The 41,282-nt window shown below is 64.8% G+C and carries 37 protein-coding genes and 1 pseudogene (1 of these 38 only partly in view); 22 read left to right on the top strand and 16 right to left on the bottom strand.

Annotated features, from left to right (window positions below):
* Positions 1–129: 129 nt before the first annotated feature.
* Both ACZY1I_RS05860 and ACZY1I_RS05855 read right to left on the bottom strand, forming a co-directional pair.
* Positions 130–2,295, bottom strand: coding sequence for an acyl-CoA dehydrogenase (locus tag ACZY1I_RS05860; RefSeq protein WP_463753296.1), 2,166 nt, complete (start codon positions 2,293–2,295; stop codon positions 130–132).
* Positions 2,296–2,457: 162 nt separating this feature from the next.
* Positions 2,458–3,216: an SDR family NAD(P)-dependent oxidoreductase gene (locus ACZY1I_RS05855; RefSeq protein ID WP_463753295.1), complete on the bottom strand. Its 759-nt coding sequence runs from the start codon at positions 3,214–3,216 to the stop codon at positions 2,458–2,460.
* 123 nt (positions 3,217–3,339) lie between these two features.
* Here ACZY1I_RS05855 and ACZY1I_RS05850 point away from each other — a divergent pair, with 123 nt between their 5' ends.
* The 5 genes from ACZY1I_RS05850 (at position 3,340) to lipL (ending at position 10,877) form a co-directional block, all read left to right on the top strand.
* Positions 3,340–4,869 (top strand): ATP-dependent DNA ligase, encoded by a 1,530-nt coding sequence (locus tag ACZY1I_RS05850; protein WP_463753294.1) that lies wholly within the window; start codon positions 3,340–3,342, stop codon positions 4,867–4,869.
* Between the two features lie 111 nt (positions 4,870–4,980).
* Positions 4,981–7,248 carry a carbon starvation CstA family protein gene (locus tag ACZY1I_RS05845; RefSeq protein ID WP_463753293.1) on the top strand — a complete coding sequence of 756 codons (2,268 nt, stop codon included), beginning with the start codon at positions 4,981–4,983 and terminating at the stop codon, positions 7,246–7,248.
* A 26-nt stretch (positions 7,249–7,274) separates the two neighbouring features.
* Entirely contained in the window at positions 7,275–8,801 is a 1,527-nt protein-coding gene (locus ACZY1I_RS05840; RefSeq protein WP_463753292.1) for an Hsp70 family protein, read from the top strand.
* A gap of 9 nt (positions 8,802–8,810) precedes the next feature.
* Positions 8,811–9,473: a nitroreductase family protein gene (locus ACZY1I_RS05835; RefSeq protein WP_463753291.1), complete on the top strand. Its 663-nt coding sequence runs from the start codon at positions 8,811–8,813 to the stop codon at positions 9,471–9,473.
* Positions 9,474–9,608: 135 nt separating this feature from the next.
* Entirely contained in the window at positions 9,609–10,877 is a 1,269-nt protein-coding gene (lipL, locus tag ACZY1I_RS05830) for an esterase/beta-lactamase LipL (RefSeq protein WP_463753533.1), read from the top strand.
* On the opposite strand, the gene ACZY1I_RS05825 is transcribed toward lipL, so the two are convergent.
* Entirely contained in the window at positions 10,850–11,488 is a 639-nt protein-coding gene (locus ACZY1I_RS05825) for an MspA family porin (protein ID WP_463753532.1), read from the bottom strand. The genes lipL and ACZY1I_RS05825 overlap by 28 nt on opposite strands.
* Positions 11,489–11,809: 321 nt before the next feature.
* Between ACZY1I_RS05825 and ACZY1I_RS05820 the strand changes: the two genes are divergently transcribed.
* The 3 genes from ACZY1I_RS05820 (at position 11,810) to ACZY1I_RS05810 (ending at position 13,794) form a co-directional block, all read left to right on the top strand.
* Complete coding sequence (locus tag ACZY1I_RS05820) at positions 11,810–12,073, top strand: hypothetical protein (protein WP_463753290.1); 264 nt, start codon at positions 11,810–11,812, stop codon at positions 12,071–12,073.
* Between the two features lie 107 nt (positions 12,074–12,180).
* Positions 12,181–13,011: an oxidoreductase gene (locus ACZY1I_RS05815; RefSeq protein WP_463753289.1), complete on the top strand. Its 831-nt coding sequence runs from the start codon at positions 12,181–12,183 to the stop codon at positions 13,009–13,011.
* Positions 13,012–13,023: 12 nt separating this feature from the next.
* Entirely contained in the window at positions 13,024–13,794 is a 771-nt protein-coding gene (locus tag ACZY1I_RS05810) for an LppU/SCO3897 family protein (protein WP_463753288.1), read from the top strand.
* 19 nt (positions 13,795–13,813) lie between these two features.
* Here the strand turns inward: ACZY1I_RS05810 and ACZY1I_RS05805 are convergent, their stop codons facing one another.
* Complete coding sequence (locus tag ACZY1I_RS05805; RefSeq protein ID WP_463753287.1) at positions 13,814–14,248, bottom strand: DoxX family protein; 435 nt, start codon at positions 14,246–14,248, stop codon at positions 13,814–13,816.
* A gap of 128 nt (positions 14,249–14,376) precedes the next feature.
* On the opposite strand from ACZY1I_RS05805, the gene ACZY1I_RS05800 reads away from it, so the two are divergent.
* The 4 genes from ACZY1I_RS05800 (at position 14,377) to ACZY1I_RS05785 (ending at position 17,999) form a co-directional block, all read left to right on the top strand.
* Positions 14,377–15,012, top strand: coding sequence for an HD domain-containing protein (locus ACZY1I_RS05800; RefSeq protein ID WP_463753286.1), 636 nt, complete (start codon positions 14,377–14,379; stop codon positions 15,010–15,012).
* A gap of 60 nt (positions 15,013–15,072) precedes the next feature.
* Positions 15,073–15,396, top strand: a complete 324-nt coding sequence (locus ACZY1I_RS05795; RefSeq protein ID WP_463753285.1) for a DMT family transporter — start codon at positions 15,073–15,075, stop codon at positions 15,394–15,396.
* Between the two features lie 14 nt (positions 15,397–15,410).
* The gene (locus ACZY1I_RS05790; protein WP_463753531.1) at positions 15,411–15,953 is read left to right on the top strand and encodes a TetR/AcrR family transcriptional regulator; all 543 of its coding nucleotides are present in this window, start codon (positions 15,411–15,413) and stop codon (positions 15,951–15,953) included.
* Positions 15,954–16,055: 102 nt separating this feature from the next.
* Positions 16,056–17,999, top strand: coding sequence for a PE domain-containing protein (locus ACZY1I_RS05785; protein ID WP_463753284.1), 1,944 nt, complete (start codon positions 16,056–16,058; stop codon positions 17,997–17,999).
* Here the strand turns inward: ACZY1I_RS05785 and ACZY1I_RS05780 are convergent.
* The 4 genes from ACZY1I_RS05780 to ACZY1I_RS05765 all read right to left on the bottom strand — a co-directional run bounded on the left by ACZY1I_RS05780 (position 17,996) and on the right by ACZY1I_RS05765 (position 20,666).
* Positions 17,996–18,937, bottom strand: a complete 942-nt coding sequence (locus ACZY1I_RS05780; RefSeq protein ID WP_463753283.1) for an alpha/beta hydrolase — start codon at positions 18,935–18,937, stop codon at positions 17,996–17,998. The two genes, ACZY1I_RS05785 and ACZY1I_RS05780, sit on opposite strands and share 4 nt — an antisense overlap.
* Positions 18,938–18,949: 12 nt before the next feature.
* The gene (locus ACZY1I_RS05775) at positions 18,950–19,426 is read right to left on the bottom strand and encodes a CD225/dispanin family protein (protein ID WP_463753282.1); all 477 of its coding nucleotides are present in this window, start codon (positions 19,424–19,426) and stop codon (positions 18,950–18,952) included.
* 83 nt (positions 19,427–19,509) lie between these two features.
* Positions 19,510–20,103 (bottom strand): TetR/AcrR family transcriptional regulator, encoded by a 594-nt coding sequence (locus tag ACZY1I_RS05770; protein WP_463753281.1) that lies wholly within the window; start codon positions 20,101–20,103, stop codon positions 19,510–19,512.
* Positions 20,100–20,666 carry a TetR/AcrR family transcriptional regulator gene (locus ACZY1I_RS05765; protein ID WP_463753280.1) on the bottom strand — a complete coding sequence of 189 codons (567 nt, stop codon included), beginning with the start codon at positions 20,664–20,666 and terminating at the stop codon, positions 20,100–20,102. Before ACZY1I_RS05765 ends, ACZY1I_RS05770 begins: the two co-directional genes overlap by 4 nt.
* A gap of 224 nt (positions 20,667–20,890) precedes the next feature.
* On the opposite strand from ACZY1I_RS05765, the gene ACZY1I_RS05760 reads away from it, so the two are divergent.
* From ACZY1I_RS05760 to ACZY1I_RS05745, 4 genes are read left to right on the top strand one after another with little or no spacing between them, the layout of a single operon-like run.
* The gene (locus tag ACZY1I_RS05760; protein WP_463753530.1) at positions 20,891–23,137 is read left to right on the top strand and encodes an MMPL family transporter; all 2,247 of its coding nucleotides are present in this window, start codon (positions 20,891–20,893) and stop codon (positions 23,135–23,137) included.
* A gap of 28 nt (positions 23,138–23,165) precedes the next feature.
* A complete protein-coding gene (locus tag ACZY1I_RS05755) occupies positions 23,166–24,272 on the top strand; it encodes a type III polyketide synthase (RefSeq protein WP_463753279.1) in 1,107 nt (368 codons plus the stop codon).
* 5 nt (positions 24,273–24,277) lie between these two features.
* The gene (locus ACZY1I_RS05750) at positions 24,278–24,787 is read left to right on the top strand and encodes an isoprenylcysteine carboxyl methyltransferase family protein (RefSeq protein ID WP_463753278.1); all 510 of its coding nucleotides are present in this window, start codon (positions 24,278–24,280) and stop codon (positions 24,785–24,787) included.
* Positions 24,784–25,800, top strand: coding sequence for an NAD(P)/FAD-dependent oxidoreductase (locus ACZY1I_RS05745; RefSeq protein ID WP_463753277.1), 1,017 nt, complete (start codon positions 24,784–24,786; stop codon positions 25,798–25,800). Before ACZY1I_RS05750 ends, ACZY1I_RS05745 begins: the two co-directional genes overlap by 4 nt.
* Before the next feature lie 156 nt (positions 25,801–25,956).
* Here ACZY1I_RS05745 and ACZY1I_RS05740 read toward each other — a convergent pair whose 3' ends face one another.
* Together ACZY1I_RS05740 and ACZY1I_RS05735 are read right to left on the bottom strand one after the other, a co-directional pair.
* Entirely contained in the window at positions 25,957–27,393 is a 1,437-nt protein-coding gene (locus tag ACZY1I_RS05740; protein ID WP_463753276.1) for a DNA polymerase beta superfamily protein, read from the bottom strand.
* Positions 27,394–27,518: 125 nt separating this feature from the next.
* Positions 27,519–27,659 (bottom strand): annotated as a pseudogene (locus tag ACZY1I_RS05735) (hypothetical protein); the annotation flags it as partial.
* Positions 27,660–28,255: 596 nt separating this feature from the next.
* On the opposite strand from ACZY1I_RS05735, the gene helR reads away from it, so the two are divergent.
* Positions 28,256–30,511: an RNA polymerase recycling motor ATPase HelR gene (gene helR / locus ACZY1I_RS05730; RefSeq protein ID WP_463753275.1), complete on the top strand. Its 2,256-nt coding sequence runs from the start codon at positions 28,256–28,258 to the stop codon at positions 30,509–30,511.
* On the opposite strand, the gene ACZY1I_RS05725 is transcribed toward helR, so the two are convergent.
* Entirely contained in the window at positions 30,466–31,086 is a 621-nt protein-coding gene (locus ACZY1I_RS05725) for a TetR/AcrR family transcriptional regulator (RefSeq protein ID WP_463753274.1), read from the bottom strand. The two genes, helR and ACZY1I_RS05725, sit on opposite strands and share 46 nt — an antisense overlap.
* Before the next feature lie 52 nt (positions 31,087–31,138).
* Positions 31,139–32,527, bottom strand: a complete 1,389-nt coding sequence (locus ACZY1I_RS05720; protein WP_463753273.1) for an FAD-dependent oxidoreductase — start codon at positions 32,525–32,527, stop codon at positions 31,139–31,141.
* 271 nt (positions 32,528–32,798) lie between these two features.
* On the opposite strand from ACZY1I_RS05720, the gene ACZY1I_RS05715 reads away from it, so the two are divergent.
* Positions 32,799–35,321: a glycogen/starch/alpha-glucan phosphorylase gene (locus ACZY1I_RS05715; RefSeq protein ID WP_463753272.1), complete on the top strand. Its 2,523-nt coding sequence runs from the start codon at positions 32,799–32,801 to the stop codon at positions 35,319–35,321.
* 22 nt (positions 35,322–35,343) lie between these two features.
* Here ACZY1I_RS05715 and ACZY1I_RS05710 read toward each other — a convergent pair whose 3' ends face one another.
* The gene (locus tag ACZY1I_RS05710; protein WP_463753529.1) at positions 35,344–35,487 is read right to left on the bottom strand and encodes a long chain fatty acid-CoA synthetase Faa4p; all 144 of its coding nucleotides are present in this window, start codon (positions 35,485–35,487) and stop codon (positions 35,344–35,346) included.
* A gap of 274 nt (positions 35,488–35,761) precedes the next feature.
* On the opposite strand from ACZY1I_RS05710, the gene ACZY1I_RS05705 reads away from it, so the two are divergent.
* On the top strand, positions 35,762–36,508 hold the full coding sequence (locus ACZY1I_RS05705) for an alpha/beta fold hydrolase (RefSeq protein ID WP_463753271.1): 747 nt from the start codon (positions 35,762–35,764) through the stop codon (positions 36,506–36,508).
* A gap of 88 nt (positions 36,509–36,596) precedes the next feature.
* Entirely contained in the window at positions 36,597–36,950 is a 354-nt protein-coding gene (locus ACZY1I_RS05700) for a hypothetical protein (protein ID WP_463753270.1), read from the top strand.
* Between the two features lie 718 nt (positions 36,951–37,668).
* Here the strand turns inward: ACZY1I_RS05700 and ACZY1I_RS05695 are convergent.
* Complete coding sequence (locus ACZY1I_RS05695) at positions 37,669–38,508, bottom strand: class I SAM-dependent methyltransferase (protein WP_463753269.1); 840 nt, start codon at positions 38,506–38,508, stop codon at positions 37,669–37,671.
* 356 nt (positions 38,509–38,864) lie between these two features.
* Between ACZY1I_RS05695 and ACZY1I_RS05690 the strand changes: the two genes are divergently transcribed.
* Positions 38,865–39,320 carry a DUF2599 domain-containing protein gene (locus ACZY1I_RS05690; RefSeq protein ID WP_463753528.1) on the top strand — a complete coding sequence of 152 codons (456 nt, stop codon included), beginning with the start codon at positions 38,865–38,867 and terminating at the stop codon, positions 39,318–39,320.
* A gap of 13 nt (positions 39,321–39,333) precedes the next feature.
* Here ACZY1I_RS05690 and ACZY1I_RS05685 read toward each other — a convergent pair whose 3' ends face one another.
* Complete coding sequence (locus ACZY1I_RS05685; RefSeq protein ID WP_463753268.1) at positions 39,334–39,951, bottom strand: hypothetical protein; 618 nt, start codon at positions 39,949–39,951, stop codon at positions 39,334–39,336.
* Between the two features lie 151 nt (positions 39,952–40,102).
* On the bottom strand, positions 40,103–40,636 hold the full coding sequence (gene msrB / locus ACZY1I_RS05680; RefSeq protein ID WP_463753267.1) for a peptide-methionine (R)-S-oxide reductase MsrB: 534 nt from the start codon (positions 40,634–40,636) through the stop codon (positions 40,103–40,105).
* 229 nt (positions 40,637–40,865) lie between these two features.
* Here msrB and ACZY1I_RS05675 point away from each other — a divergent pair, with 229 nt between their 5' ends.
* Positions 40,866–41,282 carry the 5' portion of an AI-2E family transporter gene (locus tag ACZY1I_RS05675; RefSeq protein WP_463753266.1) on the top strand. The gene runs 798 nt beyond the window's last position, so 417 of the gene's 1,215 nt are visible here — the first part of the coding sequence; the start codon lies at positions 40,866–40,868; the stop codon falls past the right edge of the window.

The raw sequence follows: 41,282 nt of genomic DNA, 5'->3' as shown, positions 1-41,282 counted from the left end.
CGCCCTTGCGATCGCGACTAGTCCCATGGTCGCGACCCGCTGCGCCCGGCTTACGCCGCCCTTGCGATCGCGACTAGTCCCATGGTCGCGACCCGCTGCGCCCGGCTTACGCCGCCCTTGCGATCGCGACTAGTTGATCAGCGGGTCACGCGGCATCCCGAGGATCCGCTCGGCAATCTGATTGCGGGTCACCTCCGACGTGCCGCCGGCGATCGCCATCCCCCGGGCACCCATCACCATCCGCCCGGCCATCGAACCGGGACCGTCCAGCAGCGCGACCTCGGGCCCGGCCAGTGCGGCCGAGATGGCGGCACCCTCGATCATGTGGTCGGCCAGCTTGAGTTTGGTGACGTTGCCTTCTGGCCCGGGGCCCGCGCCTTCGACGCTGCGAGCAGCGCGGCGCAAGTTCAGCAGGCGTAGCGACTGTTCCTCGGCGAGATAGGTACCCACCCGAATTGCCGCCCCCGCCAGATGATCTGCGCGCCGCTGCGCCAGCTTCACCAATTCCGCGGCCAACCCTTCATAGAAGGAACCGCTACCGCCGATGCTGACCCGCTCATTGCCCAACGTCGCTCGCGCCACCGTCCACCCGGAGTTGGGTGCGCCGACGACATCCTCGTCCGGCACGAACAGATCGTTGAAGAAAACCTCGTTGAATTCCGCACCGCCGGTCATCTGACGTAAGGGACGAACCTCGACCTCCGGCGCCTTCATGTCGACGATCACCGTGGTGATGCCGGCGTGCTTGGGAGCCTCCGGATCGGTACGCACGGTGGCCAGGCCGCGCGCACAGTACTGCGCGCCACTGGTCCACACCTTCTGCCCGTTGATCTTCCAGCCGCCGTCGACGCGGGTGGCGCGGGTCTTGACCGAGGCCGCATCCGACCCGGCTTCGGGTTCGGAGAACAGCTGGCACCAGATTTCGTCTTTGCGCAGTGCCTTCTCCACGAATCTTTCAATTTGCCAATCGGTTCCGTGCTGGATCAGGGTGAGGATGACCCAGCCGGTGATCCCGTAGTCGGGACGTTTGACGCCTGCGGCACGGAATTCTTCCTCGATGACCAACTGCGCCACCGCGTCGGCGGCCAGGCCCCACGGCTTGGGCCAGTGCGGCATCACGTAACCGGTCTCGATCAGCCTGTCGCGTTGCGGTTGCTTTTCGAGTGCGGCGAGTTCGACTGCGTCGGCGCGGATTTGGGTGCGCAACTCCTCGGCCTCCGGCGGTAGATCAAGACTGTTCTCCCGGACGACTCCGGCCGCCGTACGGTCGAAGACATCGCGCGCCGGCGCGTCTCCGCCCAGCAGTGCCGAACTCACCAGCGCGCGGCGCAGATGCAGGTGCGCGTCGTGCTCCCAGGTGAAGCCGATGCCGCCGTGCACCTGGATATTCAGTTCAGCGTTGCGCGCATAGGCCGAAAACGCCAGCGTCGCAGCAACTGCGGCGATGAGCCGAAACTGTTCCTCATCCTCCGACGCCGCACGGGCAGCGTCCCAGACCGCGGCGAGCGCGGACTCTGAGGCGACCAGCATGTTCGCGCAATGATGCTTGACCGCCTGGAAAGTGGCGATGGTGCGCCCGAATTGCTGGCGCACCTTGGCATAGTCGACCGCGGACTCGACGCAGTCGGCCGATCCACCGACAGCCTCGGCGGCCAGCAGCGCCCGGGACCGGGCCAGTGCCGACGCATGCGCCCCCGGCAGGATGTCGTCTTCGCCAACCTGCACGTTTTCCAGACGAACCCGTCCGGAACGTCGAGTGGGGTCGAGAGTCTCGGGCACGTCCACTGAGATGCCGGCCCGCCCACGGTCAAGTATCAGCATGTCGTCGCCGGCGGTAATCAGCAACAGATCGGCAAGCCCGGCACCCAGCACGACCCCGGCGTCGCCGTTACCGACACCGTCGGACACCTGCACCGCACCCCCGAGACCGATACCGGCGGTGACGGTTCCGTCGATCAGGCCGGGCAGCAGCCGCGTCTTCTGATCGGCGCTGCCGTCGTTACCGATCACCGCCGAGGCGATCACTGTGGGAACGAACGGCCCGGGGGCCACCGAGCGGCCGAGTTCTTCGACCACCACAACCAATTCGGGCAGACCGAACCCGGAGCCGCCGTGCTCTTCGTCGATGTGCAGGCCAAGCCAGCCGAGTTCGGCGACGCCTTGCCAGAATCCGGGGCGCGCCTCCTCCGGCGCGTCGAGCAACGAACGCGCCGCCGCCCGCGCCTTCTGGGAGGTCAAGAACGCGCGGGCTACCTCGGCGAGTTCGCGATGGTCGTCGGTCAGTGCGATACCCATCAGGGCCTCCTCGCGGCGCTACCCGGCCGGCATCTTCGCCGGGCTCGGTGGATTGCCCCGCTACTACTCCGGCCAAAGGGCGGCCAGCATCGACGCCGGGGCGGTCTTGTAAAGAGTGTACTCAATCGCCCTGACGCCGACTAACCGGTCTAACCCGACCGCTTACTTGGGCGCGAACCGCTGTCCGGCGTCCAGACGCAGGCACTGCCCGTTGAGCATCGGGTTGTCCACGATGGCCGCCGCCAACTTGGCGTACTCCTCGGGCCGGCCGAGGCGCTTGGGGAAAGCCGCGTCCTTGGTCAGCGCCGACGCGAACTCGTCCGGGATGCCCTTGGTCAGTCCCGTGGCGAACAGGCTTGGCGCAATGGCCAGCACCCTGATGCCCAACGATCCGAGGTCACGCGCCATGGTCAGACACATGCCCGCGATACCGGCCTTGGCGGCGGTGTAGGCCACCTGGCCGATCTGGCCCTCGAAAGCCGCGATGGACGCGGTGTTGATGATGACACCGCGCTCCTCGTCCTCGGGGTCGTTCTTGCTCATGTGCTCGGCCGCAAGCCTGCTGATGTTGAAACTGGCGATCAGGTTGAGATTGATGACGGACTGGAAGGACTCCAGGTCGTGCGGGCCGGTCTTGGTCATGGTCCGCTTGGCGATACCACCGCCGGCCGTGGTGATCACGACGTGCAAACCGCCGAGATCGTCGACGGCGGCCCGCAGCGTCTCCTCGGTGCCGGTGAAGTCAGTGACGTCCACGGGATAGAACTTGCCGTCGACCCCGTCGGCCACCGCCTTGCCGTCCGAGTTCTCCCGGTCGAGCACCGCGACCTGCGCGCCCCGCGCGTGCAGCAGTTCGGCGCTGGCACGTCCCATCCCCGAGGCGCCGCCGATCACGACGACCTTCTTTCCGCTGATCTCCATCCGGTCTCTCCTTTTCTGACCTTTGCCCAACTTGTCACATTGCCTTGTTTTTGTAACGTTATCTAGGCACGCTAGCGCGTCGGCTCCGACGACTTGTCGGCGAGCCATGCCAAGCTCGAAAGCGTGCTCCTCCTCGACGTCGCAAGCACATCGCTTAACGTAGGCGCCACCTCGTCGCGACTGAGCAAAGTCGCCCACATCGCCGACGTGTTGCGTGCGGCCGCCCCCGATTCAGAACTGGTCGCGACGGTGGTGTCGTGGCTCTCCGGTGAGCTGCGGCAACGCCAGATCGGGGTCGGCTGGGCAGCGCTGCGATCGCTGCCGCCGCCCGCGTCGGACCCTGCGCTCACCGTCGGCGAGGTGGATGCCACCTTTACCGAGATCGGCGCCGTCGCCGGCAAGGGATCCCAGGCGCGACGGGCGGCGCTGATCGGCGGACTGTTCGCCGCGGCCACAGAAGCCGAACAGACATTCCTGGTGCGACTGCTCGGCGGCGAACTGCGCCAGGGCGCGCTGGTCGGGATCATGACCGATGCCGTGGCCAAGGCTGCCGGGATTCCCGCCGCCGCGGTGCAACGGGCCGCGATGCTGGGCGGGGACCTGCCGGCTGTCGCGGCCGCCGGCCTGTCGGGCCGACCCGACGCACTGGACGCATTCACCCTGCAGGTCGGCCGCCCGGTCGGCCCGATGCTCGCCCAGACTGCTACCGATGTCGCCGATGCCATCGACAAGCACAGTGGGACAACAATTTTCGAGGCAAAACTGGATGGCGCCCGGGTGCAGATCCACCGCAGCGGGGACCACGTGACGGTATATACGCGCAGCCTTGACGACGTCACCGCCCGATTGCCCGAGGTGGTCGAAGCGACACTGGCGCTGCCGGTCAACCAGCTGATCGCCGACGGCGAGGCGATCGCGCTGCGCCCGGACAACCGACCGCACCGCTTCCAGGTCACCGCGTCGCGGTTCGGGCGATCGGTCGACGTGGCTGCCGCCCGCGCCAAGCAACCGCTCTCAGTGTTCTTCTTCGACATCCTGCACCGAGACGGCGAAGACCTGCTGGACCAACCGACCGCCGACCGGCTTGCCGCACTGGATGCCCTGGTCCCGCAGACACAGCGGGTCGACCGACTGGTCACCTCGGACGCCGCCGCGGCCAAGGCTTTCCTGGACGCGACGCTGGCCGCCGGCCACGAGGGTGTGATGGCCAAGGCTCCCGGCACCCCGTACCAGGCAGGCCGGCGCGGAGCGGGTTGGTTGAAGGTCAAGCCGGTGCACACCCTGGACCTGGTGGTGCTGGCCGTTGAGTGGGGCTCGGGACGCCGACGCGGGAAACTGTCGAACATCCACCTCGGCGCGCTCGACCCGGCTACCGGCGACTTCGTCATGGTCGGCAAAACCTTCAAAGGAATGACCGACGCAATGCTGGACTGGCAGACCACGCGGTTCACCGAACTCGCGGTCGAGGGCACGGACGGCTACGTGGTCCACGTGCGCCCCGAGCAGGTCGTCGAGATAGCACTCGACGGCGTGCAGGGGTCGTCGCGCTACCCCGGCGGAGTGGCGCTGCGGTTCGCCCGGGTGCTGCGTTACCGCGACGACAAGAGCCCGGCCGAAGCCGACACCATCGACGCGGTGCGCGCGCTGTACTGAACCCGGGCTGTACTGAACCCAAACACTCCGCGAGAGTGAACCGCGCGACGCGACATCCCAATCCGGCGTCGGTAGATTCACACTCGCTAGCGGCGCTGCAAGGGAGATCTGGTGAACCGCGACATCAGCTACATCAGCACCGAGCCCGACTTGCCGCCCGTAGCGATCGTCGACCGCTCCCCTATCACCCTGGCGCACAAGGCCTTCTTCGGCGTGATCGCCGTATTCGGCGCCGTCGCCTGGGCGATCGTGGCGTTTGTCCGCGGCGAGACCGTCAACGCGGTATGGCTGGTCGTCGCCGCGGGCTGCACCTACCTGCTCGCTTACCGCTTTTATGCCCGGCTGATCGAAATGAAGATCGTGCGGCCACGAGACGATCACGCCACCCCGGCCGAGGTCCTCGACGACGGCGCCGACTACGTTCCGACCGATCGGCGCGTGGTGTTCGGCCACCACTTCGCCGCGATCGCCGGCGCCGGGCCGCTGGTCGGTCCGGTCTTGGCGGCTCAGATGGGATACCTGCCGAGCAGCATCTGGATTGTGCTCGGAGCGGTCTTCGCCGGTTGCGTGCAGGACTACCTGACGCTGTGGATCTCGACGCGCAGACGGGGCCGTTCGCTGGGCCAGATGGTGCGCGACGAACTGGGCGCCACCGCGGGGGCCGCCGCGCTGATCGGGATCCCGGTCATCATCACGATCCTGATCGCCGTGCTGGCACTGGTGGTGGTGCGGGCGCTGGCAAAGAGCCCCTGGGGTGTGTTCTCCATCGCCATGACCATTCCGATCGCCCTGTTCATGGGCTGCTACCTGCGGTTTCTGCGACCCGGGCGGGTATCCGAAGTCTCCGGGATCGGTGCCGTTCTGTTGTTGCTCGCGGTGATATCCGGCAACTGGGTCGCCGAAACATCCTGGGGCGCAGCGTGGTTCACCTTGTCGCCGGTCGCGTTGTGCTGGCTTCTCGTGGCTTACGGCTTTGCGGCCTCGGTACTTCCGGTTTGGCTGCTGCTGGCACCGCGTGACTACCTGTCCACCTTCATGAAGGTCGGCACCATCACGTTGCTGGCGATCGGAGTCTGCCTCGCCCGCCCCGAAATCACGGCGCCGGCGATCTCGAAGTTCGCCACCGAGGTCAACGGACCGGTATTCGCCGGATCCCTGTTTCCGTTCCTGTTCATCACCGTCGCGTGCGGCGCGCTGTCCGGATTCCACGCGCTGGTCTCCTCCGGCACCACACCGAAGATGCTGGAGAAGGAAGGCCAGATGCGCCTGATCGGCTACGGCGGCATGATGACCGAGTCGTTCGTTGCCATCGTGGCCCTGATCACCGCGACCATCCTCGACCAGCACCTGTACTTCGCCCTCAACGCGCCTTCCGCGCAGACCCACGACACCGCTGCCGGCGCCGCCCACTACGTGAACGGACTAGGCCTGCGCGGCGCCCCTGTCACCGAAGAGCAACTCAAAGCCGCCGCGGCTAGCGTCGGCGAACAGTCGATCGTGTCGCGCACTGGCGGCGCGCCGACGCTGGCGTTTGGCATGTCCGAGATGCTGCACCAAGTCTTCGGCGGCGCCGGCCTCAAGGCGTTCTGGTACCACTTCGCGATCATGTTCGAAGCGCTGTTCATCCTGACCACGGTCGATGCCGGAACCCGCGTCGCGCGATTCATGGTTTCCGATGCGCTGGCCAATATCGGCGGCCCGCTTCGCAAGCTGCAGAACCCGGGTTGGCGGCCGGGCGTGTGGTTGTGCAGCCTCGCGGTCGTCGCGGGATGGGGCGGCATCCTGTTGATCGGTGTCACCGACCCACTCGGCGGCATCAACACGCTGTTTCCGCTGTTCGGAATCGCCAACCAATTGCTGGCGGGCATCGCACTCACCCTCATCACCGTCGTGGTCATCAAGACCAGCCAGACCAGAGGGAGCCTGAAATGGGCTGCGCTGCCCGGTGTTCCGCTGCTGTGGGACCTCACCGTGACGTTCACCGCGTCATGGCAGAAGATCTTCTCCGCCGATCCCGCCGTCGGCTACTGGACCCAGCACGCCCAGTACTCGGCGGCCAAACAGGCGGGCAAGACGGCGTTCGGATCGGCCTCCAATATCGGTGAAATCAACGCGGTCATCCGCAACACGTTTATCCAGGGCACCCTGTCGATCGTCTTCGCCGCCGTCGTCGTCATCGTGTTCGTCGCGGGAGTCATTGTGGCGGTCAGGGCGATTCGCGGTGCCGGACGCCCACTGACCGAGGACGACCCCGTTGACTCGAAGCGGTTCGCCCCTGCCGGCCTGTTCCCGACCGCGGCCGAACGCGAAGTGCAACGGCAGTGGGATACGCACTTGACCACCGGGGGCGCGCCGGAAACGGATGCGCTGAAGAAATAGCCGGAAGACCCCTAAAATTGGGCGCAATGAGAGTCGGCATCGACTTCGGCACCACCCATACCGTCGTAGCAGTCGTCGACCGCGGTAACTACCCGGTCGTCTCCTTCGAGGGCTTCGATACGTGGCCGTCGCTGGTCGCCGGTAACACCGCCGGGGAGTTGAGGTTCGGTCTAGCCGCTGCCGCCGTCCGTCACGAGCCAGGGTGGTCGGTACTGCGGAGCTTCAAACGCCTGCTCAATGATGCCGGCCCGCAGACGGAGGTGACGCTGGCCGGACGCACCTACCTGCTAGCCGATCTGCTGACCGGGTTTCTGGTTGCACTCAAGGCCGACCTGTACCAACGCTCGAATGCCGGCGCGACCCCGGGCGAACCGGTCGAGGCCGCGATCAGCGTGCCTGCGAACGCGTCCAGTGCACAGCGTTTCCTCACGTTGGATGCGTTCGTGGCGGCCGGTTTTCAGGTGGTCGCGCTGCTGAACGAGCCCTCGGCAGCAGGGTTGGAGTACGCCCACCGGTACCGCTCCACCATCACCGCCAAGCGCGAGTACGTCCTCGTCTACGACCTCGGCGGCGGCACCTTCGACGCCTCCCTGCTCAGGATGTCCGGACACGTCAACGAAGTCGTCATAAGCGAGGGAATCCAGCGGCTAGGGGGCGACGACTTCGATGAGGCCATCGCGCAACTGGTCCTCGATGGATCGAACTTGCGGTTGGATTCCGCGGGCTACGAGTTGCTGGTCGAGGAATGCGCGGCGCGCAAGGAGTCCGTAGGTGCCCAGACACGCCGCTTCTTGGTGGATCTCACCGAAATCGACGGACCCGACCGGCCACCGTTCTCCTGCGCCATCGACGACGTCTACACCGCATGTGCGCCGCTCGTCGAACACACATCCGCGCTACTGGCCCGGGTGCTGCTCGACCCAGCGGGCGACGGCCAGGACGTCACCTGGTCCGAGGTCGCCGGCATCTATGTGGTGGGCGGGGCCGGCAGCTTCCCGCTGGTGTCCCGGATGCTGCGCACGAACTTCGGCGATCGACGGGTGAAACGTTCGCCACATCCCTTCGCGGCGACTGCTATCGGGCTGGCCGTCTTCCTCGACAACGACGCGGGTTTCGTATTGTCCGAACGCTTCTCGCGTCATTTCGGCGTGTTCCGGGAAGCGCAGGCCGGTGCCGACGTGGTGTTCGACCCGATCGTCCCGAAGGACGCTTCCCTGCCTGCGGATGGTCACAGTCCGTTGGTGGTCAGCCGCACCTACCGCGCTGCCCACAACATCGGCCACTTCCGGTTCGTCGAATGCAGTCGCGTGGTCGACGGGCGTCCCGACGGGGACGTCACACCGTATGACCCGGTTCTGTTCCCCTTCGACCCGGCACTGAGCGACCGGGACGACCTCGGTGGCCAGCCGGTCGGTCGGTGGAGTGATGGGCCGCAAGTCGAGGAACGCTACGTTGTGGCGCCCGGCGGCGCGCTGGAAGTAACGCTGACGACGCAACCGGCCGGGTTCAAACGCACCTTCCGGTTGGAACGACGCGCGTCCGCGCGGGTCTGAGCCCGGCCGATGGAACTGCACGATGTTCTTAGGACCACGTTCGCGGCGCGCGAGTTCACCGAGGATCCGCTGCCCGACGACGTCCTGCACCGCATCCTCGACAGCGCCCGGTTCGCCCCGAGCGGAGGCAACCGGCAAGGCGCGCACGTCATCGTGGTGCGCGACGCCGACGTCCGTCACCAGCTGGCCGAACTGGGCACAGCCACCGCCCGACGCTACATCGCCCAGCTTCAGGCCGGCGAAAACCCTTGGAATTCAGTGCATCCCAGTGCCGTACCGCAAGACGTTGTCGACCGGACGGAAATTCCCGACGCCTTTGTCACCCCTTTCCGGCAGGCGCCGGTGGTGCTCGTCGTGTCCGTCGACCTCGCCGTGGTCGCCGCCGTCGATCAGGACTTGAACCGCATCGGACTGGCCGGCGGCGCATCGGTGTATCCCCTGGTGTGGAGCATCCTGCTGGCCGCCCGCAACGAAGGCTACGGCGGCACCGTCACCACGATGGCCATCCCGCAGGAAGATCAAATCCGCCGGTTACTGGGAATTCCGGACACGCACGCCGTCGTCGCGCTGGTGCCGCTGGGTAAACCCACCCGGCAGCCGACCAAACTGCGCCGCCGTCCGGTCGCTGAGTTCGTCACCAACGACCGCTTCGACGGTCCACCATTTCGGTGAACCCGATCCGCTGATTGCTGGCCGCGCTGCTGGAGGACCAGCAGTCTAAGAACTACATTTTCCTCGTTTGGTAATATGGTTCTCATCAGATAACAACGACGCTCTGGGAAAGTAGGCGACGACATGGCTACGTCTGTGACCGGCCCGGCTCTCCTGACGACGGATCGCAAATTGCCGACGCACGTGCAGGGTGCCGCTGATCCGCGTTTCAACTGCGCAGTCAGCACCTTTGCCAAGCTGTTCTCCGGCGGACCACGCTTCGGCGGCGGCGCCCTGTCGGTGTTCGTGGACGGAGAACCCGTCGTGGATGTCTGGACCGGCTGGTCGGACCGCGACGGAGCGGTCCCCTGGACCGCCGACACCGGCGCCATGGTCTTCTCCGCGAGCAAAGGAGTGGCGGCGACGGTTCTGCACCGACTTGTCGACCGGGGCGAGTTGTCCTACGACGCCCCGGTCGCGAAGTACTGGCCGGAGTTCGCCGCCAACGGCAAGTCCGAAGTCACGGTGCGCGACATGTTGGCGCACAAGTCGGGCCTGTCGAATCTGGGCGGCGTCAGCAAAGAGGAACTGCTTGACCACCGGCTGATGGAACAGCGCATGGCGGCCGCACCTGTCGACCGCAATGCCGGCCGCGCGGCCTATCACGCCTTCACTTACGGGTGGCTCACATCCGGCCTGGCCCGGGCGATCACCGGTAAAGGCATGCGCGAACTGTTCCGCGCCGAGATCGCGCAGACCCTCGACACCGACGGAATACATCTGGGCCGCCCGCCTGCCGGTGCGCCCACTAAAGCCGCGGAGATCATGTTTCCCCAGACCACCAGAGCCAACCCGCTGTTCGACCGGCTGGCACCCAGACTCGCGCAGCTTTCGGTCGCCGGTGGCCTGGGCGCCATGTACGTCCCCGGGATCACGTCACTCATTCAAGGCGAAACCCCGTTCCTGGACAGCGAAATCCCCTCGGTCAACGCGGTAGTGACCGCACGCGGGCTGGCCAAGATGTACGGCGCGTTGGCCAACGACGGGCAGATCGACGGAACACGTTTGCTGTCAAAGGAATTGGCCGCCGGGTTGCTGGGTAAGACCAGCTTGCGACCGGACTCCAACTTGGTGGTGCCGATGTCATTTCACCTGGGCTACCACGGATCACCCGTGCCGGGACTGCTGCGCGGCTACGGCCACGCCGGCCTCGGCGGCACCATCGGCTGGGCTGACCCGGTCACCAAGAGTTCCTTCGCCTTCGTCCACAATCGGCTGGTCACCCCAATTCTGTTGGACCAGATCCTTTTTGTGCCGCTGATACTGCCCATCCGGCGTGCGAGCACCGCAGCGCACAACGACGGGTTCCGGGCGGTGCCGGACTTCGGCGCGCCGAATCAGACGGCTTTGGTGGAACCGACGTAAGACAGCACCACGTCGGATTCGTCGGTGACGCGGGTCAGGGTCGAGTAGGAGCGGATGAACGACTGACCGACGCATCCATCGATCTTGATGTGGAAGTCGCTGATCATGATCCAGGGATTTGCGCCCTTGAACTCCTTCCTGACCACCGGTACCACGACAACGAATCCAGGCTTGAGGCCGACGCTGACCACGTTGTTATACGTCCCGGTGACCAGCGGTATAGCTATGGGCGGTTGCCCAGGACCCAGCGGCAATTCCGCGCCGATCGACGGTGCGATACCGGTGCCGTTGGCCATGGAGAAGCCGTTGGAGGTGCTCATGTCGATCCCGCAGCCGATCTCGTAACCCACCTCGAGCATGCCGTGTGGGGGTTCCGGTCCGACCAGCGAACCCGCGTAGATCCCGCTGGACAGATATTCACGAGACGAGATTGCGGTGGTCAGCGGTGCCACCGGCACCTGCCGCTCATCTTTCGCGCCGAGTGCCAGGACCCAGCCGTCCGGTGTGTTGACCCTGGCCGGTGGGCCGGGAGGCAATACCGTGTCGGCGGGTGCCACCGCACCGGAGACGGGTTCCGCGTCGGGTTGAGCGCCTGCCACGGGCATCGTCATTGCAAAGTCTGTTGCCAGGACGACCACGAAGACAGCGAGACCCGCAGCACGACGAACAACCGCGGAAATCGGCCTCACGGCCTACACGGTATGCACAACCTGATTTGCTGGCGACCCTGCTGCTTTCACCGGATCGAAGTTGTGGCCCGTTTGTAGCTGGATCGCGACGCAGTCCCGGCACGCTGGGAAGACCGCTCCGCGCGCGGGGAGCAGCGGTGGCATTTCCTGCAGTACTCCGTCCACGAACCACCCATTAACACTTCCGGCGAGTACGCTTGCGACTTAGCCAGAAGTTCGCGATAGCGCCAGAGAGGTCGGGCCATGACCCTGAATCGGTTCGGTCGGGCACTTGTGGCCGTCCTGATCGGGATGACGGCTCTTGTCGGCGGCACTGGCGTCGCTCACGCCGATCCTGAGGATGCGACACCGCCCATCATCGACGATCTGCAGATCCTCATCCCTGCCCTCACCCAAGATCCGCGTTCGCTGGATACCCCCAATAACTTCGGCACCCCACGCGACTGGTCCGGAAGCGGAATGTACTGTCAAAATCGCAATGCCAAGTGCCAGAAGATGGGCTTCTAAAGCCGGATCCGTCGCGACGGTCCGCCGAAATCGTTTGGCAATTAGCGTAATTGGCGGTGCCGGTCGCCTTTACGGCGATCACGCCTTGATCTGAGGGAACACTAGCGATGTCTACCTGGCTCATCACCGGATGCTCGACAGGACTTGGCCGCGCCCTTGCCCAGGCGGTCCTCGACTCCGGCCACAACGCCGTCGTCACCGCCCGCGATATCAGCAAAGTCACCGAACTGGCCGACGCCGCCCCTGATCGGGCGCTCGCCGTCGAACTTGACGTCACCAACCCCGAACAGATCACCGCAGCAGTGCGCGACGCCGAGGAACGGTTCGGTGGTATCGACGTTCTGGTCAACAACGCAGGCTACGGATACCGGGGCGCCGTCGAAGAAGGTGAGGACGAGGCCGTCCGCGCGTTGTTCGACACGCACTTCTTCGGCAGCGTCGCGATGATCAAAGCCGTCCTACCCGGCATGCGTGAGCGCCAGTCGGGCGCGATCGTGAATATCTCCTCGATCGGCGTGCAGCTCACTCCGGTCGGCTCGGGGTACTACTCAGCAGCCAAAGCCGCCATCGAAGGGATGAGCGGAGCGCTGCGCAATGAGCTTGCGCCACTTGGCATTTGGGTTATCACGGTGGAACCCGGCGCGTTTCGCACCGATTTCGCCGGGCGCTCACTCACCCAGTCGGAAACAGTCATCGACGCCTACGCCGACACCGCCGGGCGGCGTCGCATCGAAAATGACACCATGGACGGCACCCAACAAGGCGACCCGGCCAAGGCGGGCGCCGCGATCATCACCGCCGTCGAATCGAACGAGCCGCCCGCATTCCTGCTTCTGGGCGAAGACGCCCTCTTCTCGTACCGCTATATCGCGGAACGGCGAGCCAAGGAGGTCGCCGCCTGGGAGGAGTTGACCGTCAGCACCAACCTGGACGCCTGACCAAGGAGCACGATGCGCACCGCCTACCTCGCCGACTCCACCAACGGAGCCATGGTCGTGGTGCCGATCATCGGCACCCTGGTCCTGGCGGCCGCAGGCCTGGCGTTGCTCATCATCGGTTTGCGGAGTCGTTCAAGCGCCCCGCGACAGGCGACTCCGGGCTATCCCGCCGGCTATCCGCCGGCCGCTGGACATCCGCACGGCTTTCCTGCGTACACGCCGCAGGGTTACCCGCCTTATCCGCCGGTTCCGTCCCCCCCGCCACGCAAGGCCGGCACGGGTCCGCTGATCAGCGGCATCGTGCTGTTCGTTGTCGGCCTGCTGGGATTCGTCGCGACCGTCGCCATTGCCGTCGGCCTCGGCGGAAGTACTCGGCTGGCGATCGGCGACTGCTACACCAACGAGATCTTCGACGAATCGCGCTGGGTGGCCACGAGTTGCAAAGACCCTGACGCGGTACTCGAATACGCCGCCAAAACAGACCCGACCGGAAACTGTCCGGACGGCAAGTTGAACAACAGCAGCTATCTATCGATCGACCGCGACGGCGCCCGGCGGTGCTTCGTACCCAACCTGCTCGAGAGTCATTGCTACGCATCCGAACGCAACGACGAGTCGGTTCGCCGGGTCAGCTGCGCTACCGCCGGCCGGGTCATCAAAGTCGTCAAGCGGATAGACGGCACCACCGACACATCCGGTTGCCCGGCCGACTCACGCCCTGTCACGTTTCCTCAGCCCAAGCGAACGTACTGCACCGAGCGCACCGGGTCCGGGATAACCTGACGCATGGGTTCGAATACCCTTAGCGCCGGCGGGTTTTCGCGGATAGCAGCGCATCGATCGAGTACCTGCCCGGCCCCAGGAAGACGAGCAGGAAAAAGCCGAAGCAGAACAGAATCGCCGGAGTTCCACCGTTGCCGGCCGGGGGCTCACCGATTGGCCACAGCGACTTCGGTTGGTGCATCCAGAAATAGGCGACCGCCATGGTCCCCGACGCCAAGAAAGCCGCGATGCGGGTGGCGAGGCCGACGCAGACCAACAGTCCGGTGACGAATTCGATAGCCCCGGCGTACCACCCGGGCCATTGTCCGACCGGGATGGAAAACCCCGAAGAGACCGGCCAGCCGAACAAGATCATCGAGCCGTGCCCGGCGAAGAGGAAACCGTAGACCAACCGGAACAGGCTGAGCACGGCTGGCGAAAAGGCGGCGAGCCGATGGTTGAGATTCGTCGTCATGCCGCCCACGTTACGGTCGCCCGTGCATCCGAGTACCCGCACCCGTCGGCCGCAATGTCCTAAATAGTGGGGTACATGTCTCTTGAGCCACTCACGCTCACCTCGGCCGAAACCCTAACGTCGTTGCCATGCAACCAATTCCAGTGCTCGTCGATACCGCGGTAGCCCGGGCCGCAATTCAACTCTGCCAATCCACCGAATCCATTCCAGTGTTCAACCACAGTGTCCGCAGCTATCTGTTCGGTGAATTGCTCGCCGCACAGGACGGATTGCGTCCGGGCAGCGACTTCAACAGCGAGACATTGTTTCTGGGGTGCGTGCTGCACGACCTCGGCGTCGGGACCGCCGCGGCGGGCAAGGAACGTTTCGAAGTCGAAGGAGCGGATCTGGCGGCCACTCTGCTGACCGAGCACGGTTGCGACCGGGCCGTGGTGGACGCGGTGTGGGAAGCGATCGCTTTGCACACGTCGTTCGGAATCGCCGCTCGCCGCGGGACGATCTGCTACCTGGTCAACGGAGGCGTAGGCATGGACTTCGGTCGCAACGTCGATTTCATCGACGACCAGACCGCCGCAGCGATCCACGCCCGTTACCCGCGCCACGCCATGGCGAAGTCGTTGCTGGACGCCATCGCCGAACACGCGCAGCGCAGCCCCGACGCGGCGCAGCCGTACTCGATGTCGCGCGAAGTGCTGCGCGAACGACGCGAAACCGGCACCACGCTGGTGGAGCAGCTCGCGACCCACGGTCGCTGGGGGAACTGACCCTGGCCACGCTCCTTGATGTACATTTGTACATGTACATTTGTACACAAGGAGATGACCGTGGCCTATTTGTTTCTTTTCATCGCGATCTTCGCCGAGGTTGCGGCGACCAGCCTGCTCAAGAACACCGAGGGCTTCACCCGGCTTTGGCCGACCGCAATTTGCTTGACCGGGTACGCGGTGTCGTTCGCATTGCTGGCGCTGTCGATCTCACGCGGTATGCAGACCGACGTCGCCTATGCGTTGTGGTCGGCCGTCGGCACAGCCGCGATCGTGTTGATCGCCGTGCTGTTCCTCGGTTCGCCGTTGTCGGCAGCGAAGGTGGCGGGTGTCGCCCTGATCATTGCCGGCGTGGTCACGCTGAATCTGGGCGGTGCACATTGAAATCGGCGCCCGGGGTGCGCGACCGCCGTCCCCGCGACCCCGCCGGACGACGGCAGGCGATCGTCGAGGCGGCCGGACGGGTGATCGCGCGCCATGGCCTTGGCGCGCTGACCCATCGACGGGTGGCGACCGAGGCCGATGTTCCCGTCGGCTCGACAACCTATTACTTCAGTGACCTCGGCGCACTCAGCGAGGCCGCGCTCGCCCACGCCGCGAGTGCGTCGGCCGACTGGCTGGAACAGTGGCAGCGCCAGCTGGACGACAGTGCCGACCTCCCGGCGACTTTGGCGGGGCTCACCGCGGAATATCTCACCGACCAAGAGCGGCATCGCACTCTCAACGAGCTGTACGTCGCGGCATGCCACCGACCTGAGTTGCAGCCGCTGGCGCAACTGTGGCCGGAGGGACTGATCGGCCTGCTCGAACCGCGGGTCGGCCGCCGAGCCGCCGAAGCCGTTACGGTATTTCTCGACGGCGCCACGCTGCACTCACTGATCACCGGCGCCCCGCTCGACGCCGATACCATGACCGATGCGATCGCCCGTCTTACTCGTTGAATTCAAATAATTCGGACACGCTGCGAATCCTGACGATGCTCTATGGTCAATTGCACCTGTGTTCAACGACGGCGCTGTCCTTAATTGAGGGGATGTTCGGAGATGGCATTTCTGATCGCTGCTACTGAGCAGATTGCTACGACGACAGCAAACGTATCGAACATCGAGGCGGCGGTTACCCGAGCCAATGGCGCCGCGGCACTTCCGACCACAGAACTTTTGGTTGCCGCACAGGACGAGGTGTCGGCGGCGATCGCGAACTTATTCCGCCAGCAGGGTCAGGCGTATCAGTGGGCCAGTGCGCGGGCGACCGCGTTTCACGCGCAATTCGTTCAGACCTTAAGTGGCGCAAGCGGGGCCTACGCAGCCGCGGAGGCCGTCAATGTCGGTCCACTGCGGCCTGTGGTCGACGGTCTTCTAGGTGTGATCAACGCGCCGACCAACCTCCTGCTGGATCGTCCGCTGATCGGCGACGGGGCCAACGGCGTAAACGGCACCGGGCAAGCCGGCCAGGACGGCGGCATTCTGTTTGGCAACGGCGGCGCGGGTGGGTCGGGTGGCCCAGCCGGGACCGGCGGTCGCGGCGGCAATGCGGGGCTGCTGGGCAATGGTGGCATCGGTGGCACCGGTGGCATCCGTGGCGGCACCGGCGGCGCCGGCGGCACGGGCGGGTTGTTCTTCGGCAACGGCGGGGCCGGCGGCACCGGGGGGATCGGCGGTGGAGTCAGCAACGCGGGGATCGGTGGATTCGGCGGCTTCTCCTTGTCCTTGTTCGGCGCTCCCGGCGCACCCGGCAATCCCGGGTTCTACTACACCAACCTGAATTTGGTGTCTGCGGACGAGGCCCTCTACTTGATGACGGCGACGCCAGACGCGAACTTCCTGCTGATCGGCACGGACGGCGTGAATCTGGCCAGGGTCCTGGCTGACCCCAGCAACGTGAATTACCGCGCGCTGATGGCCAATGGCATCACCTCCGCATCGACGCTGCAGGGGCACACCACCATCTCCAACCCGTCATGGACGGCTATCCAGACTGGTGTGTGGGGTGACACGACCGGGGTGGTGAACAACGTCTTCACTCCGTGGACCTACGACGACTGGCCGACCGTCTACAACATTCTGGAGAACTCTTACGGCGACCAGGTGAACACCACGGTGATCGCTGATTGGAATGTCATCACCAACACCGCGCTAGCCGGGTCACACCGCGCCGACAACGTCATCTTCATCCCAGAGGTCCCGGGCGACGCGAGCTGGGCGGCAACATCGGACGCGGTCGGGGCTGCGGGCCGACTTGCGATTTCGCAGGCCGATCCGACCAAGGGCAATTTCATCTTCACCTACTTCACGGGTGCCGACATCAACGGGCATGCCTACGGTGGAGACTCGCCTCAGTACGCCGCCGCCTTACGGAACCTCGACGGCAATATCGGTGGACTCATGGGAGCGGTGAATACGTGGGAGGGTATCCACAACGAGGAGTTCTCCACGCTGGTTGTGACCGACCACGGTCACATCGGGCCTAACCAGTTCAACCGCGGTCATGGCTTCCAATCCCCCTTGGAGACTGCGTCATTCCTCATCTGGGATCAGGCCGGCAACGATTTGCGAGACGGTTGGATCAACAACTCCTGGCAAATCGTCAGCTCGACGCCGACAATCCTGCATGAATTCAACGTTCCAGTCCCGTCGTATATGCAGGGCAACCCCTTGACGTCAGCCGTCTTCGACGGCACCTACGTCAATCCCGGCGCCAACCTGTACAGCGCGGTGATCGCCGACTTCGCCGCACAGGGATTCCCCGATATCCCGGTCGACATAAATCTGACGTCGCGCACGGTCGCGGCCACGCTGCCCTACCTGATCTACGAACCGATTCAGGACCTCGTCCACGCGATGCCGGAGTTCTTGCAATTACCGGTCTCGTGGGTGGGCGCCAGTGTTTACCAGTCGCTCAATATCCCTGTGCAGATGTGGATTCGGCTCACCGGCGTGCAGAACAACGCCATCATTCCGCCGATTTTGAACCCGTTCTACAGCTAAGGAGCGTCGACCGCCCCGGTCAAGGAGGCCGTCCAGGCAAGCAGTCGCCGCCACAACCGATGTCGGCTGGACGCCATGTTGTGGCAGTGTGCGCTCGCCGCCAAAATGATCGTGGTGATGTCGGGACACCTGCTGTAGAGGCTGGCCTCGGCCCGCGGGTCGGGCGAGACGTCGATGGCGCCGTAGCCAAGCAGAATGGGAACGTCGATCTGCGCGGCCTGCTCGGCGACAACCCCGGGGATCATTGCGGTGCCGAACACCCTCGGTACCACCGATTTCGTTGCGGCAGTGTCGGCTTCGATCACCTCGGCAGGAACGTCGGCAAGATGAAACCAGCTCTGCAGGTAATCGCGGGGTCCTTCGAAATACGGGTCCGCCAGCACTGCGAGTATCTCTTGTGCAAGCGTCGCGCGACCTGACGCGGTGGCAGCACGAGCGACGAAGGCGGGGTCCAGATTCAGAGGCGCCACATGTTGGTTCGTACATCCGAGGATGGCCAACGCCGTGTAGCTGGCGAACATGACTTGTTGGGTGATCGCCAGATACCCACCCAGCGAATGCGCGACGGCGACCACGGGCCGGCGGTCGCCGGTCACCTCGGGCACCGTTGAGACGGCGGCGGCAAGGGCGGTCGCAATATCGGCGAAGTCGAAATCCCGCACCGGCTTGGAGCTTTCGCCGGTGCCTAACGGGTCGATCGTGATTACCGGATAGCCGTTCGCCGCAGCGAACTCGGCAAAGCTGTACCCGCTGTGGCCTGCAACGTTGAGGTCCCAGTAGCCGCGGCTGTAGGTACCGCCCGGCAGACAAACGAGAACCGCACCCCTGGCGGCCTCGTCGCAGGGCAGATAATAGGTCGCCGCCAGCGATGCCGGCTCCCCCACTGCATCGCTGACATCAAAGCTCAGCACCGACCGGGTTGTGGCAGCCGAGGTCATTGGTACCGGCCGCTAGCGAGTGTGCGCGCCCACTCGGCCGAGGTACGACAAAATAACCAGGCCGCCGAGCACCGAGGCGATAATCGCCCACGTCTTGGCGGTATTGGACGCTTTCGTCGCATCAGCCCACCGCCCCTGCGACCACATCCCGTCGACCTGGCTGGCATAGATGGTGGCCACGATGCCCGGGATGAAGCACAGGAAGATCGTGATGATCGACCAGACCAGGTGATTGTTCGGCTTGACCGGTTGACCGTACGGACCTTGCGGCGGATAGCCGCCAAACTGCTGGGGTGGCGGATACCCTTGCGCCGACGGCGGGTAGCCCGCGTTCGGCGGTGGGTAGCCCGCGTTCGGCGGCGGATAACCACCCTGGGGTCCTGGCGGCGGAGGTGTATAACCGCCGCCCTGGGGTCCGTAGTTCGGGTATCCCCCCGGCGGCTCGTAGCCTCCGTACGGCGGATAGTTCTCGGGCGGCTGTCCTGTCATAACGACTCCGACCTGGGTGACGAGTTAGCTGCGAAACGCGATCCATAACAGTGACGCGGGCGGCGAGCGCTGTCAATCCCGGATCAACCGTGCGCAGATCCACGAATCCGATACGGCTCCGGAACGGGTCCGACCAGGAGTTGCTGGATGACCGGGGCGGCCCAGCGGCTGAGCTCGTCGCGGCTGAGGTTCGCGATCGGCGGGTTGACCAATATGTATCTGGTGATAGCCAACCCGATGACGAACGAACCCATCAGACCGATCCGCTGCACAGGATGATCCGGGGTCGCGGTGAGCAGTTTCGGCGCGACCTGCTCAGCGAACACCCGCCGCAGCGCATCGGATGCGATCTGACTCGTCATCGCTGCACGCAGGAGTGCGACAAATGTCTCGTCCTCCTCCCACACCGCGAAGAACCGGGGCAGCAGTATGCGGGCGATCTCGGCGGGGTCGACTTCGGTCAAGTCCGGCAAATCGATGGTGAATTCGGCTGCGGCGGCGAACAATTCCTGCTTGCTGCCGAAATAGCGGATCACCAGCGCGGCATCCACACCGACATCGGCAGCGACTGCTCGTAGGGTTGTCCGCTCGTATCCCTCGGCCGCGAACCGACTGCGTGCCGCTGCCACGATGTCGGCACGCGTCTGGACGGCATTGCGCGGTCGCGTTTCTCTCATTCCGACGGCGCCGGCCCGACGAGTAGCTGATTGAAGACGGGAGCGGCCCAGCGGCCGAGTTCCTCGCGGGTGAGGCTTACTACCGGTGGATTGGCGAGCACCGACCTGGTGGCCGCCAGCCCGATCACGAATGCGTCCATCACCGCGATCCGCGTCACGTCATTATCCGGCGTAGCGGCCCTCAAGGTCGGTGCCACGTGATTGGCCAGTGTCTGATTCAGGATGTCGGCCGCGACCTTGCTGGTCATCGCCGCGCGCAGCAGCGCGAGGAAGGATTGATCGTCCTCCCACACCGCGAAGTACCGCGGCAGCAGCATGTCCGCGATGTCTTCCGGTTCCGCGTCCGTCAGGTCCGGTAACGCGATAGCGAATTCCGTAGCAGTGGCGAACAGATCCTGCTTGCTCCCGAAGTACCGGATGACCAGGGCCGCATCCACTCCGACGTCGGCAGCGATGGCGCGCAGCGTGGTGCGGTCGAATCCATCGGTCGCAAAGCGGTGGCGCGCGGCCACGAGGATATCGGCGCGCGTCTGAGCAGCATTGCGCGGCCGAGTGGAACCCATGCCCAAACTCTATGTCATCTTCTGTTGACTTCGCCTACAGGGTGGGCGTAGCTTCTAAGTCACCAGCTGTTGACAAAAGTCACCGGCTGTTGAAATTTCATCATCGAGGTCGGGTGGTTCGCATGGGTGGCGGCGTCGGGCGGTCGAGCACCGCGAGTCCGGAAACCAAGATCAAAGAGGTCACCGAAGAGGTCCCAGCGATCACCGTTGCGCTGCACCGTGGGCTGCTGCACCACATCGCCGCCCTGGCCATCGCTGCACCGAGGCGGACCATCGGCATCGCGGCGCTTCTGCTGCTGGCCGCGGGCATCTTCGGGATTCCGGTGGCCAATGATCTGTCGGCCAGTGGCTTCGCCGACCCGAACTCTGAATCAGCCAGAGCCACTGCGACTCTGGGTGACAAGTTCGCCCAAGGCGACGTCCAGGTGTTGTTCGTGGTGACCGCTCCGGACGGCGTCAATGGCCCGGCAGCCCGGGCGGTCGGCACCGATATCGCCGACCAACTCGGCCGTTCACCGCACGTGACGAACGTGACCTCGGCCTGGACTTCCCCGCCGGCTACCGCCGCCTCCCTGATCAGTAAGGACGGCAAGTCCGGGCTGATCGTCGCCGGCATCGGTGGTGGCGAGGCGAATTCGCAGAAGCACGCCGACGCGCTGTCGCAACAGTTCGCCTACGACCGCAATGGCGTCACGGTGCGGTCCGGTGGAGTCGCGATGGTCAACGTACAGATCACCGCGCAGGCGCAGCGCGATCTGCTGCTCGTGGAGGCGATCGCGATTCCGCTCAGCTTCGTGGTGCTGGTCTGGGTGTTCGGCGGTCTGTTCACCGCGGCGCTGCCGGTCGCCATCGGCGGCATGTCCATCCTGGGCACGCTGGCGGTGTTGCGGCTGATCGCTTTCACCACCGACGTATCGATTTTTGCACTCAACCTCACCACCGCACTGGGCCTGGCCCTGGCGATCGACTACACGCTGCTGATCGTCAGTCGCTTCCGCGACGAGATGGCCACGGGCGCAGCCCGGGACGAAGCCCTGATGCACACCATGGCGACCGCCGGCCGCACGGTGTTGTTCTCGGCCACCACAGTTGCCCTTTCGATGGCCGCCATGATCCTGTTCCCGATGCACTTCTTGAAGTCGTTCGGCTACGCGGGGATTGCCACGGTCGCATTCACCGCTATCGCCTCGGTGGTGCTGACCCCCGCCGGCATCGTGCTGCTGGGCGACCGGCTCAATGCCTTGGACGTACGCCGCCTGGTCCGCCGGATCAGCGGCCGGGCAGCACCGGTCCAGCGCCCCTTGGAGAATCAGTTCTGGTACCGCTCAACGAAATTCGTCACACGTCGAGCGATCCCGATCGGGCTGGCTGTCGTCGCCCTGCTGCTGCTGGTCGGCACGCCGTTCCTCGGGGTCCGCTGGGGCTTCCCGGACGACCGGGTGTTGCCCCGCTCTGCATCGGCACGCCAGGTCGGCGATCAGCTGCGTAGCGATTTCACCACCGACTCCGCCACTGCGGTCAGCATCGTCATCCCCAACGCGGACGGGCTGCCGGACGCCGAAATCGCCAGGTATTCAGCCGATCTCTCGCGGGTGCCCGAGGTTTCGGCAGTCTCCTCCCCGGTCGGTACCTTCGTGGCCGGCGCCCTCACCGGCCCGCCCTCAGCGGCCACCGGCAAGGCACACGGCAGCGCATTCCTCACCGTCGGCAGCACTGCCCCGCTCTTCTCCGACGCGTCAGAAGCACAACTGCGCCGACTCCACGATGTCGCACGCCCCGACGGCCGGACCGTCGAGTTAACCGGTACCGCGCAGATCAATCGGGACAGCGTCAACGCGATCACCTCCCGGCTGCCGCTGGTGCTGGGCCTGATCGCACTGGTCACCGTCGTGCTGCTGTTCCTGATGACGGGCAGCGTGGTGCTGCCACTGAAAGCGCTTGTCCTCAATGTCCTTTCGCTCACCACAGCCTTCGGCGCGATGGTGTGGATCTTCCAGGACCACCATCTGAACGGGCTCGGAACGACATCCACCGGGACACTGGTCGCCAATATGCCGGTGCTGCTGTTCTGCATCTCCTTCGGCCTGTCCATGGATTATGAGGTCTTCGTGGTCTCCCGGATCCGTGAGTTCTGGCTCACCTCGGGCAAAACCCGCGCCGACAACGACGAGAGCGTCGCGCTCGGCGTGGCACGCACCGGGCGGGTGGTGACGGCAGCGGCCCTGGTCATGTCAATCTCGTTCGCCGCCTTGATCGTCGCGCACGTGTCCTTCATGCGGATGTTCGGAGTGGGTCTGACGCTGGCCGTAGCAGCGGACGCCACGTTGGTGCGCATGGTGCTGCTGCCGGCATTCATGCAGGTGATGGGTCGCTGGAATTGGTGGGCGCCCAAATCATTGACCCGGCTGCACGACCGATTCGGAATCAGCGAGAGCCCACAGATTTCACAACCGGCAACGACGCCGGCCTGAAAAACGCAGTTCAAGAAAGGTGAGGATTATGAGGGGAACCTTGAGCAGCAACGCTTTTCACACTCAGAGTGCCGGCAGCGTGATAGCCGGTGTGCAGGGAGCGCTGCCAGAGCACCGCTACGCGCAGAGCGAGATCACCGAGATGCTGGCCGGTTTACCGGCTTTCGCACCCTACGGTGACCTGCTTCGTAAACTGCACGCCAGTTCCAAGGTCGACAGTCGTTATTTGGTACTGCCGTTGGACAGGTACCCAGCGCTGACCGACTTCGGCGACGCCAACGACATCTTCATCGAAAATGCCGTGGAACTCGGCTGCAGGGCGCTGACCGCCGCCCTCGACGAAGCGGGTCTGCAGCCAGAGGACGTCGACGTGATCTTCTCGACGACCGTCACCGGCCTCATGGTCCCGTCGCTGGAAGCGCGCATCGCCTCCCGCCTGGGACTGCGGCCCGACGTGCGGCGGGTGCCGATGTTCGGGCTCGGCTGCGTGGCGGGCGCCGCCGGGGTGGGCCGGCTCAATGACTACCTGCGCGGTGCGCCCGACGATGTCGCGGTGCTGGTGTCGGTGGAGCTGTGCTCGCTCACCTACCCGGCCGCCAAGGCGTCCGGGGCCACCCTGGTCGGCACCGCGCTGTTCGGTGACGGCGCCGCCGCGGTGGTGGCAGTCGGCGAACGCCGGGCGCAAGAGATCGGCGCCTCCGGACCGGAGGTCCTCGGATCACGCAGCCACCTCTATCCCGACTCGCAGGGCACGATGGGCTGGAAGATCGACTCCTCCGGATTCGGGCTCATCCTGTCGCCGGACGTGGCGACGGTTGTCGAGACCTACTTGGGCGACGACGTGACACAGTTCCTCGGAGCACACGGGTTGGAAATCTCCGACGTCGGCGCGTGGGTGAGCCACCCGGGCGGCCCCAAGGTCATCGAGTCGATCGTCTCCGCCCTTGGATTGCCCGACGACGCACTCGAATTGACCTGGCGCTCATTGAGTGAGGTCGGTAACCTCTCGTCGTCCTCGGTGCTGCACGTGCTGCGCGACACCATCGCCAAGCGGCCGACTGCCGGCAGCCCAGGGCTGATGATGGCGATGGGTCCAGGCTTCTGCTCTGAACTAGTCATGCTGCGCTGGAAGTGATTTCAATGACCTGGTATGTGCTGTTGATCGGACTCGTCGCGATCGAGCGACTGGCCGAAGTAATCGTTGCCGAAAGCAACCGGTCCTGGAGCCAGGAGCAGGGCGGTGTCGAATTCGGGGCGCGACATTATCCGTTGATGGTCGCCCTGCACACCGGCCTGCTGGCGGGATGCCTGATTGAGCCGATCGTGTTGCACCGCCCGTTCATTCCACTTCTGGGTTGGACGATGTTCGCAATCGTGCTTGCCGCACAGGGGTTGCGCTGGTGGTGCATCACGACCTTGAATCACCAGTGGAACACCCGCGTGATCGTCATCCCCGGTGCGGTCCGCATCGATGGTGGCCCCTATCGACTTGTGCCGCACCCGAATTACGTCGCCGTCATTGCCGAGGGGATCGCGCTGCCGTTGGTGCACAGTGGATGGATCACCGCGTGCGCGTTCACGGTGCTCAACGCGGCACTGTTGCGCACCCGGGTGAAGGTCGAAAACGCAGCGCTGGCGAGCCTGTCATGATCGACCTGCTCGTCGTGGGCGGTGGCCCGGCCGGACTGGCCACCGCACTCTACGGCGCCAAAGCCGGCCTGGAAGTTGCAGTGATCGAACGACGCGGCGGAGCCATCGACAAGGCGTGTGGTGAAGGGCTGATGCCACATACCCTGCGGCACTTGGAGAATCTGGGCGTGCACCCGCACGGGAAACCGTTTCGGGGCATTAGTTACCGGGACGGCAGGCATCATGTCGACGCGCCGTTTCGGCAGGCCCGCGGGCGCGGCGTCCGCAGAACCGTGCTGCACGGCGCACTTCTGGACGCCGCGATCAGTGCTGGCGTGCAGATCTGCCAGGAAGAGGCCGGCGAGATCACCCAGGATGCGTTCTCGGTACGGGTCGGCCAGCGGCGCGCGCGCTACCTTGCCGCGGCCGACGGCTTGCACTCCCCCATCCGCCGCTCGCTGGGACTCGAGCAGACCAGCCCGGGACCGCGCCGCTGGGGTATCCGGCGGCATGTACAGATGGCGCCGTGGTCGGACTTCGTCGAGGTCCACTGGGCCGCAAACGCTGAGGCCTACGTGACGCCGGTCGCCGACGACTGCGTCGGCGTCGCGATGTTGACGTCCCAGCGCGGTGGGTTCAACAAGCACCTCGCTGAATTCCCGGGCCTGCGGGACCGGATCGACGGCAAGCCGCATGAGCCGGACCGGGCCGCCGGCCCACTGCGCCAACGGGTTTCAAGCCGGACGGCGGGGCGGGTGATGCTCGTCGGCGACGCGGCAGGCTACGTCGACGCGCTCACCGGCGAAGGCCTGGGGCTGGCGTTCGGTGCTGCCGAGCTGTTGGTCAAAGCGGTTGTCGCAGAACGCCCGGAGGCATACGACCGGCAATGGCGACAGATGACGCGGCGCTATCGCATGCTGACCGCCGGCCTGCTTGCGGCCAGCGGCTATGCGCCGGTGCGGTCTCGGTTGGTCCCGGCCGCAGCGGCGATGCCCACCGTGTTCACGGGTGTAGTCAATCTGCTCGCTCAATAGCCACGAGCGGTGCCCACCGGAGCATTACCGGTGGGCACCGTCGACGAGATACCCCTTTGTCTGCCACCAATTTTGATGCGCCTCGATCAGCCACTCGTTGAGCCGGTCGTAGTCACAGTGTTCAGGCAGATCGGCGTTGGCGGTCTGAGTGACCAGTTAGTCGCGCAGGTCGCCGATCGTGTCGAGCACCGTCTCCTTGGCCACCTTGCCGAGCCGCACATCAAGCAGCCAGGAGCGGGACGGCTCGGGCACGGGCAGCGTGATGCGACCCGCGGTGAGCAGTTCGTTGCCCTGCAGTCCCAGCCGCAGCGCGTGGTAGGCGAACTTGGTGTTGCCGTGCATAGCAACACGTCCATTACGTCGCGTCACCAGCGTCTCATTAGGCACCGTGAAGCACACGATCCTTCGATCGACGGCGTTCTCGGTCTTGATATCTCGACCCCGAAACGAATTGTAAATAGACGTTCCGTAGTCCTGGATCAGGATCTGATACATGCCAGCTTGATAAGGCCCACGCTTGATAGCGCGGCGACCTGCTACCAAAGCCAAGGTCTGAACATCATCTGCTAAGCCATCAGAGTTGGTGTAATACACCCAGCCGCCCGTGCGATGTGGCGTGCCGTCACCATTGAGGAGGGCTTGCAAGAGCACGTTGGCCTGACGCCCGGACAGGTCCATGGACCAAGGGGGAAGACGCTTGTTCTTGCTTCCCGTCCCGCACGTCTTGGCCAGGTCAGCGCAAACAACCGGCATGGCCAGGGTCCAAATCGTCACTGGTCGCTTCTCCGGATAACGATACTCACGCAGGGGGTAGTAGCTCGCGACCAGCTTCATCGTGTCGTGCAATCGACCACCGTCCTTTTGCTCGATGCGCAGAACGGACGCAGACCCATCCTTCCGATGCTTACTTACGCACCCTTCGGAAACATAGGCCCCGACAAGCGCCAGATGTGCATCCTCCACAGGAAACTCGCCACTACGAGGGGTGACAGCAACCTGCTGGTACCAGTCCAGAGAGGTCACTTCGTCGGCACGTCGAAAGTGCCATAGCCCTGATGTCTCATCAGTGTGCGCACGTGGATTCTTACCGCAAGGCCCCCGCAGCATCTTTGCAACCCGCATGCGGTGATTGGGGGTGACCGCCCATGCGCTGTAGTGAGTCCGACCACTCAGAATCGAACCAGAGAAAGGCTTCGCAATCCGACCTACGGGCTTCTGAAACTCCAACCCGCCAGTGGCCTGGATGACCGTACCCAACCAGTCATCATCATCGATCTGATCGTAGGTCAGCCACCCTCGCCGAGTGAGGAACTCAGTGTCGTCGAGGTAGCAGTCATAGCCGTACTCCTCGACCAGCTCCGGCCGATTGGTCCGCTGCGATCGCAGCCCGAGCATTCGATCGCGCTGCGCCTCGAGGTAGCCCACGAAGCGACGACCGCAATCGCGCGACAAGAACAGCTCCGGCCGCTCCCGCAGCTCGGTGCCCGGCGCTTCGATGCTGACGATTTCCTCCGGCGGCGCGAATAGCAGGAGCAGCACGGTCGGGTTGCCCGCGCCGACGAGTCGAGCCCACTTCCGCAGGCTGTAAACCACAAGGTCCAGATCACCGGCCCCGGAGCGAGCCCTTCGGGCTGGGTGCGGAATTGGTATTGCTCGAACGAACGCAGGCCGATCACGCAGTCTGGGGGCTCGATGCACACGCCCATCTCGTCGCGGTCGTCGGTTCCCTCGATGGTGACGCCGTGTAGGCCCGAGCCCACCTGGGTAAGCAGCACGGTGTTGGAGTCCGCGATCTGCCGGTGCCACGGCGTGGCATGGCGATTCCTGTAGACCGCGTCCTCTTCCAGCTTCTCCGGCATTGCATCCACCCGGAGATCGTAGGGACTCACCAAGCCGGCCGGGCGACCGAATTTTCGCCGCTGCGACAGGCCCGGCGCCGCGCGGGGTCCAGGTGGCACGGCAGCGCACGTCGTGGAAACCAGGAGCGCGCGGATGTGGGGCGACGAACGGGATAGGGCTGTACATGTTCAATGAGTGTCCGCTGGGGGTCTGACATGAGCGCGGGCCGTCGCTGCGGCGGATCGTCGTCGGCGACTACCTGGACGCCGACTCACCTTGCGGTACAGTCACTCTCGGCTGCGGGATCGAGGCCGCACTGTCAGACCTGGAAATCGATTTCATCGACTACGACCACTTGGTCACCGTGTGCGAGCTGGTCAGCCGGCAACTCGCCGAGCGGCCGTGGGCCGAGCTGAAATGTCCACAAGGCACTGCGCGCATCGAACTGGTGCCCCTTTAAGGGATCGACCGCGTACAAATGAAAACGGAAACAGAGTTGGCTGCCTTGCCTGTTCTGTTTCCTCTTCCACCATATAGCGGCTCCGGGGGCTTGCGGCAAGGCCCCATCCATACCGCACAATGCGGGATCGACAACGGGGGGACGAACGGGGGGCAATTGCGGGAATCAACTTCGGACTACGACGACGAATTGCGGTACGAGCAGAACTACGTCGACGGTCTCTACGAACGTCTGGCTGACGAGCGCGCGCGGGCCAAGGCCAGGTACCGCACCGCGATGCGCGGCGAGGGCGAGACGCCCATGGATCGCGACGTCGAGGTGCGCGCGCTGTCCCGACGGATCAAGCGGCTCGATGTTGCCGACGACGGGCTGTGTTTCGGCCGGTTGGACAGTGTGACGGGACAGTCTTCCTACGTCGGACGCATCGGATTGCTCGACGAGAGCGACGAAGACTACGAGCCGTTGCTGCTCGATTGGCGGGCCCCTGCCGCTCGCCCCTTCTACACGGCCACCGCGGCCAACCCGGAGAACATGCGGCGGCGCCGCCAATTCAATACCCATGGGAGTCGCGTCGTCGATTTCACCGACGAGGTCCTCGGCCGCCCGGGTGAGGCAGAGCGGGAGGGTCGGCGCGGGAGTTCAACCGATGTCGCCCTGCTCGCCGCGGTCAACGCACCGCGCGGCGAGGGCATGCGCGACATCGTGGCGACGATCCAGAGCGAGCAGGACGAGATCATCCGACTCGATCACTCCGGCGTACTGGTGATCGAAGGCGGCCCGGGTACCGGCAAGACGGTGGTGGCCCTGCACCGCGTCGCCTACCTGCTCTACACCCAGCGTGAGCGGATGGAACGCCATGGCGTGCTGGTGATCGGGCCCAACACCGCGTTCCTCAATCACATCAGCCGCGTATTGCCGTCACTCGGTGAGTCCACCGTGGTGTTCATGACCGCCGGAGATCTGGTGCCCGGCCTGCGCACCACCGCCGAGGATGAACCGAAGGCCGCGCGCCTGAAGGGTTCGCTGAAGATTCTGGACGTGCTGGCCGCGGCGATCGCCGACCGCCAACAGCTCCCCGAGGAACCACTGCACATCAAGCTCTCCGACGTCACGATGCGCATCGACGCCGACACGGCACAGTGGGCCCGGGAGGAGGCGCGCGCCACCAAGCTGCCGCACAACGCGGCACGCGCCGCGTTCACCGACATCGTCACGTGGGTGTTGACCGAGCGGGCGATCGCCAAGATCGGCCGAGGCTGGCTGACCCGGGCGGACACTGCCGCCTGGGAGAAGCTCCGCGAGGAGCTGATCGAAGAGCTCGGTGACAACGCTGCGTTCAACGCCGCACTCGACGCGCTCTGGCCGCTGCTGACACCGGAAGAACTGCTGTCGTCGCTGTTCGAGTCACCCGAGAAGCTGCGCGCGGCGGGTGCCGATCCAGCCCTGTGGCGCGAGGTCGGCGACGCCTGGACGGTGTCCGACGTGCCGCTGCTGGACGAACTCACCGATCTGCTCGGCATCAACAAGGCGGCTCAGGAACTCGCGGATCGGACGGCCGAGCAGGAGCAGCGCGACGAGGCCGCATACGCGGCCGGCGTGCTGGACCTCATGATCGACCGCGAGGACCTGATGGACGACGAGGACAAACTGCTGGCCCGGGACCTGCTCTACGGCGAGGACCTGGCCGATCGGTTCGTCGAACGCGACACCCGGGAACTGGCCGAACGCGCCGCGGCCGATCGCAACTGGACCTACCGCCACATCGTGGTCGACGAGGCACAGGAGCTGTCCGAAATGGACTGGCGGGTGCTGATGCGACGCTGCCCGGCCCGCTCCTTCACCGTGGTCGGCGACCTGGCACAGCGCCGGTCGGCGGCCGGGGCGAGGTCGTGGGACGCCATGCTGCGACCGCATGTGCCCGGTCGATGGATTTACCGGTCATTGACGGTGAACTACCGCACCCCGGCGGAGGTCATGACCGTCGCCGCGGCACTGCTCGCTGAGTTCGCCCCCGACGTCGTACCACCGGAGTCCGTCCGCAGCAGCGGCGTCGCGCCCTGGTCGCGGCAGCTTTCCGAGGACGAATTAGCCTCTGCGATCGAGGAATTCGTCCGGATCGAGGCCGATCGGGACGGTACCAGTGTGGTGATCGGGCCCCCGGACGTGCCCGGCGCGGTGCCTCCATCGGAGACGAAGGGCCTGGAGTTCGACGCCGTGCTGGTAGTCGAGCCGCAGCGAATACTCGCCGAATATCCGCGCGGCGCGGCCGAGCTCTACGTCGCGCTGACCCGCGCTACCCAGCGGCTCGGCGTTGTGCATCACGGCCCGTTGCCGCAGGCGCTAACGGGCCTGATGGACACCATTGATTACGCAGACTCCGGCTCGCCGGCGGACAGGTCGCCGTCGACGTAGCGCTGGATGTTGGGGGCGACCGCGTCCACCACCTCGTCCTCGGACATCGATGCGACCGGTTCAATCTTCCAGACGAAGCGGAGCAGGGCGAAGCCGATGAGTTGACTGGCGATGAAGCCGCTGCGACGCAGCCGGTCGGCCTCATCGGTTCCCAGCGTGGACCCACCGATGAGGCTGCGCTCCACCACCATTCGCAGCTTCTCCAGGGTGCGCGGGTCGTGGGCGGCGGTCAGTACCACAGCCCGCAGCACCGACCCGATCTCGTCATCGGTCCAGGCGCCGAGCACCGTGCGCACCAGTCGGCGGCCCAGTTCCGCACGCGGCGTTGCCCATGTCTCGGCGACAGTTGCCAGCCATCTCGCCGGCGGATCGGTGGCCGCGTCGAGCAGCCGTTCCTTGGAGCCGAAGTAGTGATACACCAGCGCGGGGTCGACGTCGGCGGCCCGCGCAACGGCGCGGATCGTGGTTCCCGCCCAACCGTTGGTGGCGAACTCGTATCTGGCGGAAGTGAGGATTCGGGCCTGCAGCACGCCTCGTTCGTCGCGCGGGCCCGGGGTCACCGCCTTCTTCACCATGTGTCTCATCGTAGCGTGAAACTCGGGCGATCCCCGCCGGCCACCATTTCGATCAACAGACCAACTTGCCCAGCAACTGGTTGAAGCACTCCGTCATCGACGGGTGGGTATAGATCGCATCTCGCATTTCAGTGGCGGTGATCCCGTGCCGCATGGCAAGCGCGACGGTGTTGATCACCTCGTGCGAGTCGTAGCTCAGCAACGCGGCTCCGAGGATGCGGTCGGTGTCGGCGTCGACGACGACCTTCATCCTGCCGTGCGTCTCATCGACGATCCGGGCGCGCGCGACAGTGGCCAGCTTGGCAACCGGACTCGATGCCACCCTGACGCGGAGTCCCTGTTTCCGGGCTTGCTGTTCGGTCAGGCCGACCCGCGACAGTGGGGGCGTGACGAACAGCGAATACGGCACTGCGGCGCGATCGGCGGTGCTCCGCGGTGCCGCCGCCTCGGTCAGCTGATCGAGGACAACACGGTGGTCGTCGAGGGAGATATAGGTGAATTGCGGACCGCCATTGACGTCCCCGACGGCGAAGATGTGCGGTTGGCTGGAGCGCAGATGTTCATCGACAACGATCGCGCCGCCCGCATCGGTGCGCACACCGGCGGCGTCCAAACCCAGCTCGCTCGTGACAGGCTGCCGTCCCAGCGCCACCAGCACGGTGTCAGCTTCGACCGATCCGCTCTCACCGTCGACCGAATAGTGAACTGTCGCGGTCGCCGCGCCGTCGGCTCGGTGACCGGTGTCGACCCTGCTCACCTGAGCCCCGGTCAATACCCGAATCCCCTTGTCGCTGAGGAGTTCCTGTACCACCTCGACCACATCGGGGTCCTCGCGGGACAGCACCGTCGGGTGCCGGTCGAGTACCGCGACCTGCGATCCGTAGCCGGCGAACATGGACGCGAATTCGAGACCGATGTAACCACCGCCGAGCACCACCAGGCGCTCCGGACGGTGCGGTTGTTCGAGTAAAGCGGCACTGTTCACCGCGACAGGACATTCCGCCAATCCGGCGATGTCCGGCATGACGGATTGCGAACCCGTCCCGACCACAATGTATTTCGCGCTGATCTCCAACGTCTCGCCGTCCACGTCAACCGCGACCGTGGTCGCATCCAGGAACCGCGCCCGGCCCGTGATCACCGAAGCCGTCTCGATCGTGTCGAACGCCGCCAGATTCACCGCCCGCATACTCGCCGTCAGGCCCTGGGTAACCCCGACCGCGGACGAGTACGCCTCCTGCTGTGAGGTGCCCGGACACAGCCGTTCACTTTGGTAAACCATCGATTTCGTCGGTACACATCCCGTGTTGATGCACGTCCCGCCGTACATTCGGGAAGACTGCTCGACCAGCACCACTCGCCAACCACGTTGACCCAACGTGGTGGCCAGCGTCTTTCCGCCTTTGCCAAATCCGATGACTAGCAGGTCCACGGTCAGCACGCTCCACCGTCCGTTCAACTCGGCCGCAGTTTGGCCCTGACCCTAGCGGTCGAGTCCAGAACGGACGCCGGTTGTGCATCGCGCTGGAAGTACAGCCCAAACAGCGTCGCCGTGTACAACGACGTATCGTCGCGGTTGCGTGGGTTGCCGTTCATGTTCCGGACAGCAATTGCGCGCCAGGTGTGCAAGCATCGCTGCCAGACTGACTGCTTGCTTGCCACCCGGACATGTGGCGAGTGCGGTGCTGGGACCTCTAGGAATAGGACTCACGATGACTGATCTCGATCAGAAACCCTCCGACGAAACCTCTGCCGGCGGCGGCACTCGGGCAGAACTCAGTGAGCACTCACGCACCGGCATGCAGGCGCCCGCGTTGCAGCGCGCGATCACCGACCACTTGCGCTACTCGATCGGCCGGCCGGCCGCAGCGCTGCGACCCGAGCACTACTACCGGGCGCTCGCGCTGGCGGTACGTGACCGCATGCAGGACCGCCGGGTGGCCTCCACACAGGTCTCGCTCGATCTCGGCCGCAAGGTGACCTGCTACCTGTCGGCTGAGTTCTTGATGGGTCCGCAGCTGGGCAACAACCTGCTGAACCTCGGCCTCGAGCAGGCGGCCAAGACCGCACTCGGGGCGATGGGCCAGCGGCTCGACGAGGTTCTGGCCTGCGAAGAGGAGCCGGGGCTGGGCAACGGCGGTCTGGGCCGCCTGGCCGCGTGCTATCTGGACTCGCTGGCAACCCTCGAGCGTCCGGCCATCGGCTACGGCATCCGCTACGAGTTCGGCATTTTCGACCAGGAGATCCACGACGGTTGGCAGGTTGAGCAGACCGATAACTGGCTGGACCGCGGAAACCCTTGGGAGATACCGAAGCCCGACGTCAACTATCTGGTCAAGTGGGGCGGCTACGTCGAGCACTACGCCGACGACGAGGGCCGTGACCGTGCCCGCTGGGTGCCCGGACTGATGCTGAAAGGCGTCGCCTACGACACCCCCATCCAGGGCTACGACGTCAACACCTGCAATGTGCTGACGTTGTGGAGCGCGCGGGCGGTCAAGTCTTTTGCGTTGGATGCCTTCAACACTGGCGATTACTACAAGGCGGTCGAAGACGAGGTCACCTCGGAGACGGTGACCAAGGTCCTGTACCCCAACGACGAACCGGAAGCGGGCAAACGGCTGCGCCTGCTGCAGCAGCACTTCTTCGTGTCGTGCTCGCTGCAACACGTGCTGCACATCATGGACGACCTGGCCGACGCGGGCGTCAGGGAGCTCCCCCAGCGATTCGCCATGCAGCTCAACGACACTCATCCATCGATCGGTGTCGCCGAGTTGATGCGCCTGCTGATCGATGAGCGTCAGCTGGACTGGGACGAAGCCTGGGAGATCACCGTCGCGACGTTCGCCTACACAAACCACACCTTGCTGCCCGAGGCCCTGGAGACCTGGCCCCTGCAACTGTTCGGCGAATCGCTGCCCCGCCACCTCGAGATCATCTACGAAATCAACCGCCGGTTCCTCGATGAGGTGCGCATCAAATTCCTCGGCGACCCGGATCGGGTCCGTCGGATGTCGCTGATCGGCGAAGAGGGCGGCAAGAACGTCCGGATGGCGCACCTGGCGACCGTCGGCAGCCACGCCGTCAACGGCGTCGCGGCGCTGCACTCGGAGCTGCTGAAAGAGAGTGTGCTCAAAGACTTCTACGAGATGTGGCCGGAGCGGTTCAGCAACAAAACCAACGGCGTGACTCCACGGCGCTTTCTCGCGCTGTCCAATCCCGGACTGCGAGAACTGTTGGACCGCACCATCGGCGAAGGCTGGCTGAAGGATCTGGACCGGCTGCGCGGGCTGGAACAGTATGTCGACAACCCCTCCTTCCGTGAGCAGTGGCGCGACATCAAGCGCAACAACAAGAAGCGACTGGCGTCGTTCATCCGCGAGTCGACCGGTGTCGAGCTGAACCCGGAGTGGATCTTCGACATTCAGGTCAAGCGGATCCACGAGTACAAGCGCCAGCATCTCAACGTCTTGCACATCATCGCGCAGTATTACCGGCTCAAGCAGAACCCAGGACTCTCAATTCCGCCGCGAGCCTTCATCTTTGGCGGCAAGGCCGCGCCCGGGTACTTCCTGGCCAAGCGGATCATCAAGCTGATCAACGCCGTTGGCGAAACGATCAACAACGACCCGGAGGTCAACAAGTTCCTCAAGGTGGCGTTCATCCCGAACTTCAGCGTGAAGAACGCGCACCTGATCTACCCGGCCGCCAACGTGTCCGAGCAGATCTCCACCGCGGGCAAGGAGGCGTCCGGCACCGGGAACATGAAGTTCATGATCAACGGCGCCCTGACCGTCGGCACTCTCGACGGAGCCAACGTCGAGATTCGGGAGGAGGCCGGCCCGGAGAACTTCTTCCTGTTCGGTCTCACCGTTGACGAAGTCGAGGCGCTCAAGGCGAGCGGTTACCGCCCGGCCGACTACATCGACAACAACGAAGAACTGAGTGCGGTGCTGGATTTGATTGCCGGAGGAATGTTTTCACACGGCGACCCAGAGGTGTTCCGGCCGTTGGTGGACAACCTGCGTTACGACGACCCATTCCTGGTGTGCGCTGACTACGCCTCGTACGCGGAGTGCCAGGAGCGGGTCAGCGCAGCCTGGCAGGACCGGGATTCCTGGACCAAGATGTCGATCCTGAACACCGCACGCAGCGGCAAGTTCTCCTCGGACCGCGCGATCGCCGAATACTGCGACGACATCTGGAAGGTGTGGCCGCTGACGGTCAAGATCTGACCCTCACGAAAGCTGTTCGGCGCTAGCCGATCTCGCTGTTGACATACACGGCGACATAGCCGATGGGAATGCCGGTGCGGGCTGCAATGCACTTGCGTGCCGTGAGCTCAACTGCAGCCCGATGGCTGGCGCGGACGACTCCCTCGACCTCGGGTATCCGGACCATCCATCCGTCCGCATCGCGGGTGATGTCGATGTCGAAGCACTGGCCAACGGTTACGGATTTCACACGAGGACTACGAACCCTGCGCAGCGAATGTGGGCGGCGCAGAGTGGGCTGAAGAGGCATGGGTGTATTCCTGGGACGACGATGGGCCGCGCGCAAGAATAATCCGACTTTCGGAGAAATCCCAATCGGACGATCGCGGCCCGTTACCTCGACGCCGACCATATGCAATTCTTAGGCCGGAGGCCTGGCCTGTCCCGCAGAGGAGCGCGCGATGACAATCGTGTTTGTACACGGCAATCCGGAGACTGACGCGATCTGGGGTCCGCTGATCGAGGTCCTCGGGCGCGAGGACGTGCTGCGACTATCTCCGCCAGGTTGGGGAGCGCCGTTGCCCGACGACTTCCCGGCGGATTTCCTCGCCTACCGTGACTGGCTCGAGGGTGAGTTGGAGCGAATCGAGGGACCTATCGATCTGGTCGGCCACGACTGGGGCGGCGGCCACGTGCTCAACGTCGTGATGCATCGCCCCGAATTGGTGCGCAGCTGGGTTAGCGACATTCTCGGCGTTTTCGATGCCGACTATGTCTGGCACGACATGGCGCAGGTGTGGCAGACCGACGGCGCCGGCGAGGAGAGCCTGGACGCGTTGATGGGCGGGACCGTTGGTCAGCGGGCGGCCCTGTGGAGCGAATTCGGCGTACCGGCCGATATCGCCACGTCGTGGGCCGAGGCGCAGGGCCCGGAGATGCGGCGGGCGATCTTGGCGCTGTACCGTTCGGCCGCCCAACCGGCAACAGCCGAAGCCGGCCGCGCGCTGGAAAACGCTGCGGCGCGACCCGGGCTGTCGATTCTGGCGACCGAGGACACCTACGTCGGTTCCGAAGACATCCGGCGTCGCGCGGCCGACCGCGCCGGGGCCCGCACGGAAGTGCTTGACGGACTGGGGCATTGGTGGATGTTCCAAGACCCCGCCCGCAGCGCGGCAACCCTCACCAAGTTCTGGGATTCGCTCGGCTGACCCCCATAGTGGCGACGTTGCCGCCACGGTTGCGGATCGCATGCCTCAAGCAGCCCCCATTGTCATCTCGACGCAGAAAGGGACAGCGATGGCGAAGTATCTCGTTCTCTACGGTCCGACCCATCGGACCGGCCAGGAACTTCGCTTCCGCCTCGCCGCCGACGCCGACCTGGAAGTGGTGGAACGCCGCCTCGAACACGCGCAACCAGATGAGTTCGTGAAAGTGCCTGTGGTACTTGAGGACGAGATCGCCACTCTCAACCTGCGGGTGCAACCAAATCTGTACGGGGCATGGCTGGTCCTCGATCTTCCCGAGGGACCCGACACTCCCGCGCCCTTGCTGGCAGCGCGGGGACGGATGCCCGACGTGCAGCGGTTGTTCCGGCAGGTCGGAGATGCGGCCCGGCAAGCCAGGCAACAGCTGGACAAGCAGTCCGAGTGACACCTTCGCGACGGAGCACCCGACCGGCTGCCGATCTCAGGGTTCAGCCGCGTGGACCCGCCGAGCCGCGATTGCAGCCGGGGCGTCCTCCAGGTATCTCCCGCTCCCCGTGATGGCGCATCCGCCTGCTGCTGGATGACCGTCAGCAGCACTCGGTTCGGCCGAACAGGCCTACTGCTGATAGTCACCGGACAGGTGACGAAGCCGGTATCCACCTGACTCGCGTTTGGTAGCCGTTAGTGCAACTATCTACGGGTGGCGGATAGCGAGTCTCTTCAGGCCGCGCAGTTGGTAAGCGCGCTGCGCGATCGACTGCAGCAGATGACCGGCGAGTTGCTTCGGCTTGAACGCAAGCAAATGCGGGCCGGCAGCAGCAGTCGGGCCACGCAGAGCAAGGCGGCAGGCCTCCGCCGTGACATCCAAGAGGCCGAAATGCTGATTGACAGGCTCCGCCGTCGTTACTCGCGAATCAGCGAACGACCGGCGCCGGCAAGTCCGTCTCGCCGAGCCGACATGCGGACCCAGAACCGTTCATGTGTGACGGCCCCGAACAATGCAGACCGCCGGCACATCAGTCAGGGCGGGCGCTAGAACCAAACCCAGCGGCCAGCCGAGTCCGACCGCGACGCGATCTCCGCGGCGAACGCGCCGATGAACGGCAAAGGACGCCTGATGGCACTGTCCGACAACGCATTTGCATGATTCCTCGGCGTGTTGATCACCGCGTATCACGATGCTCCCCGCTCTGCAGGTAGGTTCGCAGCACCATGGCGCGGTGGCCGGCGGGGATCGCATCGATGGCTGCAACAAAAGCACCGAGCGCTCCGGGCGTTGACCGACGCGCCAAGGACACCAGCGATTTCTCCTCGACCAAGTGAACCTGTCTGTGCTGCTGGACAGCGTCGCCGAGATCCACTGTGGTGGAGAGGAATCGAGTGTCGGCCGCGCGGAAGTTCCGCTGCCACCCGCTCACAGTGCGAACCCATGGCGCAACGGTGTCGAAGACCAGTGTCTGGGCGGGAACCCGGCGAGACACGGCGGCCTCGACGAGAGCGTGGACGTCGGCCGGGGCGAGATACATCAATAGTCCTTCGCCGATGATCAATGTCGGCCGGTCGTCGGGAACCGCTGTCCACCAACCTTTGTCGACCACCGATGTCGCCAGCATCGTGGTGCCGGGGCGCTCGTCGACGAGTCGTCGACGCAACTCGATGACCGGCTGCTGATCGATGTCAAACCACGTCACGGCACTCCCAGGAGCGATCCGCTGGACCCGGGTGTCGAGACCGCAGCCAAGATGCAGCACGACGGCGTCCTCGTGTTTGCCCAGATACGACCGCACGATCTCGTCGATGGCCTTGGCGCGACTGACGATCACGGGCTGATTGCCTGCGATCGCAGACAGCCGGTCGAAGTCGTAATCGATGCGGTCCAATATCGGTCCCGCATATTGGTCGGCCAGCACCGGTTGGGCCGAACGCGCATCGCGGGCATGCAGGTACAGCGTCATCAGCATGGTCTCCTGCTCGTGGTGAAGCGTGACCCGCTCGCGCGACATAGCCGATTCCTTCCGTCGCGCTTTTGGTTACCCATTTTCGGAGGCTTATCGAACCTGCGCTCGCGGCGCCGAACCTGCACTCGGAGCATGTTTTTCGGTCGATCACGTCTCTGGATACACTGTCGGCGCACTGACCGCAGGCTCGAGGCAGCCGGCGCAGGCTCGGCGCCGTCAGCAGCAACTCCGTTGCCGTGGGGCGTTAGCCACACCAAGAAACACACAAGAAACGCGCAAGCCGCGCTGGCCAAGCTCTGTTCATCGACACATTCGGCACGACAGCAGAGAGCCCCATGACATTCCCAGCAATCACCGACGCACGGCCCGCGGCTCGCCTCCGCGATCGCATGCTCGCATGGATGTGGATCGGCTTGACCACGATCGGCTGCTTCGTCGCCGTCTTCCAGTTCGGCGTCATCAGCACAGTCGAGACTGCCGCCGGACCGCCCATCGTCATCGCGTTGGCCACAGCGGCGCACGTCGACCAGCAGCAATCTGATCAGGGTTATATCGACCGGATCGAGTGGGCGGCGGCCGGCAACCGCCCCAGCCTGCGGGTGTACCCGACGGCCGCAGGGCGACAGGCGTCAACCCACCTCGCCAGCCCCGATGCAGCCTGGGCGCAGGTGCTCAGACTGGCGCCGGAGGCGGACCGGCCCGGCATGCGTGAGCAATTCGTCTGCCACTGGCGGTTCGCCGAACTCGCCAAACCCGGCAAGAGCAGCTGGAACCTCGAGCCGTGGCGACCACGGGCCGATCTGGTCGAGATGATCGCGGCCCGTTGCAACCCCGGCGGGAACGAAGAATCCTACTGAAGCAGCACGGAAGTCACTGCCGGACAGCGACTTTAGGACGAGCAGCCGCCTTCGGCTTGGATGATGCGGCCTCGACGTCCACGCGCACGCCCGCGATGATCCAGTTGATTACCATGCGGAAATTCTTGGAGATCTTGGCGATTTCGGCCGCTGTTCCCGCCGAATGTTCGGGCTCGCGCAGCGCGCGGACTTCCATGATGGTGTGGTTGATCGTGACATTGACCAGGCCTCGGCAGCACTCGATGGCCAGGCGGCGTGGAATGCCTTCTCTTAATGCAGCTTTCACCAAATCATTGACGTAGTCTTCGATGACTTTGCGATCGTCTATCGCCATCAGCTCGGTGAGATGGGGATGTGCCGCCAAAGTATCGTGCAGCGAAAGGCACCAGTGCAGCGCGGTCCTCTCCCACGTCTTGCGTTCTTTGAACTCCAGCCTCAGCTGGGAGAAGTGCCGGGCGACAAGGGCTCGCGTGAGCAACTCCTGTTTGCCGACCTGCTGATAGAGCGTGCGCGTGGATATCTTCAAGTCGGCGGCGAGGCGCCTGGCCTGCAGCGCGGTCGATCCCTCGGCATCCAGCAATTCCAGTGCCCGAGTGTAAATGGCGTCGACGGGTATCAGCGGTCTGGCCATCGCAGCATCGTACGCGCTGCGCGCCGCCAACCGGTAAGAGCTGATTGCGGCCGGGTCGTGCGCGCCAATCATTCGACGGGCCAGTCACATCCGGCGAGTTCGGCCGAGTGTTTCCAGAGCTCGCCAGCGGCTGAGGTGCTGACAAACCTTGTTACAGCGGCCGGAAGGTCATCGCCACGCCGTTCATGCAGTAGCGCAGCCCGGTCGGTTCGGGGCCGTCATTGAAGACGTGGCCGAGGTGCCCGCCGCAACGGCGGCAGAGCACCTCGGTACGAGACATAAACCCGCTGTTGTCCTGTCGCTCCAGTACGGCGTTGTCCAGAGCCTTCCAGAAGCTGGGCCAACCGGTGCCGCTGTCGAACTTGGTGGTCGACGAGAACAAGTCCTGTGCGCAACCCGCGCATCCGAAGGTCCCCGCTCGGTGCTCATTGTTCAGCAGGCTGCTGTAGGGCCTCTCGGTGGACGCCCTGCGAAGCACCGCGTACTGCTGTGGTGTCAGGAGTTGCCGCCACTCCGCGTCAGTGTGATTGACTCCGAACGTTTCGGTCGAGGGGTCCGGCGCACCGGAAGCAATGCGGGAACTCAGTGTTCCGACACCGACGACCGCACCGAGGCAGGCGGTGCCGAGCAACACGCGGCGGCGGGTAAGAGCAGGCAGCGGTCGTGGTGGCGTCGGGGCAGTCATCCTTCCCAGGGTAGCGCCGATCTCGTGCGCACCGATTCGACCTTCGACAACCAGACGGTTCGGTAGTTTGCTGAATCATCGAAGGATTCGTTATTAGACACGCGTGGGATTTCCCGGTTCGTGCAGTTGCGGGACGGGTACTCGACAGCCACCGGGTGGGCACTGGCGCTGGACCATTGGGGCAGATCAACCGAGACGTGTTAGCTGCCTCGAACGAAGGGACACCTTCATGAAGACAGACGAGCAACTCACGACGCACGACGAAAAGGTTTCCCCTGGCGGTGACGACAGCGGCACTGACGACCATCACGATCTGGTTGGCCAGCCGCATTCCAGCGCCGAAGGACCCGTCGCGGAAGCCCAGGTGCTCGCCGCCGAACTAAGTACGGAGCAACAGCCTCTCGGCTCGCCGGGACATCGATTCGACCGGCGCTCACCGTTCTACATCGGTGCGACCGCTGCCGCAGGCGTGGCGGTAACTTATGCGGCCGTACAAATCCTGTCGTCGCTGTCTTCGATGCTGGTTTTGATCGGTGTCGCGTTCTTTCTGGCGCTTGGGCTTGAGCCGGCGACCTCCTGGTTCGTGACCCATCGGTCACCCCGCTGGGCGGCAACAACTTTGGTGTTTTTCATTTTCATCGTGCTC

The organism is Mycobacterium sp. IDUB_37 (assembly GCF_055419245.1).
Note: the sequence above shows the minus strand (reverse complement) of the source record. Positions and strands in the feature narration are given on the sequence as shown.

Coding starts and splice junctions, on each gene's coding strand:
- ACZY1I_RS05695 (WP_463753269.1), bottom strand. CDS start 38,508: ATGTCGCGCGAGCGGGTCACGCTTCACCACGAGCAGGAGACCATGCTG.
- ACZY1I_RS05780 (WP_463753283.1), bottom strand. CDS start 18,937: ATGACCTCGGCTGCCACAACCCGGTCGGTGCTGAGCTTTGATGTCAGC.
- ACZY1I_RS05800 (WP_463753286.1), top strand. CDS start 14,377: ATGCAACCAATTCCAGTGCTCGTCGATACCGCGGTAGCCCGGGCCGCA.
- ACZY1I_RS05770 (WP_463753281.1), bottom strand. CDS start 20,103: ATGAGAGAAACGCGACCGCGCAATGCCGTCCAGACGCGTGCCGACATC.
- ACZY1I_RS05825 (WP_463753532.1), bottom strand. CDS start 11,488: ATGACGATGCCCGTGGCAGGCGCTCAACCCGACGCGGAACCCGTCTCC.
- ACZY1I_RS05745 (WP_463753277.1), top strand. CDS start 24,784: ATGATCGACCTGCTCGTCGTGGGCGGTGGCCCGGCCGGACTGGCCACC.
- ACZY1I_RS05750 (WP_463753278.1), top strand. CDS start 24,278: ATGACCTGGTATGTGCTGTTGATCGGACTCGTCGCGATCGAGCGACTG.
- ACZY1I_RS05775 (WP_463753282.1), bottom strand. CDS start 19,426: ATGACAGGACAGCCGCCCGAGAACTATCCGCCGTACGGAGGCTACGAG.
- ACZY1I_RS05785 (WP_463753284.1), top strand. CDS start 16,056: ATGGCATTTCTGATCGCTGCTACTGAGCAGATTGCTACGACGACAGCA.
- ACZY1I_RS05835 (WP_463753291.1), top strand. CDS start 8,811: ATGGAACTGCACGATGTTCTTAGGACCACGTTCGCGGCGCGCGAGTTC.
- ACZY1I_RS05815 (WP_463753289.1), top strand. CDS start 12,181: ATGTCTACCTGGCTCATCACCGGATGCTCGACAGGACTTGGCCGCGCC.
- ACZY1I_RS05840 (WP_463753292.1), top strand. CDS start 7,275: ATGAGAGTCGGCATCGACTTCGGCACCACCCATACCGTCGTAGCAGTC.
- ACZY1I_RS05755 (WP_463753279.1), top strand. CDS start 23,166: ATGAGGGGAACCTTGAGCAGCAACGCTTTTCACACTCAGAGTGCCGGC.
- ACZY1I_RS05715 (WP_463753272.1), top strand. CDS start 32,799: ATGACTGATCTCGATCAGAAACCCTCCGACGAAACCTCTGCCGGCGGC.
- ACZY1I_RS05700 (WP_463753270.1), top strand. CDS start 36,597: ATGGCGAAGTATCTCGTTCTCTACGGTCCGACCCATCGGACCGGCCAG.
- ACZY1I_RS05710 (WP_463753529.1), bottom strand. CDS start 35,487: ATGGTCCGGATACCCGAGGTCGAGGGAGTCGTCCGCGCCAGCCATCGG.
- ACZY1I_RS05860 (WP_463753296.1), bottom strand. CDS start 2,295: ATGGGTATCGCACTGACCGACGACCATCGCGAACTCGCCGAGGTAGCC.
- ACZY1I_RS05725 (WP_463753274.1), bottom strand. CDS start 31,086: ATGGTGAAGAAGGCGGTGACCCCGGGCCCGCGCGACGAACGAGGCGTG.
- msrB (WP_463753267.1), bottom strand. CDS start 40,636: ATGACTGCCCCGACGCCACCACGACCGCTGCCTGCTCTTACCCGCCGC.
- ACZY1I_RS05690 (WP_463753528.1), top strand. CDS start 38,865: ATGTGGATCGGCTTGACCACGATCGGCTGCTTCGTCGCCGTCTTCCAG.
- ACZY1I_RS05820 (WP_463753290.1), top strand. CDS start 11,810: ATGACCCTGAATCGGTTCGGTCGGGCACTTGTGGCCGTCCTGATCGGG.
- ACZY1I_RS05855 (WP_463753295.1), bottom strand. CDS start 3,216: ATGGAGATCAGCGGAAAGAAGGTCGTCGTGATCGGCGGCGCCTCGGGG.
- ACZY1I_RS05805 (WP_463753287.1), bottom strand. CDS start 14,248: ATGACGACGAATCTCAACCATCGGCTCGCCGCCTTTTCGCCAGCCGTG.
- ACZY1I_RS05810 (WP_463753288.1), top strand. CDS start 13,024: ATGCGCACCGCCTACCTCGCCGACTCCACCAACGGAGCCATGGTCGTG.
- ACZY1I_RS05705 (WP_463753271.1), top strand. CDS start 35,762: ATGACAATCGTGTTTGTACACGGCAATCCGGAGACTGACGCGATCTGG.
- ACZY1I_RS05765 (WP_463753280.1), bottom strand. CDS start 20,666: ATGGGTTCCACTCGGCCGCGCAATGCTGCTCAGACGCGCGCCGATATC.
- ACZY1I_RS05685 (WP_463753268.1), bottom strand. CDS start 39,951: ATGGCCAGACCGCTGATACCCGTCGACGCCATTTACACTCGGGCACTG.